Raw genomic sequence first — 56,007 nt, forward strand, 5'->3', positions numbered from 1 at the left:
CCTGCAACTACGCCAAGGAAGCACCCGGCTGGCACGTCACCACCACCAACACCGACGGCCACCACAGCGCCGACTACCGGACCCCCACCGGCGCGACCTACCACTCCACCGCACCACCACTACCCGGACCACCGACACGACGCCGCTACAGCGTGGTCGAAGGAATCCTTGCGATCGACCTGGTCAGGCGCGACGTTGCGTGACGTACCAATCGAGGAGGTCCGGATCGTCGACGGCGCTGCGGTCGACGACCTTGGTTGCATCGCGGCCCTGGAACAGTTTCTTGATCGGGACCTCGAGCTTCTTACCGGTGCGGGTGTGCGGTACGCCCGGCGCGACGATGATCTCGTCGGGGACGTGCCGCGGCGAGACCTCAGTGCGGATCGCGTCGTTGATGCGTTGTCGCAGAGCATCATCGAGCTCGGCTCCTTCTGCGAGGACCACGAACAGGGGCATCCAGTAACCGCCGTCGGGTTGTTCGGCGCCGATCACCAGCGCCTCGGCGATCTCGGGAAGACTCTCGACGGCCTGGTAGATGTCGGAGCTGCCCATCCGGATGCCGTGGCGGTTCAGGGTGGAGTCGGAACGCCCATGCACGATGACGCTGCCGCGATCGGTGATCGTGATCCAGTCTCCGTGCCGCCACACCCCCGGGTAGGTGTCGAAATAGGCGTCGCGGTAACGACTTCCGTCGGGATCGTTCCAGAACGCGATCGGCATCGACGGCATCGGCTTGGTGACGACGAGTTCGCCGACCTCACCGCGGACGGGTGCGCCCGATTCGTCCCAGGAGTCGAGTGCCACGCCGAGGAACGGCACCGAGAGCTCACCCGGCCACACCGCGACGGTGCGGACCCCACCGATGAACGCCGACACCACATCGGTGCCCCCGCTGATCGAGGCGATCTGGCCACCGACATTGTCCGCCAACCACAGCGACGACGACGCCGGCAGCGACGAGCCCGTGATGCCGATGCTGCGCAGCGCGGAGAGGTCGTGGGTCGCAGCGGGGCGGGCGTCGGCCTTGATGCAGCCCAGCACATAACCGGGACTGGTGCCAAGGACCGTCGCGCCGACGCGAGCCGCGATAGCCCAGAGAGCGTCGGGCTCCGGCGCATTCGGACTGCCGTCGTAACAGACGATCGTCGCGCCGACCAGCAGACCCGCCACCTGGAAGTTCCACATCATCCAACTGGGGCTGGTGTACCAGAAGAAGGTGTCATCGGGTCCGATGTCAGACTGCAGCGCAACGGCTTTCAAATGCTCGACGACGACGCCGCCATGACCGTGCATGATGCCCTTCGGCAATCCCGTGGTGCCCGAGGAGAACAGGATCCACAGCGGGTGGTCGAACGGCACCGCGACGCTGTCGAGACCGTGCGGGCTCTTCTCCTCGAGATCGGCCAGCGTGAACGTGGCACGCAGCGTAGGCAATCCGTCACGCAGGGCTGCCACATCGGCCTGCTTGTCTCGATACTTGCCGGCGAAGTGATAGCCGTCGGCGGCCACGAGCACAGTCGGCTCCAGCTGGCCGAGACGATCCAGCGCGGCCTTCGCCGAGTAGTCCTGACCGCACGCACTCCATACCGCGCCAATGCTCGCCGTGGCGAGAAAGGCGATCACCGCCTCGGCGATGTTGGGCAGATACCCGACCACCCGTTCGCCGGCCGTCACGCCACTGGCACGCAGCTTGTCCGCGAATGCCGCTGCGCGGCGCAGCAATTCGTCCCACGACATCTCGCGGTCCGGCCCGCTCTCGCTGACCGAGATGATCGCAGGGCGATCGGAACGGGCGTTGCGCACGATCACGTCGACGTAGTTGCACATCGCTGCGGGAAACCACTGCGCGCCAGGCATATCGGTGCTCTCGAGCACGCTAGGACCACGCTCACCGAGATCGAAGTAGTCCCACAGCGCCGACCAGAATCCCTCGATGTCGTCGACCGACCACTGCCACAGCGCGTGGTAGTCCGGATAGGCACCGCCCGTCCGCCCTTCGGCGAAGCGCGCGAAATCGGTGACACGGGCGCCGCTGACGTCGTCGTCGGAGGGCACCCACTGAGGCGCGTCGGTCGTCGCCGTCAACGGGCGCTCCATCCGCCGTCCATCGTGTACGACGCTCCCGTCACCATGCCCGCCGCCGGTGTCGCCAGCCATGCCACCAATGCGCTCACCTCTTCCGGCTCGACGAGCCGCTTGACAGCACTCTCCTTGAGGAGGATGTCCGTGATGACCTGATTTTCCGCGATGTTATGTGTTCGCGCCTGATCGGCGATCTGCTTTGTCACCAACGGGGTGCGCACGTAACCCGGGTTGACGCAGTTACTGGTGACGCCGTGCGGGCCGCCTTCCAGCGCGGTCACCTTGGACAGCCCCTCGAGCGCATGTTTGGCCGTCACGTAGGCCACCTTGAAGGGCGAGGCCCGCAGCCCGTGGATGGACGAGATGTTGATGACGCGCCCATAGCTTTCGCGGTACATGTGCGGTAGCGCCGCCCGGATCAGCAGGAACGGCGCCTCCACCATCAGCGCCAACATTGTGCGGAAGCGGTCAGGCGGAAACTCGGCGATCTCGCTGATGCTCTGGATGCCGGCGTTGTTGACCAGGATGTCGACCTCGAGGCGCAGATCCTCGAGCGCGGTGACGTCGGACAGATCCAGCGACCACGCAGTACCGCCGATCTCCTGCGCCAGCGCCTTGGCGCCGACGTCGTCGATGTCGGCGACCGTGACGGACACGCCGCGCGAGGCGAGTTCGCGTGCGCACGCGGCGCCGATTCCGCTGGCTCCACCCGTCACCAGAGCGGTGCGTCCCTGCAGCTCGCTCATGCCCGGCCCACTCATGCCCGGCCCACTCATGCCCGGCCCACTCATGCGATGCCCGCCTTCGCCAGCTGCTCGCGGTCGGCCTCGTCGAGCGTCTTGAGGTCCAGGCCGTTGGTCTCGCGGGTGAACCACGCAGCGATGAAGGTGATGACGGCGGCGCCGGCGAGGTAGATCGCGATCGGCACCCAGGTCCCGAAGTCGTCGAGAAGCCAGGTCGCGATGGCCGGCGCTAGCGAGCCCGCCACGATCGACGTGACCTGATAGCCCAGCGAGACACCCGAGTAGCGCATCCGCGTCGGGAACATCTCGGCCATGATCGCCGGCTGCGGCGCGTACATCAGCGAGTGGATCATCAGGCCGAGGATGATCGCCGCCATGATCAGCAGGTAATCGCCACTGTTCATCATCGGGAAGGCGAAGAAGCCCCACGTCGCGGCGAGCGCGGCACCGACCATGTACACAGGGCGGCGCCCGAATCGGTCGGAGAGCTTGCCGACCTGCGGGATGACCAAGAAGTGCACGAAGTGCGCGGCCAGCAGCCACCACAGGATGTCGCCGGTGTCGGCGCCCACATGGGTCTTGAGGTAGACGATCGAGAACGTGACGACGAGGTAGTACATGATGTTCTCGGCGAACCGCAGTCCCATGGCCGTGAAAACCCCACGGGGATAACGCTTCAGCACCTCGAACACGCCGTAGGAGACCGCCTTGACGCGCTCGACCTCCTGCTGCGCCTCCACGAAGATCGGCGCGTCGGTGACCTTGGTGCGGATGTAGTAGCCGATGAGCACGACCACCGCGGACAGCCAGAACGCCACGCGCCAGCCCCACGACAGGAACGCTTCGTCGGACAGCGTGCCGGTGAGCACCAGCAGCACCACGGTGGCCAGCATGTTGCCGACGGGCACCGCGGCTTGCGGCCAGCTCGCCCAGAACGCGCGGTCCTTGCTCGGGCTGTGCTCGGCAACCAGCAGTACCGCGCCGCCCCACTCACCGCCGACCGCGAAGCCCTGCAGGAATCGCAACAGCACGAGCAGGATCGGCGCCCACACCCCGATCTGCGCGTAGGTGGGTAGGCAGCCCATCAGGAACGTCACGACGCCGACGAGCAAGATCGCGAACTGCAACAGCTTCTTGCGACCGTACTTATCGCCGAAGTGCCCGAAGACGATGCCGCCGAGCGGACGGGCGATGAAGCCGACCGCATAGGTCAGCAGCGCCGCGATCAGCCCCGCCGCCTCACTCGTGCCCTCGGCAAAGAACACCTTGTTGAACACCAGCGTGGCCGCGGTGGCGTAGAGAAAGAACTCGTACCACTCGACGACAGTGCCGGCCATCGATGCCGCGACGACGCGCTTGAGGCCGGTCGTGACCGACCCGGCGTCCTGTTGCGTACTCAATTCACACCCCTTTGTTGTGATGCCGACCACAGATGGCAATGAGTATTCCTGCAGCTACCCACCGCAGCAATGGTCAAAACCGCACCACGGATCTGCAAAAATGCAGAAGTGACACCAGCTGCGCGCCGACCGAGTGCCGACGATCTGCTCGTACTCCTTGCCGTCGGACGCACGGGTCGATACACCACGGCGGCGGAAGAGCTGGGCCTCAACCACACGACGATCAGCCGTCGCATCACCGCGCTGGAACAAGCGATGGGCGGGCGGGTGTTGGCTCGGGTGGCCGGCGGCTGGGAGCTCACCGAGCTCGGCCGGGACGCGCTGGCGGCAGCCGAGGCCGTCGAATCGGCGGTGCGCTCACTGACCGTCGACGCGGCAGGCAACCGCGCGCTCGAAGGCGTCGTCCGGTTGTCGGCCACCGACGGGTTCTCCGCCTACATCGCCGCACCCGCCGCCGCCTCGGTGCAGCGCAGGCACCCGAAGGTCGCGGTCGAGATCGTGGCCGCGACCCGGCGCGCCACCCAGCAGCGCTCGGGACTCGACCTCGAGGTGGTGGTCGCCGGACCCGGGAGCGAGCCCCGGGTGCACCGGGCCACCGCGCTGCGCCTGGGCGACTACTGCCTGGGCCTCTACGGCTCGCGGGACTACCTCGCCGAGCACGGAGCACCCGCGGATGTGGCCGACCTGCACCGCTTCCCGCTGGTGTACTTCATCGATTCCATGCTGCAGGTCGACGATCTGGACCTGGCGACCAGCTTCGCGCCCGCGATGCGCGAATCAGTCACCTCGACCAACGTGTTCGTCCACGTCGAGGCCACCAGAGCAGCCGCCGGCCTCGGTCTCCTGCCCTGCTTCATGGCCGACCGGCACGGCGATCTCGTCCGGGTGCTGTCCGACACCGTGTCTGTCCGGCTCGCCTACTGGCTCGTCGCCCGGCCCGAGACACGGCGCAGGCCCGAAGTGGCTGCCGTCGTCGACGCGATCCGAGCGCGCATGGATGACCAGCGCGACGTCCTGCTCGGCGCCGTCTAGCGTGAGGCATGCCCTTCCTCGACCATCCCCGCGGACGCGCCTACTACCGCCACTGGCCGGCCCCTGACCCGCGAGCCTCGGTCGTCTTCCTACACGGTTTCGGGGAGCACACCGGGGTCTACCACCGGTACGGATTCGCCCTCAACACCGCAGGCATCGATCTGTGGGCAGTCGATCAGTTCGGCCACGGTCTGACCGGCGGCGACCGCGGTGACGTCGGCACCATCGAGGACAGCTCGGCGCTGGCCGAAAGCTTGACCGAGCTCGCCAGCGATGCACACCCCGGTATCCCGGTGATCGCGCAGGGCCACTCCTACGGTGCCGTCGTCACGCTGGTGCGTGCGCTCGAGCACGGCGACGAGTACGCCGGCGCCGTCATCTCCGGGGCGCCACTGGTGCCGGTGCCCGAGCTGCTCGACGTGGACACGTCGCTCGACCTGGACCCGTCGTGGCTGTCGGCCGATCCGTTCTACCTCGACTCGATGGTCAACGACCCGCTTGCCTTCCTCGAGGCCGACAGCCGCGCCCTGGCCCGTGAGCTGGACCGGGCGTGGGACCGGTTCGGCTCCGAGCTGCCGACATTGGCGCTGCCGACCCTTGCCGTGCACGGGGTCAACGACCCGATCGCGCCGGTCAGCGCCGTCCGCGCCTATGCCGAGTCGATCAAATCGCTCGAGCTGGTCGAGTTCCCCGGCGCCCGCCACGACATCCTGAATGAGACCGTCCACCGGGACGTGACCGAGGCGATAGCGTCGTTCATCCACAGGGTTATCCACATTGGGGATGAATAACAGGCGTGTAATTCGCCGGCGATCAGAGCCAGGTGTCGTCGGTGGTCGCGGTGAGGAACGCCTCGAGGTCGTTGCGCCAGTCCGCCGGCGTCGTCTTGTCGGGCTCGATGCCCGTGTACTGACCCTGGTAGAACAGCAGCGGCCGCGGCTTCTTGTGGGGCACATCGGACAGCGAGTGCACCGCCCCGAACACGACGAAATGGTCGCCACCGTCGTGCACCGAGGCCACCGTACAGTCGATGTGGGCCAGCGTCCCGCCGATGATCGGCGACCCCAACGGCGACAACGACCAATCGATCTCGGCGAACTTGTCCGGCTCACGAGACCCGAAGCGCGCCGACACGTCCTTCTGGTTCTCGTGCAGAACGTTCACGCAGAATTTCCCGCTGGCCTCGATGGCCTGCCAGGACCGACTGACCTTCGTCGGACAGAACAGGACCAGCGGCGGGTCCAGCGACAGCGCGGCGAACGACTGGCAGGCGAAGCCCACGGGAACGTCGTCGTGAACCGTCGTGATAACCGTGATGCCCGTACAGAACTGGCCCAGCACATTGCGGAATATGCGCGGGTCGATCGGTGCGCCGGACACTGCTATTTGAAGCCCACGCTGAAGTCGTGTCCCCACAGCGAGACCGCGGTGCTCTCCCGCGCCACCCAGCTGTGGTCGTCGACTTCGAGCCCCTCGCAACCGAATTCGATGTCGAACCCACCCGGTGTCTTCATGTAGAACGACAGCATCTTGTCGTTGACGTGCCGGCCGAGGGTCGCCGACATCTTGACCTTGCGGCGCAACGCACGGTCCAGGCACAGGCCGACGTCGTCGGCGCTTTCCACCTCGACCATCAGATGCACGATGCCGCTTGGTGTCTCGCCGGGCATGAACGCCAGGCTGTGGTGGCGCGGGTTCACCCCGAGGAACCGCAACCACGCCGGCGCGCCGTCGGCCGGGCGGCCGACCAGCTGCGGCGGCAGCTTCATCGAGTCGCGAAGGCTGAAGCCGAGCACGTCACGATAGAAGTGCAGCGTCTCGACGTCGTCGCGGGTGGTGAGCACGACGTGCCCCAACCCCTGCTCCTCGGTGACGAACTTGTGGCCGTACGGGCTGACCACGCGGCGGTGCTCCAGCGCGACCCCGTGGAACACCTCGATCGTGTTCCCCGACGGATCGTCGAACACGATCATCTCGTCGACGCGCCGTTCCGCGAGCTCGCTCGCGGTGGCCTCCTTGTACGGGGTGCCGTGCACGTCGAGGCGTTGCCGAACCTCCTGCAGCGCAGCGGCGTTCGCGGTCTCCCAGCCGGAGACCATGAGGCGGTCGTGGTCGCCGGGCACGATGACCAGCCGGGCCGGGAACTCGTCCATCCGCAGATAGAGCGCCCCCTCGGTTGGGCCGGTGCCCTCCACCATGCCGAGCACCTTGAGCCCGTACTCCCGCCACGCGGCGACGTCGGTGCTCTCGACACGCAGGTATCCGAGCGAACGGATCGTCACGACGTCACCCTCCGAGGAAATCGATGGTCAGCTTGTTGAACTCGTCGAACTTCTCCACCTGCGCCCAATGCCCGCACTGCCCGAACACGTGCAGTTGCACGCGAGGGATCTGCTTCAGTGCGACCAGAGCGCCGTCGAGCGGGTTGACCCGATCCTCGCGGCCCCAGATCAACAGCACGGGCTGGCGCAGCTTGTACACGTCGCGCCACATCATGCCGAGCTCGAAGTCCGCACCCGCGAACGACTTTCCCATCGCCTTGGTGGCGGCCAGCGATTCCGGGGTGCTGGCGATCTGGAAGCGCTCCTCCACCAGCTCGGGCGTGATCAGCGACTGATCGAACACCATGATGCGGAGGAACTTCTCGATGTTCTCTCGGGTCGGGTCGTTGGCGAAGCGGCCCAGCAGCTTGACGCCCTCGGTCGGATCCGGAGCGAAGAGGTTCACGCTCAGCCCGCCCGGACCCATCAGCACCAGCCTGCCTGCCCGCTTCGGGTTGTCCAGCGCGAAACGCACCGCGGTGCCGCCGCCGAGCGAATTGCCCACCAGCGCAGCGCGTTCGATGCCCAGCTGGTCGAACAGGCCGAGCAGCGCCGTGGCGCTGTAGCGGTTGTACTGCTCGTGTTCGGTGTGCTTGTCAGAATGCCCGTAACCGGGCTGATCGACGGCCAGCACGTGGAAGTGGCGGGCCAGCACGCCGATGTTGCGGCTGAAGTTCGACCAGCTCGACGCGCCGGGCCCGCCGCCGTGCAGCAGCACCACCGTGGGCGAGGCAGGGTCGCCCGCCTCGTGGTAGTGCAGCCGCATGTCGTCTCGAACCTGCGCGTAACGCGAGGTGGACTCGAACGTGATCTCCTGCTGCGCAGCAGCTTCGGCGGCGAACGAGGTCATCACACCATCGTGTCCTGGGGCGGGAGACCGAACGCGTCGTTGCCGAAGATCAGGTAGGCGCGCTCGGGCTCGTTGGCCGCGTGCACCCGGCCCGCATGCGCGTCACGCCAGAACCGCTGCACCGGCTGGTCCAGATTGAGCGCCGTGGCACCGGAGGCCTCGAACAGCAGGTCGATCGACTCGATGGCGCGCTTGGTGGCGCGTACCTGGTCGCGTCGGGCACAGGCGCGCAGCGAGAACGGGATCTCCTGTCCTGCCTGCAGCAACCGGTATTCCTCGCCGACGTTGCCGATCAGCTGACGCCATCCCGCATCGATGTCGCTGGCCGCCTCGGCGATCCGGATCTTGGCGAACGGATCCTCCTTGGACTTCTCGCCGGCGAACGCGGCACGGACCCGCTTGCCCTGGTGTTCGACGTGAGCGTCGTAGGCGCCGTAGGCCATGCCCATGATCGGCGCACTGATCGTGGTCGGATGCATGGTGCCCCACGGCATCTTGTAGACCGGCGCCGAATTGGTCTCATATCCACCGGCGGTGCCGTCGTTCATCGACTTGTACGACAGGAACCGGTGCCGCGGGACGAAGACGTCCTTGACGACGACGGTGTTGCTGCCGGTGGCCTTGAGCCCCACCACATTCCACACATCATCGATGCGGTAGTCGGAGCGCGGGATCAAGAAGCTGCCGAAGTCGACCGGGCGACCGTCCTTGATCACCGGACCACCCAGGAACGCCCACGTGGCGTGGTCGCAGCCCGAGGACCACTGCCACGCACCACTGACCAGGTAGCCGCCGTCGACGACGGTGCCCGCCCCCATCGGCGCGTACGACGAGGAGATCCGGACCGTGGGATCGTCGCCCCACACGTCTTCCTGGGCCTGCTGATCGAAGAGCGCGAGATGCCAGTTGTGCACGCCGATGATGGAGGACACCCAGCCCGTCGACCCGCATGCGCTCGCGATGCGGCGCACGGCCTCGTAGAACTGCGTCGGATCGCACTGCAAGCCGCCCCACTGCTCCGGCTGGAGCAGCTTGAAGAAGCCGACCTCGTCGAGCTCGGCGACGGTCTCGTCGGGCAGGCGGCGCAGTTCCTCGGCGGCCGGAGCACGCTTGGCGATGCGCGGCAGAAGATCATCGATGCCGGCGAGAACGGACTGCACGTCGCGCTGTTCAATGGACGTCACTGGTTTTGCCTCCCAGGAGTAGGGACCTGCACAAAGATTAGAACACGTTACGATTTGTGTCGAGTAGCGGTGTCCTGTGACGGCTGGACCTGCGGACATTCATTTCTGTAACCTGTTCTAGTTATTGACCCCCGACGGTGTGGAAGAGAGAGCCGCCTGTGACCGACGAGCCTTTGGGTGCGCACGTGCTCGAGCTGGAGATCGCCGAGGTGATCGACGAGACGGCCGACGCCCGCTCGCTGGTGTTCACCGCGACCGACGGGGTGCCCGCCGACAAGCTGCGGTACCGGCCGGGGCAGTTTTTGACCCTGCGGGTGCCCAGCGACCGGACCGGCTCGGTCGCCCGCTGCTACTCGCTGTGCAGCTCGCCCTTCACCGGCGACCCCCTCACCGTCACCGTCAAGCGCACCGCCGACGGATACGCGTCCAACTGGCTCTGCGACAACGCCCACGCCGGCATGCGCATGCACGTGCTGGCCCCGTCGGGCACCTTCGTCCCCGCAGATCTCGACACCGACTTCCTGCTGCTGGCCGCGGGCAGCGGCATCACGCCGATGATGGCGATCCTGAAATCCGCGCTGGATCAGGGCAGCGGGCACGTCACCCTCGTCTACGCCAACCGCGACCAGGACTCGGTGATCTTCGCCGCGGCGCTGCGCGAGCTCGCGGCCGCGCATCCCGATCGTTTGACCATGGTGCACTGGCTGGAGTCCGTGCAGGGGTTGCCCAGCGCTGCCGCGCTGGCGGCGCTGCTCGCCCCGTACCGCGACCGCGAGGCGTTCCTCTGCGGGCCCGGCCCCTTCATGGCGGCAGCGCAGGACGCACTGACCGCGTGCGGCGCGGCGCCCGAGCGTGTGCACATCGAGGTGTTCAAGTCCCTGGACTCGGATCCGTTCGCCGCGGTGGTACTCGACGACACCGATGACGGCGACGAGGGACCCGCGACCGCAGTCGTGACGCTGGACGGCACCACCCACGAACTGAGCTGGCCGCGACGCGCGAAGTTGCTCGACGTGCTGCTCGACAAAGGGCTCGACGCCCCCTTCTCGTGCCGCGAGGGCCACTGCGGAGCGTGTGCGGTCGTCAAAAAAGCGGGCGACATCGAGATGGAGGTCAACGACGTCCTCGAACAACAGGACCTCGACGAGGGCCTGATCCTGGCGTGTCAGGCCCACCCGTTGTCGGATTCGGTCGAAGTGACCTATGACGAGTGAGCAGCGCGCTAGGTTCGCCAGAATGAAGCGGCTCGCGATAGTAGGTGCGACGGCCCTGACGATGGCGGCCCTCGTGCAGCCTGCCACGGCCGTCGCGGCATCGGACACCAAGACCAGCTCGATCGCCGTCGACCCCGCCACGTCGATCCAGATGCAGGTCTCGGCCAACTGCGATTCAGCCCAGGCCCGGTGCTTCTTCACCACCACCGCGAGCCTGCTGACCCCGAGCGGACCCACCGGCTTCCCCGGTGACACCTGGGCGCGCCAGACCGTCACGCTGCGCAGCTCGGACCGCAACGTCTGGCAGCAGGCGTGGTACAGCGCGCCGTCGGGCAACCCGCGCGAGCTCAAGGGCGCCAACCACGAGAACGTGCTGTCCAAGATGTACCGCTCACTCAACGACGTCGAGCTGTCCATCACCTACTTCGGCGGCGGAGACATCGCGCGATTCACCTCGGACGGCGACTCCGTTCCCACGCAGTGGGAGAACGGATTACCCGCGACCGGCGCCGATTTCATCGCGTGCTCGCAGATCCAGGTGGTCTACAGCGGGGTCAACCTGACCACGCCGACCGCCTGCGCACAGACCCGCTTCGGCTAACGCGGCAATCCGAGTAGGCGCTCCCCCGCCATCGTCAGCAGGATCTGCTCGGTGCCCCCGGCGATGGTCAGGCACCGTGTGTTCAGGAAGTCGTGCACCTGCTGGTTCTCCACCGCGCCCGCACCATCGGACAGCTCCATGCGGAACTCCGCCAGCGCCTGGCGATACCGCACGCCGATGAGCTTGCGAGCGCTGGCCTGCGGGCCGGGATCGCGACCACCGACCGCGAGCTGGGCGATGCGCTGATCCAACAGCGAGCCCACCTGGGCGGTGACGATCAGCTCACCGAGCCGATCCTGTTGCGCGTCATCGACATCCGCTTCCGACAGCGCGCGCAGCAGCTCCTCCATCGGATTGCCCAGCGCGGTGCCCTGCGCCATCGCGACCCGCTCGTTGGCGAGCGTGGTGCGCGCCAGCTTCCAGCCGTCGTTGACCGCGCCGACCACCATCTCGTCGGGGACGAACACGTCGTCGAAGAAGACCTCGTTGAACAGTTCGTCGCCGGTGATCTCACGCAGCGGACGGATCACAATGCCCGGACTCGTCATATCGATCAGGAAGTACGTGATGCCCTTGTGTTTCGGAGCCTCCGGGTCCGTACGCGCCAGCGCCACCCCCCAGTGCGCCTTCTGCGCCGCCGAGGTCCACACCTTCTGCCCGGTGAGCTTCCAACCGCCCTCGGCCCGAACAGCTTTGGTGCGCAGTGCGGCCAGGTCCGAGCCGGCACCCGGCTCGCTGAACAGCTGGCACCACTGCAGGTCCCCGCGCAGCGTCGGCGGGACGAACTGCTCGATCTGCTCGGCACTGCCGTGCTCGAGGATGGTGGGGACCGCCCACCACCCGATCACGAGGTCCGGCCGGATGATCCCGGCCGCGGCCAGTTCCTGGTCGATGAGCAGCTGCTCGGCCGGGCCCGCGTCGCGGCCGTGCGGCCGTGGCCAGTGGGGTGCCAGCAGCCCCGTCTCGGCCATCACGACCTGCCTGCGATCCTGCGGTGCGGCGGCGACTTCGGCCACCGCGGAGGCGATTTCGGGTCGTAGATCTGCGACCGAGTCGAGGTCTACGTGCAGCTCGCGGCGCACCCCCTGCTGCGTCAGCGCGGCCACTCGTCGCAGCCAGTGCGACCGGCCGCCGAGGAACTGGCTGGTGCCGTAGGCGCGACGCAGATACAGGTGCGCGTCGTGCTCCCAGGTGATGCCGATACCTCCCAGAACCTGGATGCAGTCCTTCGCGTTGGCCTTCGCCGCCTCGATCCCCACCGACGCTGCCAGCGCCGCGGCGATCGACAGCTGCTCGTCGTCGGTGTCGGTCTGGCTGGCTGCCCGCGCCGCATCCGCTGCTGCCACCGACGCCTGCTCGCTGCGCAGCAGCATCTCGGCGCACATGTGCTTGATGGCCTGGAAGCTGCCGATCGGCTTGCCGAACTGCTCGCGCACCTTCGCGTACTCGGTCGCGGTCGTCAGCAGCCAGCGGGCCACCCCGGCGGCTTCGGCGGCCGCGACCGTCGCGGCGAGGTCCACCACGCGCTGCGCAGATACCACTCCCCGTGTCGCTTCGCTCCTGCCCGCCGGTACGGCGATCACCGTGGCGGGCGCCTCGTCGAACGTCACCCGGGCCAGCGGGCGCGAGAAGTCCGTGGCCTTCACCGGTTCGACGACGACCCCGTTGGCCGCCGCATCGACCAGCACCCACACCTCACCGGCAGGGAGCAGCAGCACGCCGTCGGCGGTCGCGCCCAACACCGTCGGAGCAACGCCGGACACCGTCTCGCCGGTCAGCGTCAGCTCGGCGTGCAGCGCGACACCGGCCGTCCGCGCTCCTGCCGCCAGCGCTTCGACGAGCTCGCCGTGGGAGCCGTCGAGCACCAGCGTGGCCAGCGCGGTCGTGGCCACCGGGCCGGGAATCAGACCGGCGGCGGCCTCCTCGAGCATCGCGCACAGATCGGAGATCGTGCCGTCGGCGCCGCCGAGATCCTCGGGCAGTGCCACCCCGAAGATGCCCAGCGCCGCCAGCGCCTCGAAGGGCGCGCGCCACGCATCGGGAGAGCCCTGCTCGACGTCGCGAGCGGCCTCCAGCGACGTCGACCCCGACGCCCAATCGCGCACCAGCTCCCGTGCGGCGGACTGATCGTCGCTGATGGTTGCCGGCACCGTGACTCCTAGGCTTTGGGTGAGAACCCCGTGCTTCCCACTAGAACGTGTTCTAATAGTGCCAGCGTTCGGCAGTCAAGTCGACCGCCATCGCAGCAGACCAGATCGTTGGCGGCACTGGTGGGCGGCGAGAAAGTCGCGACTGGTGTGCGTATCGTTTTCCTCGGTCGCATCGCAGGCCGCACCACAGCAGAACACCGAAGGAGCCACGCCACATGTCCGGGTCGTCTCAGTCCGCTACAGGGCCGTCGGCACGCGCTGACGGTGCGGGAGCGGACGCCCGCCCCCGACAGGTGATGAATGTCGCCGTGCTGGCGGAGTCGGAGTTGGGGTCCGAGGCGCAGCGCGAACGCCGCAAGCGCATCCTGGACGCAACCCTGGCGATCGCCTCGAAAGGCGGCTACGAGGCCGTGCAGATGCGGGCGGTCGCCGAACGTGCCGACGTCGCCGTGGGCACCCTGTACCGCTACTTCCCGTCGAAGGTCCACCTGCTGGTCTCCGCGCTGGGCCGCGAATTCGAACGCATCGACGCCAAGACGGACCGCTCCGTGCTGGCCGCCGGCGCGACGCCCTATCAGCGGCTCAACATCATGGTCGGCAAGCTCAACCGCGCCATGCAGCGCAACCCCCTGCTCACCGAGGCGATGACGCGGGCGTTCGTGTTCGCCGACGCCTCGGCCGCCGGGGAGGTCGACTACGTCGGCAAGCTGATGGACTCCATGTTCGCCCGGGCGATGAGCGAGGGTGAGCCGACCGAGGACCAGTACCACATCGCCCGCGTGATCTCCGATGTGTGGCTGTCGAATCTGTTGGCCTGGTTGACCCGCCGCGCCTCGGCCACTGACGTCAGCAAGCGTCTTGACCTCGCGATGCGGCTGCTCATCGGAGACGGCGAGCAACCTAGGATCTGAAGGCGTGCTGCCGCCGGAGCTGTCCACCGCCCTCGACGCCGCTGCGCGCTCGCCGCGCCTGCTCGTCACCTCCGACTTCGACGGCACGCTGTCGGAGATCGTCTCGAACCCCGCCGACGCGCGCCCGCTGCCCGCTGCCGGTGACGCGCTGATCGCGTTGGCAGCGCTGCCGGACACCGAGGCGGCGTTGATCTCCGGGCGCGCGCTGCGGGATCTGCGCACGCTCTCATCGATGCCCACCGAGGTTCACCTCGTCGGCAGCCACGGCGCGGAATTCGACGCCGGGTTCGCCCACGACATCGACACCGACCTGCTGGCCACCATCACCGAGACCCTGTCGGCGGTCGCCGCCGACAAGCCGGGCGTCACCGTCGAGACCAAACCCGCGAGCGTCGCGCTGCACGTCCGCAACGCCTCCGATGCCGACGGCGAGGCGGCGCTGGCCGCGGCGTGGGACGCCGCCGAGAGCTGGGACGTGCACGTCACGACGGGCAAAGCGGTGCTGGAGTTCGCCGTCATCGACACCGACAAAGGTGAGGCGCTGGACATCTTGCGCGCCGAACACCGCGCCGACGCCGTGGTGTTCTTCGGTGACGACGTGACCGACGAGAAGGCGTTTCGGCGGCTGACCGACGGCGACATCGGGGTCAAGGTGGGTCCGGGCGAGACCGCAGCCGCGTACCGGGTGGATGCGCCCGAGGACGTCGCTGCCGCGCTGGCGTATCTGCTGTCGGTTCGCGCGGAAGGTTAGGCCGGGGGCCCGGACGTCCGACCGCGCACCAACTCGGTGTCGAGGATCTCCACCGCCGGCAGCCCCGAACGCGGCGGATGGTGCAGCAATTCGCCTGCGCGCCTGCCCTTTTCGACACTCGGCTGGCGCACCGTGGTCAGCCCACGCGACAGCGCTTCGGGCACTCCGTCGAAACCCGTCACCGTCATCTGTCCCGGCACGTACACCCCGCGGGCCCGCAACCGGTCCATCGCCGAGAGGGCGAGAACGTCGGCGGTGCACATGAGCGCGGTGATCCGGGGATTGGCCTCCAGCGCGACGTCGGCGCCCGCACCGCCCGAGGTCGGCAGGTGCTCGTAGCTCTCCACCACGGTCAGCGCGCCAGGGTCCAGACCTGCGGCCGCCAACGCGTCGTAGACCCCGAGGATGCGTTCGCTCTGCACCTGGAACTCCGGGTTGCGGACCCGCTCCGGGTCGGCGACAGCCGGCCGGACGTCACCGTGTGGCCAGTCGCGGCCCAACCGCATGGTCAGCAGCCCGATCTCGCGGTGCCCGAGTTCGAGCACGTGCTCGGCGAGGCCGCGCATCGCAGCCCTGTCGTCGATACCGACCCGCGACGCCCCGGCGACGTCCTTGGGCTGGTCGACGACGACGACGGGCAGGTGGCGCTGCAGCACCACCGGCAGGTACGGGTCGTCGTCGGAGGCCGAATAGACGACGAACCCGTCCACGCCCGCGGCAAGCACCGCGGCCGTGCCGTCGCTGACGCTTCGGTTCGGGCCGACCGCCACCAGCAGCAATCCCTGCCCGACTCCCTCACACGATTCGGCGAGACCCGCGACGAAGTCCAGCGCGGCCGGATCGGAGAACGAGTAGTTCAGCGGTTCGGTGATGATCAGGCCCACCGCACCGGCTTTGCGGGTCCGCAGGGAACGAGCCACCGGGTCGGGCCCGGGATAACCGAGCTGCTTGGCCGTCGAGAGCACGCGCTCCCGCAGTTCGGCCGAGAGTTGATCGGGGCGGTTGTAGGCGTTCGAGACCGTGGTGCGCGACACCTTGAGCTCGGCGGCCAGCGAGGCCAGGGTCGCCCGTCGGCGCGGCGCCGGAGACCTGGACATGCATTCAGACGTTAGTGGATCGCCGTAGTTAGTGGGATCACCGTCCACCCGGCGGTTGGCACGCACCGGCGCCGATGCGCTACATTGGTCCCCGGTTATTGGAAACGATTTTCATTTGTATCAGGAGTTGCCCATGCGAGCCCTCGTTGCCGTGCCGTCAGTCGCGATGGCCGCCCTACTTACCCTGACCGGCTGTTCGCAGAGCCCCCCGAACACCGAACACGGCACCCTCAACGTCGTCGCGTCCACCGACGTCTGGGGCAGCGTCGCGGCCACCGTCGTCGGTAACCACGCCACCGTGGCATCGATCGTCACCGGCACCGTGGAGGACCCGCACTCCTTCGAGGCCAGCCCCGCGCAGGTAGCCCAGATCGCCGACGCCTCGTTGGTCGTCTACAACGGTGACCACTACGACCACTGGATGGAAGACGTGTTGAAGGACTCGCACGACATCCCGACGATCGACGCGGCCTCGCTGTCACCCGACCAGCCACCGGCGAACGAGCACCTGTTCTACGACCTCCCCACCGTCAAGATCGTCGCCGAGAACATCGCCGACACACTGGGCAAGAGCGACGCCGAGCACGCCGCGGACTACAGCGCCAACGCCGACAAGTTCGGCTCGGATCTGGACACGCTGATCCTCGCTCAGCACGGCATCGGACAGGCCCATCCGGGCTCCTCGGTGGTGTCCACCGAGCCCGTCGCCTACTACGCGCTGCGCAACGCGGGGATCGCGGACAAGACACCGCCGTCGTTCGCCAACGCCATGGAGGAGGGCGGCGACCCGTCGCCGGCCGACCTGGCTACCGTGCTCGACCTGATCAACAAGCGCGAGGTCTCCGCCGTGGTGGTGAACAGCCAGACCTCCGGCCCGGTCACCCAGCAGCTCTCGGAAGCGGCGCGACGCGCGGTGGTCCCCGTCGTCACCGTCACCGAAACCCTGCCCGAGGGCATGGACTACCTGCAGTGGCAGCGCAAGGTCGTCGACGACATGGCCGCCGCGCTGGATAGTCCAGCCCCGCCCAGCCGATAATCACCCCTCGTGACCACAGCTGACGTCGTCGAACTGAAGGGAGCACGCCTCGCCTTCGGCGACCGCACCCTGTGGGACGACTTCGACCTCACCGTGCACGCCGGCGAGTTCATCGCCGTCCTCGGCCCCAACGGCACCGGCAAGACATCGCTGCTCAAGGTGCTGCTCGGCCAGGTTCCTCTGAGCGCAGGCAGCGTCACGGTCGCCGGTGAGGCCGTGACGGCAGGCAGCCGGCAGATCGGTTACGTCCCTCAGCACCGCTCGATGGACCGTGGCCTGTCCCTGCGCGGCAGCGACCTCGTCGGGCTCGGATACGACGGACACCGATGGGGCTTCGCCGGCTGGGGCGCCGCCGCGCGCAAGGCCCGTCGCCATGCCGTGTCGCACGCGCTGAACCAGGTCAACGGCGGCACGCTCGCCCACACCTCGGTCGGCGTCATGTCCGGCGGCGAACTGCAGCGGGTGCGGGTGGCCCAGGCACTGGTGACCGATCCGGTACTCCTCCTCTGCGACGAGCCGCTGCTCAACCTCGATCCGGCCAACGCCAACCTGGTGTCCGCGCTAATCGACCGGCGCCGCCGCGACGCAGGCACCGCGGTCCTGTTCGTCACCCACGAACTCGATCCGGTACTGCCGTATGTGGACCGAGTCGTGTACCTCGTCGACGGTCGCTTCCGGGTGGGCACCGTGCCGGAGGTGATGAACTCGGCGACGCTGAGCGAGCTCTACCACGCCGACATCGAGGTGATCGAGGTCGGCGGGCGCTACATCGTCGTCGGCGACCAGAGCCAGTACCAGCACCACCATTGCGACCGTGTGGAGCACCCCGGTGAATGACAAGCTCTCCGCGGTCCTCGCCAACTTCTTCGACTTCTCGACCACCGCGGACCTGCTGAGCCGCGACTTCGTTCAGCAGGCATTGCTGGCGTCGATGTTGCTCGCGTTGGTCTCGGGCGTCATCGGCCCGCTGATCGTCATGCGGCAGATGTCGTTCGCGGTGCACGGATCGGCCGAGTTGTCTCTCACCGGTGCGGCTTTCGCGCTGCTCACCGGATTCAGCATCGGCGTGGGCGCACTCGTGGGCTCCGTTCTGGCCGCCATCCTGTTCGGCTTCCTCGGCCAGCGCGTGCGCGAGCGGGATTCCGCGATCGGCGTCGTGATGGCCTTCGGCCTGGGCCTGGCGGTGCTGTTCATCCACCTCTACCCCGGCCGCACCGGAACCAGCTTCGCGCTGCTGACCGGCCAGATCGTCGGCGTCGGATACTCCGGCCTGGCGCTACTCGCCGTGGTCGCCGTGGTCGTCATCGCGGTACTGGCCGTCTGCTACCGACCGCTGCTGTTCGCCACCGTCGACCCCGAGGTGGCCGCAGGACGTGGGGTGCCGGTGCGCGCACTGGGCATCGTGTTCGCGGCGTTGGTCGGTGTGACGGCGGCCCAGGGCGTACAGATCGTCGGGGCACTGCTGGTGATGAGCCTGCTGATCACACCCGCCGCCGCGGCGGCGCGGGTGTGCACGTCGCCGGTGAAGGCGATGGTCGCGTCGGTGGTGTTCGCCGAGACAGCTGCCGTCGGCGGCCTCGTGCTCTCGCTGGCACCCGGCGTCCCGGTGTCGGTGTTCGTCACGACGATCTCGTTCGCGATCTTTCTGATCTGCTGGCTGATCGGCAGCCGTCGCTAGGCTGGCGGGCGTGCCAGGCCAACCCACCCGCGCCGTCGACCTCAACGCCGATCTCGGCGAGAGCTTCGGGGTCTGGCAGCTCGGCGACGACGACGCAATGCTCGGCATCGTCACCAGCGCCAACGTGGCATGCGGTTTCCACGCCGGCGACGCGGCCACCCTGGCCCGCACGTGCCGGCTGGCCGCCGAGCGCGGTGTGCAGATCGGCGCGCAGGTCAGCTACCGGGATCTCGCCGGCTTCGGCCGCCGGTTCATCGATGTGCCGCCCGAGGATCTGACCGCCGACGTGGTGTACCAGATCGGTGCTCTGTCGGCGCTGGCCGCGGCGGCGGGTTCGACGGTGTCCTACGTCAAACCCCATGGCGCGCTGTACAACGCCGTCGTCACCCATCGCGAGCAGGCCCGCGCGGTCATCGCCGCGGTGCATTCGGTGGACCCGGCGTTGCCGGTGCTCGGGCTCGCCGGGTCGGTGCTGTTCACTGAAGCCGAGGAGGCGGGCGTCCGGACGGTGCCCGAGGCGTTCGCCGATCGGGCCTACCGCCCGGACGGGCAGCTGGTGTCCCGGCGTGAACGCAATGCGGTGCTGCACGATCCCGACGAGATCGCCGATCGCGTGCTCGCGATGGTGACGCGGGGACGCGTGACCGCGGTCGACGGTTCGACGATCCCGATCTCAGTGGAATCGGTGTGCGTGCACGGTGATTCGCCCGGCGCGGTGCAGATCGCCACCGCCGTTCGGGAACGAATGGTGGCTGAGGGCGTGGCGCTGAGCGCGTTCAGCTGACGCCGACGGCGCGGTTGGCGCCGCGCACGATGCTGTCCAGAAGACCGGGCAGCGCGGCCTCCACCTCGTCGATGCGCAGGCGCTGGTAGGTCAACCCGTCCACGACCAGCCGCTCGGTCACCCCGGCCTCGCGCAGGATCTTGAAGTGGTGCGTCGCTGTCGACTTGTTGATGCCGTCGTAGAGGGCACCGCATTGCAGAGAGGTGCCGGCGTTGTGCAAGCGGCGGACGATCTCCAGCCGGACCGGATCGTGCAGGGCGGCCAGCACCTGCTGCACCGGGGCCACCGGTTGCGTGTCTACGCGCATGGCGTGTCCTTCACCACGTCGGGTTTGATCATCGTCAAACCCAGCGTACGCTCGAGCGGGTTCGATGTCCGTCGTACTGTACTCGACGCAGGAAGGGCTCCCATGGTGGCGATCGACCGTCCGGTCACCGAGACGCAGCGCTGGGCCTACCCGCTGCTGCTGGTACTCAGCGGAGTGGCGCTCGGCGTCTCCGGCGTTCCCGCACCGCTGTACGGCATCTACGAGTCGAACTGGCACCTGTCCCCACTGGCCACCACGATCGTGTTCGCCGTCTACGCGGTCGCCGCGCTCGGCGCGGTGCTGGTCTCCGGGCGCATCTCCGACGTGGTGGGACGCAAGCCCGTGCTCGTCGGCGCGCTGATCGCGCTGCTCGTCGGGCTGGGCGTGTTCCTGGTCGCCGACAACATGGCCCTGCTGCTGCTCGCCCGCGCCATCCACGGTGCCGCCGTCGGCTCGATCGTCGTCGCCGGCGCGGCCGCCCTGCTGGACCTGCGCCCCGACCACGGCGTCCGCAGCGGGCAGCTGTCCGGGATCAGCTTCAACGTCGGCATGACGGTGTCGATCCTCGGCTCCGCGTTGCTCGCCCAGTACGCGCCGCATCCGCTGCGCACCCCCTACGCGGTGGTCGCGGTGGTGTGCCTGATCGTCGGCGTGGGTGTGCTGGCATTGCGCGAGCCGCACACCGCCCGAAGTGCCGGACCCATCCGCATCGCGAAACCCGCTGTTCCGGAAGAGATCCGGGGTGACTTCTGGTTCTCGGCAATGGGCGCGATGGCGTCCTGGTCGGTGCTCGGCGTGCTGCTGTCGCTGTACCCGTCGCTCGCCGCGCGCCAGACCCACATCGACAACCTGGTGTTCGGCGGAGCTGTCGTCGGCAGCACCGCGTTCGCCGCCGCCTTGGCCCAACTCGCCGCGACGCGGTTGCCGGCCAAGTACTCGGCCATCATCGGCGACATCGGGATGGCCGTATCGCTGCTGCTGACGATTCCGGTGCTGCTCACCCACCAGCCGCAGCTGGTGTTCGTGGCCGCAGCTCTGCTCGGCGCGACGTTCGGGCTCGGCTTCGGCGGGTCGCTGCGTCACCTGTCCGACGTGGTGCCCGCCGGCCGACGCGGCGAGACGATGTCGGCGTTCTACCTGGCGGCTTACACCGCGATGGCGGTGCCGACGCTGGTCGCCGGGTGGGCCGCCACCCGCTGGGATCTGGCCGCGGTGTTCCCGTGGTTCGCCGGAGCAGTGGCCGGCGTGCCTGGCCGCCGCGGCGGCGGGGTTGCGCCAACAGTCAGCCCGCAGCTGATTCCTCGGTGACGGTCAGGGTGATCACGATCGCCGCTGGCACACTGTCGGCGTGACCGTCGGGACGCAGCCGGTAGGTCGGCGCATCACCTCGATGCACGTGCTCGTGCTCACGATCGTGGCCCTCACACTCGCCGGCACCGCGCTGCGCGACGTCGTCGCTACCCAGCCCCTGATCGCCACCGCGGCCACCGTGTTCTGCGGAATCTTCGTGCAGGCACTACCTTTTCTCGTTCTCGGGGTTCTCGTCAGCGGCCTCGTCGCCGCGGTCGTGACTCCCGACCGGCTGGCGCGGTGGCTGCCCCGCAGACCTGCCGCGGCGATCCTGGCCGCCGGGGTCGGCGGAGCGGCACTGCCCGGATGCGAATGCGGCTCGGTGCCCATCGCGCGCAGGCTCTACTCCGACGGCGTCGTCGGCGCCGCTGCAGTGACGTTCATGCTGGCTGCCCCGGCGGTCAACCCCGTCGTGCTCGTGGCGACCGCCGTCGCGTTCCCCGGTGAGCCTGCGATGGTGCTCGCCCGCTGCGCCGCTTCATTCCTCACGGCTGTGACGATGGGAGCGCTGTGGGCGCGGTTCGGGCGAGAAGGCTGGATCACCCGCAGGACACCGGATCTGCACGCGCGCGTTGGGTCGCGCTGGGCGGTGTTCACCGAGGCGGCTCGGCACGACTTCCTGCAGGCGGCATCGTTTCTCGTCCTCGGTGCGGCCGCGGCCGCGGCGCTGCACATCGTCGTGCCCAGCTGGATGTACGACCATCTCGCCGGCCACCTGATCCTCGGCATCGCCGTCATGGCTGTGCTGGCCGTGGTGCTGTCACTGTGTTCGGAGGCCGATGCCTTCGTGGCCGCCAGCCTGTCGATGCTGCCGCTGCTGCCGCGCCTGGTGTTCCTGGTCGTGGGGCCCGCCATCGACCTCAAGCTGTTCGCCATGCAGGTCGGCATGTTCGGCCGCGCCTTCGCCGTGCGTTTCGCGCCCCTGACGTTCGCGGTCGCGACCCTGGTGGCGTCCGGCGTCGGCCTGCTGGTGGTCGGTAACCGGTGAGCCGCGAGACCGAGAACGCGCTACTCCTGCTCGTCGGTGTCAGCACGGTCCTCATCACCGCAGGCGGCGCGTACACCCGCTACGTCAAGCCCGCGCTGCAACCATGGCTGCTCACAGCCGGGGTGGTGCTGGCGCTGCTGGCCATCGCCGCGATCGTCCGCGACATCCGGCGCGGCTCCGGGGCCCCCGACCACGAGCACGGCCACCGACACCGCCCCGGCGTCGCGTGGTTGCTGCTCGTCCCCATTGCGCTGCTGGCCATCGTGGTTCCGCCCGCCATCGGCCCCCAGACCGCCCGACCGACCACCGCGGCGAGCGAGAACACCACACAGCGGCGGCCCTTTCCTCCGCTGCCCGATGTCCGCGCCCCGGAGTTGTCGCTACCGGACCTGCTGATCCGGCTGGCCCAGGATTCGGCCGACACGCTGCGCGACCGCGTGGTCAGCGTCAGCGGCTTCACGATGAAAGACGGGGACCGTGTCGCCCTGGGGCGTGTCGTGATCATCTGCTGTGCGGCCGACGCCCAGCTGGCCCGTATCGATCTCGACGGACCTGCCGCAGCGGCCGTCGACCGTCTGCCCGACGGCGCGTGGATCCGCGTCGAGGGCACAGTGCCCGTCGGACAAGATGTTTCGACTCCGGCCGCAACCCCGACCATGGCGATCTACACCGCGGAGCAGATCCCGCCGCCGAAGAACACGTACAGCTACTGACGCACCCAGCCTCGCCCCCTAGGGTGGCCGTCATGCGTCTCAAGCTCGGCAGGCCCGACCTCGCCGCCTACGCCGACAGGTTCGACGTACCCGCGGCGACCACCGGCTCTGCCGTGACGGTCACCTGGGCCGGCGTGACCACCCTCCTCGTCGACGATGGACAGTCCGCCGTGCTCACCGACGGCTTCTTCTCCCGGCCGGGGCTGCTCACCGTCGCGACCCGACCCCTGCGTCCGTCGCCGTCGCGCATCGGCGACGCACTCGCCCGGCTCGGCATCACCCGCCTCGACGCGGTGACCCCCGTCCACACCCACTTCGACCACGCGATGGACTCCGCCGTCGTCGCCGCCAGAACCGGGGCCCGGCTGCTCGGCGGGACGTCGGCCGCCCAGATCGGCCGCGGCGCCGACCTCGACCGCGTCGACGTCGTCACGCCCGGTGAACCCGTCACCGCCGGAGCCTTCGACGTCACCCTGATCGAGGGCCACCACTGCCCGCCCGACCGCTTCCCCGGGGAGATCACCGCGCCGGTCCGGCCGCCGGTCCGCGCCTCGGCGTACCGCTGCGGCGAAGCGTGGTCCACGCTGATCACCCACCGCCCCGCCGGACGGACCCTGCTGGTCGTCGGCAGCGCCGGCTACCGCCGGGGCGCACTCGCCGGGCGGCGGGCCGATGTCGCCTACCTCGGGGTGGGCCAACTCGGGCTGCAACCGGAGAGCTATCTCGTCGAGTACTGGACCGAGACCGTGCGGACCGTCGGGGCACGCCGCGTCGTGCTCATCCACTGGGACGACTTCTTCCGCCCGCTCGACCAGCCTCTGCGGGCGCTGCCCTACGCCGTCGACGACCTCGACGCGTCCGTACGCGTGCTAAGCAGGCTCGCCGCCGAGGACGATGTCCCCCTGCACTTGCCAACCCTCTGGCAGCGCGCCGACCCGTGGCTCTGATCCTGTCGGTGGCCGCGCTCGTCGCGGTCCTGGGTTTCGCGTTGCTGCGTCCACACGGCTGGCCCGAGGCCGTGGTGGCCGTGCCCGCCGCCGTACTCGTCATCGTCACCGGCGCCATCAGCTGGCAAGGCGCGTGGACCGAGGTCCGCGAACTGGCACCGGTCGTGGGTTTCCTCGCCGCGGTCCTGGTGCTGGCGCGACTGTGCGACGACGAGGGCCTGTTCCACGCGACCGGTGTGTTGATGGCCCGCGCCACCTCCGGCGGCCAGCACCGGCTGCTGCTCTCGGTGTTCGGAGTATCTGCCGCCGTCACCGCGATCCTGAGCCTGGACGCGACGGTCGTCCTGCTCACCCCGGTGGTGCTGGCGATGGCGCGCACGCTGGCCGTACCCGCGCGGCCGCACGCCTACGCGACCGCGCACCTGTCCAACAGCGCCTCGCTGCTGCTGCCCGTGTCGAATCTGACCAACCTGCTGGCGTTCAGCGCCGCCGGGGTCACCTTCCTGCATTTCGCCGCGTTGATGTCGCTGCCGTGGCTGGCCGCCATCGCGGTCGAATACGTGCTGTTGCGCCTGTTGTTCCGCACCGACCTTGCCGTCGAGCCGCAACCGGCGCCCCGCGAACCCGTCGAACTGCCTCTGTTCGCCCTGGTGACCGTCGGGCTCACGCTGGTCGGGTTCGCCGTCACCTCGCTGGTGGGCCTGTCGCCGGCATGGGCGGCCCTGGCCGGGGCGGTGGCCCTCGGCGTGCGTGGACTCGTCATCCGACGCACTTCCGTCCGCAGGATCGCCGTGGCGATCGACCTGCCGTTCCTGGCGTTCGTGCTGTGCCTCGGTGTGGTCGTCGCGGCGGTGATGCGCAACGGTCTGGAGCCGGCGATGCACCGAGTGCTGCCCGACGGTCAGGGCTTGTTGGCACTGCTGGGGATCGCTGCGGTGGCCGCCGTGCTGTCGAACATCGTCAACAACCTCCCCGCGGTGCTGGTGCTGCTGCCACTGGCGGCACCGGTCGGCCCGGCCGCGGTCCTGGCCGTGCTGATCGGCGTCAACATCGGACCCAACCTCACCTACGTCGGATCGCTGGCGAACCTGTTGTGGCGCAGCGTCGTCCGCCGGGACATGAACCCCAGCTTCGCCGAGTTCAGCCGCGTCGGGCTGGTCACCACGCCGCTCACGCTGGTCGCCGCCGTGGTCGCGCTGTGGGCGGGACTGCAGGTGATCGGCGCCTAAGCGCGGCGGCGCTGCCGGGCAATCTCGGCGAGCACCACTCCTGCGGCCACCGACGCGTTGAGCGATTCGGTGGGTCCGGCCATCGGGATCGACACGATGGCGTCGCAGGTCTCCCGCACCAACCGCGACAGGCCTTTCCCTTCGGAACCGACCACCACCATGATCGGGCCCGTGCCGTCGATCTCGTCGATCTCGGTGTCACCACCGGCGTCGAGCCCGACGATCTGGATACCCGCGTCGGCGTACTGCTTCAACGCGCGCGTCAGGTTCGTGGCCCGGGCGACCGGGGTGCGCGCAGCCGCGCCGGCACTGGTGCGCCACGCCACCGCCGTCACCGACGCCGAGCGGCGCTGTGGGATCAGCACACCCTGTCCGCCGAAGGCCGCGACCGAACGGACGATGGCCCCGAGGTTGCGCGGGTCGGAGATGTTGTCGAGCGCCACCAGCAGCGGCGGCGTCACGTCCTTCTTCGCCTGCGCCAGCAGATCGTCGGGGTGGGCGTAGGCATACGGCGGCACCTGCAGCGCGATGCCCTGGTGAAGACCGTTGGCGGCGATCCGATCGAGATCGTGCTTGGGCACCTCGAGGATCGCGATGCCCCGGTCCGCCGCGGTCTGCACGGCCTCGGTGAGGCGCTCGTCGGAGTCCGCTCCGAGAGCGACGTACAACGCCGTCGCGGGCACGCCTGCACGCAGGCACTCCACCACCGGGTTGCGGCCCAGGACGGTCTCGGTGTCGTCGGTTTTCTTGTGCCTGCCCTGAGCCTGCCGCGCCGCCTTCGCGGCACGCTTGGCCGCGGGGTGATGGGGCCGCTCGTGTGCCGGCGGAGTCGCGCCCTTGCCCTCGAGCCCGCGCCTGCGGACCCCGCCGGAGCCGACCGTCGGGCCCTTCTTCGTGCCCGACTTGCGTATCGCGCCGCGGCGCTGGGAGTTGCCCGCCATCTACTTGTCCGTTCCGTCAACGAGTGACCACTGAGGACCGTCGGCGGTGTCGGTCACTTCGATACCGGCCTCTTTGAGCCGGTCCCTGATCGCATCTGCTTCGGCCCAGTCACGGCGCGCCCGGGCCTCACCCCGGCGTCGCACCTCGGCCTGGACGAGGACGTCCACCGCCGCCAGCGCCGCGGAGGTCTCGTCGCGGGACTCCCAGCGCTCGTCGAGCGGGTCGGCGCCCAGGATGCCCATCATCGCGCGGATCGACATCGCGTGCGTCAGCGCGGTCTCGTGATCGCCGGCGTCCAGCGCGCGGTTACCCTCGGCGCGGGCTGCGTGCACCTCGGCCAGCGCGATCGGCACCGCGAGGTCGTCGTCGAGGGCAGCGCCGAATTTGGGCGTCCACTCGCCCGGAACCACCGCACCCACGCGGTTGCGCACCCGGTGCAGGAAATCCTCGATACCGGTGTAGGCCTTCGCCGCGTCCGCCAGCGCGGTCTCGGAGAACTCGAGCATCGACCGGTAGTGCGCGCTGCCCAGGTAGTAGCGCAGCTCGGCGGCCCGAACCCGTTGCAGCACAGCGGGAATCGCGAGCACATTGCCCAGCGACTTGCTCATCTTCTCCCCGCCCATGGTGACCCAGCCGTTGTGCAGCCAGAAGCGGGCGAAGCCGTCACCGGCCGCCTCGGCCTGGGCGATCTCGTTCTCGTGGTGCGGGAACACCAGATCCATGCCGCCGGCGTGGATGTCGAACTCGGCGCCGAGATACTCGTGAGCCATCGCCACACACTCGGTGTGCCAGCCGGGCCGGCCCCTACCCCACGGCGTCGGCCACGACGGCTCACCGGGCTTGGCGCCCTTCCACAGCGTGAAGTCGCGCTGATCCCGCTTACCGGTCGCGACACCCTCGCCCTGGTGCACGTCGTCGATGCGGTGGCCCGACAACTTGCCGTAATCGGGCAGCGTCGCGACATCGAAGTACACGTCACCCGCGCCCGTGTAGGCGTGACCCCGCTCGATCAAGCGCTCGATGAGCTCGACCATCTGGGTGATGTGCCCGGTCGCCCTGGGCTCAGCCGAGGGCGGCAGCACGCCCAGCGCGTCGTAGGCGGCCGAGAACGCACGCTCGTAGGTCGCCGCCCACTCCCACCACGGCCGGCCCGCGTCGGCGGCCTTGTTGAGGATCTTGTCGTCGATGTCGGTGACGTTGCGGATGAAGGCCACGTCATAGCCCTTGGCGGTGAGCCAGCGACGCAGCACGTCGAACGCGACACCGCTGCGCACGTGGCCGATGTGGGGCAGACCCTGCACGGTGGCACCGCAGAGGTAGATGGACACGTGGCCGGGCCGCAGTGGCGCGAAATCGCGCACACCGCCAGACAGGGTGTCATACAGCCGCATCGACGCGGCAGGGCGTTCGGTCACGACGGGCCAGCTTACCGGCCCGATCAGGCAGAACCCGCATCGCTGACGACGAGGGCCGTCGCCAGGGCCGCCAGACCCTCTCCACGCCCCGTCAACCCGAGCCCGTCGGTCGTTGTCGCCGACACCGACACCGGCGCGCCCACGAGCGCGGACAACAGCTCCTGGGCCTCCGCCCGACGCGGGCCGACCTTGGGACGGTTGCCGATGACCTGCACCGCGGCGTTCCCGACGCGCAGTCCCGCCCCCTCGAGCAGCGACCGCACGTGACGCAACATGTCGGCGCCGGACACGCCTCGCCACTCGGGACGATCGGTGCCGAAGACTCCACCGATGTCGCCCATGCCCGCTGCGGACAGCAGCGCGTCACAGAGGGCATGGGCGGCGACGTCACCGTCGGAGTGACCAGCACAACCGTCGGCGTCGTCGAACAGAAGACCCAGCAGCCAGCAGGGCCGCCCCGCTTCGACCGGGTGGACGTCGGTACCGAGACCGACGCGAGGAATCACGTCAGGATGCGGCGGCGAGAGCTTCTTCGAGAATGATCGACGCCTTCGCGTCGTCGGTGTTCTCGGCCAGCGCGAGCTCGCCGACCAGGATCTGGCGCGCCTTGGCGAGCATCCGCTTCTCACCCGCCGAGAGGCCGCGCTCCTGATCACGACGCCACAGGTCACGAACGACCTCGGCGACCTTGTTCACGTCCCCGGAAGCCAGCTTCTCGAGGTTGGCCTTGTACCGGCGCGACCAGTTGGTCGGCTCTTCGGTATGCGGCGCGCGCAGAACCTGGAAAACTTTGTCGAGGCCTTCCTGGCCGACAACGTCACGCACACCCACGTATTCGGCGTTGTCCGCAGGCACGCGGACCGTCAGATCGCCCTGGGCGACCTTCAAGACGAGGTATTCCCTCTGCTCGCCTTTGATGGTTCGGGTTTCGATCGCTTCGATCAACGCAGCACCGTGGTGTGGATAGACGACGGTGTCTCCGACCTTAAAAATCATCAGTTTCGAGCCCCTTTCACATGACGAGTTTAACACGCGCACTCTTCGGGGGTGCGCCAACATTGCAGGTCAGGGGCACAGACGGGCAACATCGGGGGTTGACAGGCCGCCGATTCCGTGCAAGGCGGGCGCCTCGAGCGCCCTGCGCTACCGCCCGTCATCACGACCTACTACTCTGCATAGTCGAACGATGGAGACCGGCATGTCACGTCGCGTTGCCGGCCGAGCAGGAGGCACCTGAGTGAACCCTTTGGATCGGCGCACTTCTGTCACGACCGCCGTGGCGACGGCCGCGATCGCGCTGTCCGCCGTGCTGAGCGGCTGCAGTGCTGGTCAGGTGTCACAGACGGCCACCCAGGAGCCGGCGATCAACGGGACGAGTGCCACAGCCGGCCCGATCGCGCTGCGCAACGTCCACCTGCGTGCCCAGCAGTCGTCGGACTACATCCGCCCGGGTAGCGACGTCGAGCTGATCTTCACCGCGGCCAACACCTCGCCCGACACGAACGACAAGCTGGTCAGCATCACTTCCGATGTCGGCACCGTATCGCTGACCGGCGGCAAGGACCTGCCCGCCAACGGCGTCCTGGTCGTGGGCACCCCGGACGGGCAGACCACGCCGCTGGAGGCCGTCGAACCCGCTGACGCGGCCGAGGCGCGTGTCGCGCTGTCCAAGCCGATCACCAACGGCCTGACCTATGACTTCACGTTCACCTTCGAGAAGGCCGGCGACACCACGGTGACGGTGCCGATCTCGGCCGGCGAGGCCCCGCGCCGGGAGGTCTCCGACAGCGGCGCAGCCGTCTCCGAGGGCGAGCACTCCGGCGGACACTGAGTCGCCCGACACGGGCGCGCCGCGCCCACCAGTTGTCGGTGCGGGCCGATACCGTCGCATCCGTGGCCCGGCCTTCGAAAACACGTTCGCAATACCGCTGCTCGGAATGCCACCACCAAACGCCCAAATGGGTGGGTCGCTGCCCTGACTGCGGGACATGGGGCACGGTCAACGAGGTAGCCCTTGCCTCCGTCGGCGGGACGGCAATCCGGCGCGCCATCGCACCCACCTCCCCCGCCGTGCCGATCAGCTCGATCGACCCGGGCACCACGCGGCATTTCCACACCGGCATCAGCGAGCTCGACCGCGTTCTCGGCGGCGGCGTGGTGCCCGGGTCGGTGACGCTGCTCGCCGGCGATCCCGGCGTCGGGAAATCGACGCTGCTGCTCGAGGTCGCCCACCGCTGGGCGCAGACGGGCCGCCGTGCGCTGTATCTCTCGGGTGAGGAGTCGGCCGGTCAGATCCGTCTGCGCGCCGAGCGCACCGGATGCACCCACGACGAGGTGTACCTGGCCGCCGAGTCCGACCTGCAGACCGCGCTCGGCCACATCGACGCGGTGTCGCCGTCGCTGGTCATCGTCGACTCGGTGCAGACCATGTCGACCACCGAGGCCGACGGTGTCACCGGCGGAGTCACCCAGGTTCGTGCGATCACCACGGCCCTGACCATGACGGCGAAGACCACCGGGGTGGCCATGCTGCTCGTCGGCCACGTGACCAAGGACGGGGCGATCGCCGGACCCCGCTCGCTGGAGCACCTCGTCGACGTCGTGCTGCACTTCGAGGGGGACCGCGCCTCGGCGTTGCGGATGGTGCGTGGCATCAAGAACCGGTTCGGAGCCGCCGACGAGGTCGGCTGTTTCCTGTTGCACGACAACGGAATCGAGGGTGTGGCGGATGCGTCGGGCCTGTTCCTGGACCAGCGCCCGAAGCCGGTGCCCGGCACGTCGGTGACCGTCACGCTCGACGGCAAACGCCCGATGATCGGCGAGGTGCAGGCGCTGATCGGGTCCCCGGCCAGCGGCAGCCCGCGCCGCGCCGTCAGCGGCATCGACTCCTCCCGCGCGGCGATGATCACCGCGGTGCTCGAGAAACGGGCGCGGTTGCCCGTCGGCGCCAACGACATCTACCTGTCGACCGTCGGCGGCATGCGGCTCACCGATTCCTCATCGGATCTCGCGGTGGCGCTGGCGATCGCCTCGGCGTTCACCGATCTGGCGATGCCGACGTCGGCGATCGCGATCGGCGAGGTCGGCTTGGCCGGTGACCTGCGGCGGGTGACAGGGATGGATCGCCGGCTGGCCGAAGCGGTCCGACTCGGATTCACCACCGCCGTCGTGCCCGCCGGCCTGACGTCGGCGCCCGCGGGCTTGAGGACCTTCGAGGCGGACAACATCACCTCGGCATTGCAGGTGTTGCGGCAGATCAGCCAGAATGACGCGAACTGAGGCACTTCTCGAGGGGATCGGATGGCCGTGAAATCGACGGGACGCAGCACGCGCACGGTCGTGCCGTTGGCCCGTCCGACGATGCGGGAGACGATCGCCCGGCTCGCGCCGGGCACTCAGCTGCGCGACGGCCTGGAGCGCATCCTGCGAGGGCGGACAGGCGCGTTGATCGTCATCGGGTTCGACGACAGCGTCGAGGCCATCTGCGACGGCGGCTTCTCCCTGGACGTGCGGTACGCGCCGACCCGGCTGCGTGAGCTGTCGAAAATGGACGGCGCCGTGGTGCTCTCCAGCGACGGCAGCCGAATCCTGCGCGCCAACGTGCAATTGGTGCCCGACCCGTCGATACCGACCGAGGAGTCCGGAACGCGGCATCGGTCCGCCGAGCGCAGCGCGATCCAGACGGGCTACCCCGTGATCTCGGTCAGCCACTCGATGAGCATCGTGACGGTGTATGTGGCCGGCGAGCGGCACGTCGTCCCCGAATCGGCGACCATCTTGTCGCGGGCCAACCAGACCATCGACACACTGGAGCGCTACAAGACCCGCCTCGACGAAGTCAGCAAGCAGCTCTCGATGGCCGAGATCGAGGACTTCGTGACACTGCGCGACGTGATGACCGTGGTGCAGCGGCTCGAGATGGTGCGCCGCATCAGCCTCGAGATCGACTCCGACGTCGTCGAACTCGGCACCGACGGCCGGCAGCTGAAGCTGCAGCTCGATGAGCTGGTGGGCGACAACGACATCGACCGCGAGCTGATCGTGCGCGACTACCACGCCAACCCCGACCCGCCCACCGCGGCGCAGGTCACCGCGACGTTGGAGGAGCTCGACGGGCTCTCCGACAGCGAGCTGCTCGACTTCACCACGCTGGCAAGGGTTTTCGGGTACCCGTCGACGGCCGAGGCGCAGGACTCGGCGATGAGTTCCCGCGGCTACCGGGCCATGTCGGGGATACCGCGCCTGCAGTTCGCGCACGTCGACCTGCTGGTCCGCAACTTCGGTTCCCTGCAGGGCCTGCTGGCGGCGAGCGCGAGCGATCTGCAATCGGTCGACGGGATCGGCTCGATGTGGGCGCGCCACATCCGGGAAGGTCTGTCGCAGCTCGCCGAGTCGACGATCGCCGACCGGCTGGCCTGATCAGGCTGTCGCATCCATGTCGCTCACCTGGTGCCGACGGTAGTTCTGCCGGTATTTCTGCGGCGAGACCCCGACGGTGCGCAGGAAGTGATGGCGCAGCGACGCATACGAACCGAACCCGGACTCCTCGGCGACCCGGTCGACCGGCAGCGCAGTACCCTCCAGCAGCCGCCGGGCCAGGTCGACCCGCATGGCCGTCAGCACGCCCTGCGGGGTCGTGCCGACGTGGTCGCGGAACTGGCGATTGAGGGTGCGCACGCTCACGGCGGCGTGCGCGGCGATGGTCGACAGGTCGAGTGCCTCGGTGGCGTGCTCTCGCATCCAGTCGATGGTCGGCTGCAATGGATGACCGGCGCCGGCGGGGGTGGCGTGTTCGATGTACTGCGCCTGCCCGCCGTCGCGCCACGCCGGGATCACCACCCGACGGGCCGCCGCACCGGCCAGCGCGGGGCCGGCGTCACTGCGGATCAGATGCAGACAGAGATCCAGGCCGGACGCCACCCCGGCGGCTGTCAGTACCGGCCCGTTGTCGATGAACAGCACACTGGGGTCGACGTCGACGTCGGGGAAACGGCGGGCCAGTTCGTCGGCCCATTGCCAGTGGGTGGTCGCGCGGCGGCCGTCGAGCAAGCCCGTCGCGGCGAGGGTGAACGCGCCCACGCACATCGAGGCGATGCGCGCGCCGGACGCGGAAGCAGCCAGCAAGGCCGTCACCACCGCAGGATGCGGCGGTTCCAGACACGCTTCCACGCCCGGCACGATCACCACGTCTGCGCCGACGAGCCCGTCGAGCCCGTGCTCGGTCCGGAATTCGACGCCGCCCCAGGGCGCCGCGGTGACAGCGCGGCGCCCACGACTGCACACCCGCACCGCTTAGCGCGACGTCCCACCCGCGTCGTTGGCCATCCCGAACACCATGCCCGGGATCATCAGCTCGAAGCCCATCACACCGTCTTGTGCCAGCACCGCGACGATCATGGCCAGATCTTAAAGCAATATGTCGATCTGGCCACTGGTCGTCGAACTCTCGCGGGCGCAGGGTGACGGTATGACGTCGACGCTGCCCACACTGCCGGACTCCGAACTCGCGGTCGCTGCACACCGATTCGTGGCATCGGTATCGCCGACCGTCGTGACGAACCACGCCGTGCGCAGCTACCTGTTCGCCCGCGCGGGCGCCGCCGCCAAGGGGCTGCATGCCGATGTCGACTACGACGACGAGCTGGTCTACCTGAGCTGTGTGCTGCACGATCTCGGACTCACCGACCACGCCAACGGCGAGCAGCGCTTCGAGGTGGACGGCGCGGACGCCGCCGCGCATTTCCTGCGTGAGCAGGGTGTCGACGAGCAACGCATCACCACGGTGTGGCAGGCCATCGCCTTGCACACCAGCGTGGGGATCGCGCACCGGTTCGGACCGGTCGCTGCTGTCGCGCACCTCGGCATCTCCACCGACGTCGTGGGCGTGGACCGCGAGCTGCTCGATGCGGCGTTCGTCGACCAGGTTCACACGCAATGGCCGCGGCTGAAGCTGGGCGTCGCACTCGCCGACGTCATCGCAGCACACGTCGAGCAGAACCCGCAGAAGGGTCCACCGCTGACCTTCCCCCGGCTGCTGCACACCATGGTGACGGGCGGGCCCGCAGCGACCTTCTTCGATCTGGTCGCCGATGCCGGTTGGGGCGACAGGGCGTCGTGACGCCAACGAGAGTGGTGCACGTGCCGGTCACCGGCAGGGCGATCGTCAATGTGTTCCTGCTCGTGGGTCGTCGAACGGTGGTGGTCGACACCGGTGTGCCGGGCAGCGGCCCGCGGATACTCGCGGCGATGGACACGTTCGGCATCGACAGGGCCGACGTCACGGCGATCGTCGTGACCCACGGGCACATCGACCATTTCGGTTCGGCGGTCGCACTACGGGACGCGCTGGGGGTGCCGATCCTCGCCCATGGTGCAGACGCCACGGCCTACGCCTCGGGCCGCAGCCTCGAAGGATCGTTGCGTCCGACAGGCCCGTTCGGCCGACTGTTCGGCGCGCTCCCGCCCGCCCATGCCCGCACGGAGGGGTTCTCGCCCGACGTTGTCGTCGACACCGAGATCTCCCTCGAGGACTACGGCGTCGACGCCCGCATCCTGCTGACTCCCGGCCACACGCCAGGGTCGATATCGGTCCTCACCGGCAGCGGAGAGCTCATCGCGGCCGACCTGATAGCCGGGTCATTCCTCGGTGCCATCCGCCGCAAACCCGCCGATCCGCCGTTCCACCAGGATCGCCGACTCAACCTCGCGAGCCTCGATGCTGTTCTGCGGCCAAACCTTTCGGTGATCCACGTCGGCCACGGCGGGCCGCTGCGGCCCTCAGCGGTGCGGCGGTGGGCGCAGCGCCAGCACCGGCGTATCGGCTAGCCGGCAGGCGCGGGAGCCGGCGGCGGCACCTCGGCAGGTGCGCCCGGCGGTAGCTGCTGGGGCGGGGCCAGAACGAACGGCACGGTCGCCGAACGCAGGTTGCCCAGCTGGACGACGAGGTTGTAGGTGCCCGGCCCGATCGGCTGGCGGGGCAGCGGGCAGTTCGGTGCCGAACCCATCCCGGTCCACGTCACCTCCGTGGTCACCTGCTCACCCGGCTGGAACGTCTTGATGAGCGTCTCGGCCGACGGCGCGCAATCCAGGTTCGACCAGAGCCGCTGGTTGTCCAGCGAGTAGACGTACGCGGCCAACACCGCCGCACCGACATCGCGCTGGCAGGCGACCAGCCCGATGTTGGTCACCACCATCGTGAACTTCGGCTGATCGCCGACGACGTACTGCGGCTGGTTGGTGATGCCCTTGACCGCGAGCGTGGAGTCCGGGCAGTCGTCGCCCTCTTTGAGGATCGGCGGCGGCACCACGGCAGCCGTGGGGGTCGCGGTCGGGGGCGGCGCCTGCTGAGCAGGCGGCTGAATGGGCGTCTTGACCTGCGGATTGTCACCGGGGAGCGGCGTCGGCGGCGCGGCAGCCTGCGAGGCCTGGTTCTCGTTCGCGGTGGGCTGCTCGGTGCTGGTGCTGTTCATCACGACGACCGCGACGACAGCCGCGATGATCCCGATGACGAGCACGGACACGCCGAGCGCCAACATCCGGCGTCGCCAGTAGATCTGTTGGGGCAGCGGCCCATGCGGTTCCAAATCCAGCACCACATCACGGTAAGGCCAGCTCAGGTGACTTTGTTCGACGCCACCCGGCGTGTTGCCTTTCAGTTTTCGCCGATGTCGCCTATGTGGTCGCGCAGCACGACCTGGCCGTCGGCCAGATGGTAGGTCAAGCCGACGATCGCGAGCCGGCCCTCGGCGACCGCGTCGGAGATGATGGTCGAGCGGCTGCGCAGCTGCCTGCCCGTCTCCGTGACGTGGCGGGCCTCGAACTCGTCGACCCGGGTCAGGCCCTCGCGGCGGCCCACGAGGATCGAGGGCGTGACCCGCTCGACGACGTCGCGGATGTAGCCGCCGGGCAGCGAACCGTCGTCCAGCGCCTTCAGCGTCGCCCCCACCGCGCCGCAGCTGTCGTGTCCGAGCACGACGATCAGCGGCACGTTGAGCACCGCGACCGCGTACTCGATCGAGCCGAGCACAGCGCTGTCGATGACGTGGCCGGCTGTACGCACCACGAACATGTCGCCGAGACCCTGATCGAAGATGATCTCCGCGGCCACCCGGCTGTCTGCGCACCCGAACACGACCGCGGTCGGCTTCTGTGCGGCGGCCAGGCTGGCGCGGTGCTCGATGCTCTGGCTCGGATGCTCCGGCTTCCCGGCGACGAAGCGCTCGTTACCCTCTCTGAGTGCTTTCCACGCGGTCAACGGGTTCGTGTTCGGCATGGCCGTCATTCTGCCCCAACCTGCACCGATGATCGACACGGGTGAGCTGCTCGACTGGTATGCCCTTGCGCAGCGCGATCTGCCGTGGCGACAACCCGGTGTCTCGGCGTGGCAGATCCTGGTCAGCGAGTTCATGCTGCAGCAGACGCCCGTCGCCCGGGTGGAGCCGATCTGGCGGGACTGGATCGCCCGCTGGCCGACGCCGTCGGCCACCGCGGCAGCAAGTGCGGCCGACGTGCTGCGCGCCTGGGGCAAGCTGGGCTACCCGCGGCGGGCCAAGCGGTTGCACGAATGCGCGACCGTGATCGCGACCGAGTACGACGACGTGGTTCCCGATGATGTCGACACCTTGCTCTCGCTCCCCGGAATCGGCACCTACACCGCGCGGGCGGTGGCCTGTTTCGCCTACCGGCAACGAGTGCCCGTGGTGGACACCAACGTTCGCCGCGTCGTCGCGCGGGCGGTGCACGGGCGTGACGACGCCGCGGCGGCATCGGTGCGCGACCTCGACGACGTGGCGGCGCTGCTGCCGGACGACGAGCGGGCGCCGACGTTCTCGGTGGCGCTGATGGAACTGGGGGCGATCGTGTGCACGGCGCGCTCCCCGAAGTGCGGTGTCTGCCCGCTGTCGCACTGCACGTGGCGTTCGCTCGGCTTTCCCGCCGGCACCGGTCCGGCGCGCAAGGTGCAGAAGTTCGCAGGCACCGACCGTCAGGTGCGGGGCAAGCTGCTGGATGTGTTGCGCGGCAGCGACACACCGGTCACTCGCGCGCAACTCGACGTGGCGTGGCTGACGGACACCGCTCAGCGGGACCGCTGCCTGGATTCGCTGCTGGTCGACGGGTTGGTGGAGCAGACCGAGGACGGCACGTTCGCCCTCCCCGGCGAGGGTGCGCGCTAGCCGGCGAAGCCTGCAATCAGGCAGTAGCGGCTACCTCGGATTCTGCTGCGGCAGAAGCGAATCGGCGTCGATAGTCCGACGGGGTGACGCCGATGACGCGCCGGAAGTGGTGGCGCAGCAGCGTGGCGTTGCCGAACCCGGACTGCTCGGCGATGTTGTCGATGTCCAGAGTGGTCTCCTCGAGCAGCCGGCGGGCGAACAGCACACGCTGGTCGGTCACCCATTGCATCGGGGTGCGGCCGGTCTCGTCGACGAAGCGGCGCGCGAACGTGCGGCCCGACATGTGGGCCCGGCGAGCCAGCGACGTCACGGTGTGCGGCTTATCGAGGTTGGCGAGAATCCAATCCAGGTGCGGGGCAAAGCGTTCGGAGCATCGCACCGGGATCGGCTGATCGATGTACTGCCGCTGGCCGCCGTCGCGCTGCGGTGGCACCACCATTCGGCGGGCGATCTTGTTGGTGATCTCGCTGCCCATCTCGCGACGCACCAGGTGCAGGCACGCATCGATACCCGCCGCGGTGCCCGCACTGGTGATCAGGTTCCCGTCGTCGACGAAGAGCACGTTGCGGTCCACCTCAGCGGTCGGATACATGCGCGCGAGCTCGTCCGCGTGCATCCAGTGTGTGGTGCAGGGCCGCCCGTCGAGCAGACCGGCCGCGCCGGCGACGAACGCCCCCGAGCACACGGTCAGGATGATGGACCCCGACTCTGCGGCCCGGCGGATCGCGTCGAGAGCCTCGGGCAGGTAGTCACCGCCACCGATCGCGGGAATAGCCACGAGGTCGGCGCCGATGAGGTCGTCGAGGCCGTGGTCGGGAATGATCGTCGCGCCGACCGACGTGCGCAGCGGCTTGCCGGGTTCGGGACCGCAGACCTTGAAGTCGAAGTTCGGTACACCGTCGGCGGAGCGGTCGATGCCGAACACCTCGCAGATCACGCCGAACTCGAACACCGCCAGCCCGTCGAGGACCAGCGCCGACACCGTCCGTATCGTCATGGCAGCATCTTAATGGCAGATGTCACTTCTGCCACTGGTGGCATGATCTTTCGTAGGCGGAGCATTACTGCCATGAGTATCGCACTGACCTTCCTGATCCTGGCCGCACCGTTCGCCCTCGCTGCGGGTCTCACCTGGGCAGCCCACCGCACCGGCGTGCTGCGCCTGCACCGCGAGCAGTTCCGCATCGCCGCACCGCTGGCGGGGCGGCTGTTCACCGACGACCGTGACCTCACCCGCGTGACGCACGACGTCGACGCCATCCGGACCCGCTTCGAACGGAACCCGAGCTGGCCCAGCTCAACCGCCACCGGTGAACGTCGATAGAAACGTCTCGACGGCGCCCCGATATTTCATCGGGGCGTCGTCGTGGACCAGGTGACCGGCACCGGGCACCGTGACGTACGTCGTCTGCCTGCCCGTGCGCGCCATCTCCGCCATCTGCCCCGGCGGCGTCACCGAGTCCCCCGCCTCGATCAGCAGGGTCGGCACGTCGACGGCCAGCCACTGCGTCCAGTAGTCCCGCCTCCCCCACTCGGCCGCGATCTCGATCCAGCGGGCCGGCTCTCCGTGCAACCGCCATCCCGTGGCGGTGCGATCGAACGCCTCCAGGAAATAGCGCCCCGCGACCGGCCCGAACGCGGCGACCACCTGCGCCTCCGATTCGAACTCCGCCGGCAGTGCGTAGAGCCACGGCTCCCACGCACCGGTGGTGCGGCCGCGGAAGTCCGGCGCCATGTCCTCGACCACCACCGCGTCGACCAGCTCTGGACGCCGGGCTGCCACACACCATGCGTGCAGACCGCCCATCGAATGTCCTATCAACACCGCCGGTTCGCCCAGCGCCGACACCGCGGCGGCGAGGTCATCGACGAAACGCTCGGTCGAGATCGGGTGGGCGTCGGGCACCTCACGCCCCCGGTGCCACGGAGCGTCATAGGTGAAAACCCGACCGTGCTCGGCGAGCCACGGCAGCTGCCGCGACCACGTCGTGCCCCGCCCCATCAGCCCGTGTACCAGCACCAGCGGGCGCCCCGCACCACCGTGGGCCGTGAGCAGCTCCATGCGGTCATCATGCCCTCGAGCGCGCGGTAGCCTGAACGCCATGTCCGAGCAGAACGTGAACACCACACCGGTGGTCAAGATCAACGCGATCGAGGTCCCGCCCGGTGCCGGACCAGAGCTGGAGAAGCGGTTCGCCCACCGCGCCCACGCCGTCGACAACCAGGCCGGCTTCCTCGGGTTTCAGCTGCTGCGCCCCGTCAAGGGCGACGACCGGTACTTCGTCGTCACCCAATGGGAGTCCGAAGAGGCGTTCCAGGCCTGGGCCACCGGCCCGGCCATCGAGGCGCACGCCGGGGAACGCGCCAATCCGGTGGCCAAGGGCGCGTCACTGCTGGAGTTCGAGGTTGTGCTCGACGTTGCAGGAACCCGCACGCAGGCGTAGGAGCGCCGGGGCGCGACGTAGAGCGCTCACCTGCGCGACCGCACTGATCGCGGTCGCAGCGCTGGTGAACGGCTGCGCCGCCACCCGGCCCGCTCCTGCCGACGCCGCCTACGGCGTCCCGATCCAGATCAACACCCCGCAGGGCCTGCGCGCCAAGCAGACGATGGACATGCTCAACAGCGACTGGCCCATCGGGGAAACCGGCATCCGCACGCTGGCCGCCCCCCAGGTCGTCGAGGCCGTCGGCGTGACCATGGACCGGATGTGGTGGGACCGCCCCTTCACCGTCACCAAGATCGACGTCGGCGCAGGCAACGCGACGTTGCACATCCTCACCTCCTACGGGGTCGCGCAGACCATCGAACTGCGCACCGACGACGCCGGTATGGTGGACCGCTTCTCCGTCGAACTCGTGCCGCCGCGGATCACGTCCTTCTCCGACGTCGACTCCGAGATCACCAAGACGGGCGCGAAGTACTCCTATCAGGTGTCCAAGGTGATCGACGGCCGCTGCGAGAAGGTCGCGGGAACAAACACCGAGATGTCGCTGCCGTTGGCGTCGATCTTCAAGCTCTACGTGCTCTATGCACTCTCCGATGCGGTCAAAGCGCACACGGTGTCGTGGACCGATCCGCTGACGATCACCGCAGAGGCCAAGGCCGTCGGCTCGTCCGGCTTCGACAAACTGCCCCCAGGCTCGACGGTGTCGGTGCGCGATGCGGCCCAGCAGATGATCTCGGCCAGCGACAACATGGCCACTGATCTGCTGATCGGCCGGCTGGGCCCGGGCGCGATCGAGCGAGCGCTGGTCGCCGCCGGCCACCATGACCCGTCGAGCATGACACCGTTCCCGACGATGCACGAGATGTTCTCCGTGGGCTGGGGCGAGCCGAACCTGCGCGAGCAGTGGAAGCAGGCCACCCCGGCCGGGCGCGCACAGCTGCTGCGGCAGACGAATTCGCGGCCCTACGAACCGGATCCGCAGCGCACCCACATGCCGGCGTCGGACATCGGCGCCGAGTGGTACGCCAGCGCCGCTGACATCTGCCGCCTGCACGCCGCGCTGCAGCGCAACGCGACCGCCGAGGCCGCTCCGGTGCACGACATCCTCTCGGCGGTGCCGGGCATCGACCTGGACCGCACCATGTGGCCCTACATCGCGGCGAAAGCGGGCAACCTGCCCGGCGACCTGACGTTCAGCTGGTTCGCCACCGACCGCACCGGCCAGAGTTGGGTGGTCAGCATGCAGACCAACTGGTCGCAGTACCGCAGCTCGACCGCGGCGTCCTGGCTGCTGTCGATCGCGCGGCAGATGTTCGGCCTGGTTCAACCCTGAGAGTCCGACCCCGACTCAGGGCTCAGGTCCGCAACGTCCAGGCGTGCCCGCGGAAGTGCAGCACCGTGGCGCTGGCCGGCGCGACGTCGATGCGCCAGAACGACTTCGGCGGCGCATCCAGGACCACCAGCATGGCCGCGCGAATGACGGCAGGATGCGTCGCGGCCACGACGCGGACGTGCTCGGAGGTCAGCGACTCCATCCACGTCCGTACCCGGGCGATCAGATCCATGATGCGCTCGCCGCCGTGCGGAGCCTGGGTGGGATCGGTCAGCCAGATCGCCAGTTCGGCGGGCTGGACCCGGCCCAGCACCTCACCGCGCCACCGCCCGCAATCCAGGTCGGCCAGCTTCGGCTCGATGTCGGCTCGCACACCGAGCAGGTCGGCGGTCTGGATGGCGCGCGCCTCCGGGCCGCAGTGGACCCGATCGGCGGTCTTGACGCCGTCGCGCGCACCTGCCACCTGCTTGCGGCCGAGCGCGTTGAGCGGTTCGTCGGTCGGAAATCGTCCGGCTGCCATCGCGTCGGTCATACCGTGCGACACGAGGGTCAGCCGGACGACCTCACTCACGATGCGGTGACGACCTGCTTCCGTTCGAACAACCGGGCCGTCAACGCGCCGAACACCAGCCCCAGCGCCGTGTAGACCACGACCTGGGTGCCCAGCGAATACAACCGGAAGTCGTAGAGCACGTCGGCCGGGAAGCCGTCGTAGAGGATGGTTCCGTCGTCTCCCATCAGCGGACCAGGCGTCTCGTCGATGGTCGGCAGCACCAGCATGACCACCGCGATCGCCACCACGTACGCGCCGGCCGCAGCCAGCGTGGCGTTCCAGGTCCCCAGCCTGCCCACGAGCCGCCGACCCAGCACCACCGCACCGATCAGCAGCGCCGCCGAGGCCGCCACCATCAGCAGGTAGAGCAGGGTGCGCTGGGTGATCGTCTCGTCCAGGCTCAACGCCGGAGGGCTGGCGGGGTACTTCAGGAACGGCACCACGTAGAGGCACAGCAGCATGCCGCCGGCGATCGCCAGCGACAGCAGCCGGGCGGAGATATCGCCCACCCGGCCGTAGGCCACCGCGAACACGATGGCGAACAACGCGCCGACCGCGACAGTGAACAGCAGCACGCCCAGGCCCATCCCGATGTTCATCTGGATGGCGCGGCTGAACCCGCCGCCGGCCTCACCGTGACTGTGGCCGCCGTGAGCCATGGCTTCGTGGGCCTCGCCCACCCCCTCCTCGTAGGCGATCGCCTTCTGGATCTGGGGTTCGACGAACACACGCGCGAACAGGAATCCGAGCACACCTGCGATGGCGCCGGCCAGGAGGCCGCGCCCGATGATCTGGCGTTCCATCAGTGGCAGGGGAAGCCGAGGAGGTGGCGGGCGTCGTGCAGGAACTCGTGGATGTCGGTGTTGGCACCGAAGACAGACGTCGCACCCTGGTCGAGGCCGACGAAGTACAGCACGACGAGCGCCAGGAAGGCGGTCAGCGACAGCCACAGCGCGGCCTTGGTGGCCGAGAAGTCGATCGGCGTCGCCCGTGGGTGTGCGGCCCGTGTTCCAGGAGCTTCAGGAGTGGTCATGAGGGGTCCTTTCCGGGATGTCGCGTCCCAGTCGGCGGGTGCCGACGGCGTCGGGTCTGACTGTCACAGTGGCGCGACCGTTCTGGATTCTCACCAGATTCCGACATCCGTCGATTGACATACGGATCATAGTGCGCCCGGGTCCACCGCGGGCGCCGACCGCCACGCGAGTGTGAAGCGCCATCCGCCCGGGACGGCGAGTCGCGAAGGACACCGCACACTCGCAGGGAGGCCAGGAACGACGAACGGGCGGCCACCCGCAGGTGACCGCCCGTTCGTGTGTCGCTTCTTCGGCGCGCTGCTTACTCGGCTGCGCCGGCCTGAGCCAGGTCCGCCTCGGCGGGCTCGGCGCGCTTCGGCCCACCTTGGAAGGTGAACACCGCGTCCTCGCCCGGACCCTCGCCGTCCCAGTTCTCGACGTCGACGGTGACGTGCTGGCCGGGTCCGACCTCTTCGAAGAGGATCTTCTCCGACAGCTGGTCCTCGATCTCGCGCTGGATGGTGCGCCGCAGCGGACGCGCTCCCAGCACCGGATCGAAGCCGCGCTTGGCCAGCAGCGCCTTGGCCCGATCGGTCAGGTCCATCGTCATGTCCTTGGCCCGCAACTGGTTGCCGACCCGGCCGATCATCAGGTCGACCATCTTGATGATCTCGTCCTGTGTCAGCTGGTGGAACACGATGATGTCGTCGATACGGTTCAGGAACTCCGGGCGGAAGTGTTTCTTCAGCTCGTCGTTGACCTTCTGCTTCATCCGCTCGTAGTTGTTCTCGCCACCACCCTGGGTGAAGCCGAGGCCCACCGCCTTGGAGATGTCGGACGTTCCGAGGTTCGACGTGAAGATCAGCACGGTGTTCTTGAAGTCGACCGTGCGGCCCTGACCGTCGGTGAGACGACCGTCCTCGAGGACCTGCAGGAGGCTGTTGTAGATCTCCTGGTGGGCCTTCTCGATCTCGTCGAACAGCACCACGGAGAACGGCTTGCGGCGCACCTTCTCGGTGAGCTGGCCGCCCTCCTCGTAGCCGACGTATCCGGGAGGAGCACCGAAGAGCCGCGACGCGGTGAAGCGGTCGTGGAACTCGCCCATGTCGATCTGGATGAGCGCGTCGTCCTCGCCGAACAGGAAGTTGGCCAGCGCCTTCGACAGCTCGGTCTTACCGACACCGGACGGGCCGGCGAAGATGAACGAGCCCGACGGACGCTTGGGGTCCTTCAGACCGGCACGGGTGCGGCGGATCGCCTTGGAGACAGCACGCACTGCATCCTCTTGGCCGATGATGCGCTTGTGCAGCTCGTCCTCCATGCGGAGCAGACGCGTGGTCTCCTCCTCGGTGAGCTTGAACACCGGGATACCGGTCCAGTTGCCAAGCACCTCGGCGATCTGCTCGTCGTCGACCTCGGCCACCACGTCGAGATCGCCTGAGCGCCACTGCTTTTCACGCTCGGCGCGCTGGGCGACCAGCTGCTTCTCCTTGTCGCGCAGGTTCGCGGCCTTCTCGAAGTCCTGCGCGTCGATCGCGGACTCCTTCTCCCGGCGCGCGTCGGCGATCTTCTCGTCGAACTCGCGCAGGTCCGGCGGCGCGGTCATCCGGCGGATGCGCATCCGGGCGCCCGCCTCGTCGATCAGGTCGATCGCCTTGTCGGGCAGGAAGCGGTCGTTGATGTAGCGGTCGGCCAGCGTGGCGGCGGCCGCGATCGCACCGTCGGTGATCGAGACGCGGTGGTGCGCCTCGTAGCGGTCGCGCAGACCCTTGAGGATCTCGATGGTGTGCGCCACCGTCGGCTCGCCGACCTGGACCGGCTGGAACCGGCGCTCCAGAGCGGCGTCCTTCTCGATGTACTTGCGGTACTCGTCGAGAGTGGTCGCGCCGATGGTCTGCAGCTCACCGCGGGCCAGCTTCGGCTTCAGGATGCTCGCCGCGTCGATCGCGCCCTCGGCGGCACCGGCACCGACGAGCGTGTGCAGCTCGTCGATGAACAGGATGATGTCGCCGCGGGTGTTGATCTCCTTGAGCACCTTCTTCAGGCGCTCCTCGAAGTCACCGCGGTAGCGGCTGCCCGCGACCAGCGAACCGAGGTCCAGGGTGTAGAGCTGCTTGTCCTTGAGGGTCTCGGGCACGTCGCCGTGCACGATCGCCTGGGCCAGCCCCTCGACGACGGCGGTCTTGCCGACGCCCGGTTCGCCGATGAGGACGGGGTTGTTCTTGGTGCGGCGGCTCAGCACCTGCATGACCCGCTCGATTTCCTTCTCGCGGCCGATGACGGGGTCGAGCTTGCCCTCCATCGCGGCGGCGGTCAGGTTACGGCCGAACTGGTCGAGCACCAGCGACGTCGACGGGTTGCCCGCCTCGCCGCTACGCCCACCGGTGCCGGCTTCGGCGGTTTCCTTGCCCTGGTAGCCGCTCAGCAGCTGGATGACCTGCTGGCGCACCCGGGTCAGTTCGGCGCCGAGCTTCACGAGCACCTGGGCGGCGACGCCCTCACCCTCGCGGATCAGACCGAGCAGGATGTGCTCGGTGCCGATGTAGTTGTGGCCGAGCTGCAGCGCCTCGCGCAGGCTCAGTTCCAGAACCTTCTTGGCACGCGGGGTGAAGGGGATGTGCCCGGACGGCGCCTGCTGGCCCTGACCGATGATCTCCTCGACCTGGCTGCGCACACCCTCGAGGGAGATGCCCAGCGACTCGAGTGACTTGGCGGCCACTCCCTCACCCTCGTGAATGAGTCCCAGCAGGATGTGCTCGGTGCCGATGTAGTTGTGGTTGAGCATCCGGGCTTCTTCCTGAGCCAGGACGACAACCCGACGTGCACGGTCGGTGAATCTTTCGAACATCCGTGGTTACCTGCTCTCCATCGCATAGATGGGTGCCGCACGCAAAAGACGTGCCCGCACCTGCCGTCCACTGTAATGGGCGGCGGCCTCAGGTGCCCCGCCTGTCTGCCCGTGAAGGAGTGGGTTCTCCGAGGGCTGAACGGAGCGTGACGGCCTGACGCTGTGTAGATGCAACGCCGCGACGGGCGGAATCGTTTCGAGGGAGCAGGGTCGGCGGCTTCGCCGATAGCGAACGAACCGGGCGGGATGGACCCCGGCAACGGCGTGCGCCGTTGCCGCCGGTCGCCTCCTAGGTGGCCTCGTGGAAGGCGTCGATGACGTCGGCGGGGATGCGACCGCGGGTGGAGACGTTGTGCCCGTTGCGGCGCGCCCACTCCCTGATCGCCGCGCTCTGCTCACGGTCGATGGCGGCGCGGCCCCGACCCGTACCGGCAGACCGGCCACGGCGACGGCCACCGACACGGCGGCCTGCCTCGGCCCACTTGTTCACATCATTGCGGAGTTTGGCGGCGTTCTTGGCCGACAAATCGATCTCGTAGCTCACTCCGTCGAGACCGAATTCCACGGTCTCGTCCGCAGCGCCTTCACCGTCGAAATCATCGACAAGAGTGACGGTGACCTTTTTCGCCATGGCTCAGTGCCCTTCTCTGCGCTGCCCCGCTGCTATTCGAACCCCGAACCCCGGCATCAATGTGCCATAAATGCGCTTTTCATTCAACAACGCGAGACACCGCGTGAATCGACGGCGTAGTAGACGGATCGACGAACTGGGCCGCCTAAGACCGGCGTCTAACTGTGCCGCCGAACAATCGGAAACAAAACCGTCTCCCGAATGGACAAGCCGGTCAGTGCCATCAGCAAGCGATCCACGCCCATTCCCGTTCCGGTGGTCGGAGGCATCCCGTACTCGAGGGCGGAAAGGAAATCATCGTCGAGGCTCATCGCCTCGTCATCGCCCGAGGCGGCCGCGCGGGCCTGCGATTCGAAACGTTCGCGTTGGATCACCGGGTCGATCAATTCCGAATATCCGGTGGCCAACTCGAAATTACGGACGTAGAGGTCCCACTTCTCGGTGACCCCCTCGATACTGCGGTGGGCGCGGGTCAGCGGCGTGGTCTCCACGGGGAAATCCCGGACGAAGGTTGGCGCCCACAATGTGTCGCCGACCACGTGCTCCCACAGTTCCTCCACCAATTTCCCGTGGCCGTAACCGCGATCGCGCGGAATTTCCACACCGAGCCGGTCCGCGATCTGCCACAATTGTTCGGCACTGGTCGCCGGCGTAATCTCCTCACCGAGCCCGTCGGACAATGAGGGATACATCTGAATCGTGTCCCATTCGCCGTCCAGGTCATAGGTGCTGCCGTCTGGCAATGGAACCTGCCGCGTCCCTATCGCCTCGTCGGCGACTTCTTGAATGAGCTCGCGCGTCATGACCGCGGAATCGTCATAAGTGCCGTATGCCTGATATGTCTCGAGCATCGCGAATTCGGGCGAATGCGTCGAATCCGCGCCTTCGTTTCGGAACACCCGATTCATCTCGAAGACTCTGTCGAATCCACCCACCACGCACCGTTTGAGAAAAAGTTCCGGCGCGATCCGCAGATACAGATCGGCGTCGAGCGCGTTGGAGTGCGTGACGAACGGCCGCGCCGCCGCGCCACCGGCCAGGGTCTGCAGTATCGGCGTCTCCACCTCCAGGAAGCCGCGCCGCTCCAGCGCCGATCGCACCGCGCGCACGACGGCGACGCGCTGCCGGGCGATGGTGCGGGCCTCCGGGCGCACGATCAGGTCCACGTAGCGCTGCCGGACCCGCGACTCCTCGCTCATCTCCTTGTGGGCCACGGGCAACGGGCGCAGTGACTTGGCGGCGATTTGCCACGAGTCGGCCAGCACAGAGAGCTCACCGCGGCGGGAACTGATCACCTCGCCGTGGACGAACACGATGTCCCCGAGGTCGACATCGGCCTTCCAGGCGTCCAGCGACTCCTGGCCCACCTGATTCAGGCTGACCATCGCCTGCAGCTGGGTCCCGTCTCCCTCCTGCAGCGTGGCGAAACACAGCTTGCCGGAGTTGCGGGCGAAGATGACGCGGCCCGACACCCCGACGACCTGACCGGTGGTCTCGTCGGCGGCCAGGTCGGGAAATGCCTGGCGCACCTCGGCCAGGGTGTGCGTGCGGGCCACCTCGACGGGATAGGGGTCCCGACCCTCGTCGAGCAGCTTCTGACGCTTCGCCTGACGGATCCGGAACTGCTCGGGGATGTCGTCCGAGATGTCCGTGGCGATGTCACGGTCGAGATCGGGGCTGCCGGATTCGTCGGTCACGACGTGCCAGCTTAAATGACCAGCCCACCGCCCCCGAATTCGCTCAGATGGGCTAGCGGGCGCCCTTGAGCTTGCCGCGCTGGCCGTCGCGGTTGCGCTCGAACACCAAGCGCAGCCCGTCGAGTGTCAGATGACGGTCGTAGTGCTGAACCGTCCGCAGGTCGGCGAGCACCAGCGGTGCACCGTGTCCCGTCGCCACCACCGCGACGTCGTCGCCGCCGAAACCGTCGACGTCCGAACGCACCCGGCTGACGAGGCCGTCGACCAGACCGGCGAACCCGAACACCGCGCCCGCCTGCATGCACTCGACGGTGTTCTTGCCGATCACCGACCGGGGCCGGGTCAGCTCCACCCGCCGCAGCGCCGCCGAGCGGGCGGCTGCTGCATCGGAAGACACCTGCACACCGGGCGCGATGGCACCACCCAGGAACTCGCCTCTGGCCGAGACCACGTCCACACAGATCGACGACCCGAAGTCGACGACGATCGCCGCGGTGCCGTACTTCTGATATGCCGCAAGGCAATTGACGATGCGGTCGGCACCCACCTCTTTCGGGTTGTCGACCAGCAGCGGGATACCGGTGCGCACCCCCGGTTCGATCAGCACGTGGGGCACCGAGGGCCAGTACTGCTCGAGCATCACGCGGACCTCGTGCAGCACCGACGGCACGGTGGACAGGCCCGCCGCACCGGTCAGCCGCTCGGCGTCGTCACCGATCAGCCCGTCGATAGTGAGCGCCAGTTCGTCCGCGGTGACCTCCGACTCGGTGCGAATACGCCAGTGCGACACCACCTTCGCGTGATCGCCGGCTCCAGAGATCAGCCCGACGACGGTGTGAGTGTTGCGGACGTCGATGACGAGGAGCACTCAGTTTCTCCAGGGCAGCTCGTGGCTCGCACCGCTCGGGGTGCGAGGGTGACCGTCGATGCCGGCACTGGCGCCGACGTCGATCGCGATGTTGTCGAGCAGCCGGGTGGTTCCGAGCTTGACGGCCACCAGCATTCGAGCCGGCCCCTCGACGGGTGCGGGCCCGAGCATCGGGTCGCGCACCTCCAGATAGTCGACCATCAGCGCGGGCACCTCGTCGAGGACGGCGCGTGCGGCATCCAGTGCCGCGGGCACGCCGCCGGCCGCGGCGTACATACCGGCGAGCAGGGCAGCCGAGAGGGCACCGGCCTGCTCGCGCTGGACCGTATCGAGGTAGCGGTTGCGCGAGGACATCGCCAAGCCGTCGGCCTCGCGCACGATCGGCACGCCCTGGATCTGCACGCCGAGATCAAGGTCGGTGACCATCTGCCGGATCAGCGTCAGCTGCTGGTAGTCCTTCTCCCCGAAGTACGCCCGGTCGGGACGCACGATGTTGAACAGCTTGGCGACGACGGTCAGCACCCCGGCGAAATGGGTTGGCCGCGAAGCACCTTCGAGGTCGGCACCGAGCGGTCCCGGTACCACGGTGGTGCGCTGACCCTCCGGATACATGTCCTGAGCGGTCGGGGTGTAGGCGATCTCCACGCCCTCGGCGCGCAGCGCGTCGAGATCGGCGGCGAGGGTGCGTGGGTACGCGTCGAGGTCCTCACCGGCTCCGAACTGCAAGGGATTGACGAAGATCGACACCACCACCACCGCACCCGGCACCCGCTTGGCGGTACGGATCAGCGTGAGGTGGCCCTCGTGCAGGGCGCCCATCGTCGGGACGAGCATGATGCGGCGCCCGGTGGCCCGCAACGCCCGAGTCACGTCGGACACCTCGTGCGGGCGGGCGTAGATGTTCAGCTCACTCGGTGAGAACGTCGGTTTTCGGGTGGTCACTCGGCCTCCGCCAGTACATCGAAGACGGCGCGGGGTGCGTCGGCACGCTGCGCCGTCCGGTGGGAATTCGATCGATACGCCTGCGCCAGAGCAGGATTGACCTCTTCGAGGGCGTCCAGGTGACCGGCCACCGCGTCGGCGTCCCCGCGGGCCACCGGCCCGGTCAGCGCACGCTGACCCGCCTGCAGCGCGTTGTCCACCGAGGCCCTGACGAGAGGACCCATGATCCGCTCGGCCAGCCCGCCGGGGTGCTCGGCCACGATGTCCTGGCCGAGCAGCTCCTGCCCGGCCAGAGCGGCCCGCAGCGCCTCCAGCGCATCGAGCACGACGGTGACGACGTGGTTGCTGCCGTGGGCCAGAGCCGCGTGATACAGCGTGCGCGCGTCTTCCCGCACCCGGAACGGTTCACCACCCACCTCGAGGACCAGCGACTGGGCGATCGCATAGCCGATCTCGTCAGCGGCGGTGATGCCGAAGCATGTGCCGCGCAACCGATCCACGTCCTCGTCGGTGCCGGCGAACGTCATGGCCGGATGGATCGCCATCGTGATGCACCCGCGCTCGGCCAGCGGCGCCAGAATGCCGATGCCGTTGGCCCCCGACGTATGCGCGACGATCGTGTTGGATCGCACCGCGCCCGAGGCCGCGAGTCCTCTCACCACATCGGCGAGCGCGGCGTCGGGCACGGCGATCAGGAGCAGCTCGGCACGCGCTGCGACGTCGTCGACCGACAGCACCGGGGTGTCGGGCAGCCATCTGGCTGCCCGGGTGCGGGAGGCACGCGACACCGCGCTGCACCCGGCGACCACGTGCTCGGCCCGTTCCAGTGCCGCGCCCAGCGCGGCGCCCACCTTGCCTGCAGAGACGACTCCGACGGTCAGCCGGGCGGGGCGGAGTCCGTCATGGGGAGCACTCCCACCGATCGGGGGCTGCACCATCGCAACCATCGCGTTCGCCCTCGCTGAATTCTGACGTCGGTCCGGTCCCGCTCGGCGGGTACCGGTCGGGCACAGCCTAGCCCAGCGCGGCGGTCAGTCCTCGCGGCGGCGGCGCCGTCCTCCACCCGACGGGGTCGCCTGGAACCGAGCCAACAGTTCGGCGACCGACTGACCACCGGCGTGCGCGCCGCCGTTCTCGTCCTCGTCCTGGTCCTCGGGTACGTCGGAGACATCGGGGACATCAGAGACATCGGGGACATCGGGGACGGGCGGCTCCGGTTCCGATGACGACGAATGCCGGCCCCGGGGTGGTTCGGACGGCGCGTCGGTCGAATCCGGCGCGCGTCGACGCCCCACGTACCCGGATGCGGTGTCGGGCTGGGGCTCGGGGGCCGGCTCGGGCTCCGGTTGGGTCTCCGGCTGCGGCGGCTCAGCCTCAGGCTCAGGCTGCGGCGTAGGTGGCGGAGGGGACGACCAGTGCGAACCCGGTTGACCAGCGGGAATGAACCGTCCTTCGGCCGGCGCGGGCCGCCATGATCCCGACGACGCGGGGCCGTTCTGGTGCGCCGGTTGAGGCGGCGGTGGCGGCTGCCGCGGTGCGGCCTGCGGCGGCAGCCACGGGAACTGCGGGCCGGCCTGCTGAGGCGTTGTCGGGGGTGTCGGAGGCACCCAGGGCCCGGTCGGCTCCCCCGCGCGCCGGTGCGCACCACCGGCCTGTGCGGCCGGCTCGGGGACCCGCGGCCAGGGTTCGTCCGGGTGCGGTTCGGCGGGAACGTCGATGATCGGGCTCTCCTCCGTATCCGGGGAGTGCTCGTCGGTGTCGTCCATCCGCAGTGCTGCGCGGCGGGCGTCGGCGTCCTCGGTGTCGATGCGGCTGCTGCTGACCCGTCCGGCGGCGGGCAGTGAAGCCGCCTCGGCGCGGTCGTTCTCGATGGCCGGCCGATGGGACAGGTCGGTGTCGAACAGGTACTCGAGGTTCGCCCGCAAAGCGGCCAACTCGGCCCTCAGCGCGGCCACCTCGTCGGCCGACTGCGCCCGGAGTTCACCCGCCAGCTCGCGGCGCAGATGGCTCTCGACGGTCAGCTCGTACTCGCGGCGGGCCGAGATCTCCCGTTCCAGTTGCAGGTCGTACACCAGCTTGAGATCCCGCACCTTCGCTTGGTCGCTGTCGCTCTGTCTGCGGTAGATCACCGACACGAACGCGGCGACCACCGCAGCCCACAGAGCGAGGATCACAGCAAGCTTGAGCAACTCCACGCGATCGGTGAAAACCAAGGCAGAACTGGCGGCAATGGCAAGCACCAGCAACGCCGTCATCAAGATCCAACCGGGCCGCCGACCGCCCCGACGCATGCGGGCGCCGCGGGTCGGTTCGGTCATGGGGCGACTGTACCCGCCACAGGTCGCCACGCGTGTCGACCCTTGCGGCGATTCGGTCACGAAGCCGCGGGCAGCCTCAGCCGGGTGCCGGATCCGCGTCGGGCGGAGTGTCTTCGGGTGATCGGCAGCAATGCTGTAGCCACAGTGCCGCCGCGACGAGCGCCAACGCGCACAGGCCCGCGACGACTGCTCCCGGGCTGTCGGCGGCGGCCACCCGCAGGGCGTCCCGGCGTGGCAGCACGTAGGCCGAGACCGCCACCCACCACCCCAGCACGACCGCGCCCATCCACGCCGCCGCCTTGGCGATCACCACCGAACGGGCCACCGCCAGCGGGTGCAGCCGGCTGCGCCCGACACCGATCTCACCATCGCGGATGCGGGCCCGGACGTAGAAGCCCCAGCCCGCGAGCGCGACCGCGACACCGAGCAGCGACACACCCGTCCACACCGTGATCGGCGGGAAGTACCGGTAGGTGGCGCGAACCAGCAGATAACCCAGCACCGCGGCCGCGACGGCCCCGGCGACGAGATCGCGTGTGCGAGTCGGTCCCATCAGCGGGGTGTCTGCACCGTCAGGGCATGCTCCGTACGGTGCACACCGGCGCGTTCGGCCGGATCGAGGGCGGCCAGTAGCTCCGCGACGGGGGTGGGCCGGCCCTCCACCGTTACCGTGGCTGCGGGGACGGCGGCGAGCCAGGGGACGAGGACGAACGCCCGGACGTGTGCGTAGCGGTGCGGCAGCGTCAGCACGTCGTCGTCGACGGTGATCTCGCGGTCGCCGTCGCGGACCTCCACCAGATCGACATCGAGTGTCCTTGGCCCCCAATGCTGTTCACGTACACGCTGGGCGGCGGCCTCCAACTCGTGCGCGCGGTGGAGCCAGTCGTGGGGACCCATCGACGCGTCGTCGGCCAGCACCACGGCGTTGAGGAAGGCACCCTGCTCGACGCCACCCCACGCCGCCGTCTCGTAGACCGGCGACACCGCGGTGACCGAGTCGCCGAGTCCGTCGAGCACCGACTGCAGATGCGCCAACCGGTCACCGAGGTTCGACCCGATCGACAGCACCACCGACGTCATCGCGGCTCCGCCGCGCGACGGGCGGGCGGCTCCGCCGCGCGACGGGCGGGCGGCTCCGCCGCGCGACGGGCGGGCGGCTCCGACCCGCGCCCGCCGCGGCGCGAACGGCGCGCGACCACCGCGACGTCGGCGAAGTCCAGCGGGATCGGCGCGGCCGGTTTGTGCACGACCACCTCGACGGCATGCACCCGCTCGTCGGACATGACGTCCTCGGCGATCTCCCCGGCCACCGTCTCGATCAGCTGCCGCGGCGGGCCGGCGACGATGGCAGCGGCCCGCTGAGCCAGCGATCCGTAGTCGAGTGTGTCGGCCAGGTCGTCGCTGGCCGCGGCGTCGGCCAGATCGATCCACACCGTGATGTCGACGACGAAGTCCTGCCCATCGCGACGCTCGTGGTCGAAGACCCCGTGATTGCCGCGAACCCGCAAGCCGCGCAACTCGATTCGATCAGCCATCCTGCCCCGCCGTCTTCCATGCAGACACCACCGCAAGCGCGTCCACCGACGCACGCACGTCGTGCACCCGCACACCCCACGCCCCATGCCACCCGGCCAGCGCCGAGATGGCCGCTGTCGCGGTCTCGCGACCGCCCGGCGGCCGCGGCGTCCCGTCGTCATCGGCGAGCAAGGTGCCGAGGAAGCGTTTGCGCGACGCGCCGACGAGGATCGGGATTCCGGTGGCGACGAACTCCGGCAGCGCCGCCAGCAGCGCCCAATTGTGCTGCGCCGTCTTCGCGAAACCGAGCCCCGGATCGAGGATCAGCCGATCGGGGTCCACGCCGGCAGCCACGGCGGCATCCACACCGGCCATCAACTCGTCGCGCACCTCGGCCACGACGTCGCCGTAGGCCGGCGGCTCGTGCGGTCGCTCACTGTCGACCGAGCGCCAATGCATCAGCACCCAGGGCACTTTCGCGTCGGCGACCACCCGCACCATGTCCGGATCCGCCCTGCCGCCCGACACGTCGTTGACGATGCGGGCCCCGGTCTCCAGGGCGGCGCTGGCCACGCCGGCGTGCATGGTGTCGACGCTGACGGTGATGCCGCGGGCGGCGAGCTCGGCGACGACGGGCAGGATGCGGGCGGTCTCCACTTCCGCGTCGACGCGCGTGGCGCCGGGCCGGGTGGACTCGCCACCGACGTCGATGATCGCCGCGCCCTGGGCCACCAGCTCGACACCGTGGGCGACCGCGCGGTCCCGATCCAGGAACAACCCGCCGTCGGAGAACGAGTCATCGGTGACGTTGACGACCCCCATCACGGCCACGCCGGCCGGTGCGGAGGGCGGAAGGTCGGAGGCGCTCACGAACGCAGGATCAGATCCAGAGCTTCAGCGCGGGAGGCCTTGTCGGTCTTGAACTGACCGCGCACCGCCGACGTCGTGGTGCGGGCGCCGGGCTTGCGGATGCCACGCATCGCCATGCACAGGTGCTCGGCCTCGATCACCACGATCGCTCCGCGAGGATCGAGCTTGCGCATCAGCGCGTCGGCGACCTGGCAGGTCAGTCGTTCCTGGACCTGGGGCCGCTTGGCGTACAGGTCGACCACGCGGGCCAGCTTGGACAGACCGGTCACCCGGCCGTCCTTACCCGGGATGTAGCCGACGTGCGCGACACCGTGGAAGGACACCAGGTGGTGCTCACACGTCGAGTACATCGGGATGTCCCTGACCAGCACGAGCTCGTCGTGCTGCTCGTCGAACGTCGTGTTGAGCACCTCGTCGGGATCGGTGTAGAGGCCCGCGAACATCTCCTTGTAGGCGCGGGCCACTCGCGCCGGGGTGTCGAGCAGGCCGTGCCGCTCCGGATCCTCACCGATGGCGAGCAGGAGCTCGCGCACGGCGGCCTCCGCGCGGGCCTGATCGAATTCCGGGGTGGTGAGCGTGGCCGATGCGTCCTGCGACCGCGTCATCGAGGTCTCCTCCGTTACCCATTGCCCGGCGGGGTGCCGTGCCCGTTCTCGCCTCGGCCGCTGTCGTGACGGCCGTTCTCCTGACCGCTGTGGCCGTGACGGCCTTGGTCCTGACCGCCGTTCTGGTCGGGCGGCGCAGGCTGCGGATACTGCTGCTGATACGGCGGATAGTACGGCGGCTGCGGGTGCGCCGGTGCGCCCTGATATCCCGACGGCGGATACCAGTAGCCGGGCTGCGGCTGCTGCGGGCCGCCCTGCTGCTGCGGCGGGGGCGGCCAGCCGGGGGCATGCCACCCTGCCGGGGCGCCGTAGTCGGGCTGGGTCGGGCCGCCCTGACCGACACCGTGCGCACCGTTGGTCCCGTTGCCGCCGTTACGGTGTGCGGCCTCGGCGGCAGCCTGGGACGCCTGCGCGATCGCAGTCTTGAACGCGGGCTCCGGCACCGGCTTGGGCCAGGGCTCACCGCGCTCGATGGCCAGCTCGCCGGGTGTCTTGATCGGCGGCTTGTCCGAGGGCACGCGGCCACCGAAGTCGTCGAACATCGTCAACCGCGGGCGCTTCTTCACGTCGCCGAAGATCTGCTCCAGCTCCTTGCGGTGCAGCGTCTCCTTCTCCAGGAGCTCGCCCGCCAGCACGTCGAGGACGTCGCGGTACTCGGTGAGGATCTCCCACGCCTCGGTGTGGGCCGCCTCGATGAGCTTGCGGATCTCGTCGTCGATGATCTGGGCGACCTCGTGGCTGTAGTCGGCCTGGTTGCCCATGGTGCGGCCCAGGAACGGGTCGCCGTGCTCGCTGCCGTAGCGCACCGCGCCCAGCTTGGAGCTCATGCCGTACTCGGTGACCATCGCGCGGGCTATCTTGGTGGCCTGGTCGATGTCCGACGACGCGCCGGTGGTGGGCTCGCGGAACACCAGCTCCTCGGCCGCTCGGCCGCCCATCGCGAAGACCAGGCGCGCGATCATCTCCGAGCGCGTCATCAGACCCTTGTCGTCTTCCGGCACGGCCATCGCGTGGCCGCCGGTGCGCCCGCGAGCGAGGATCGTCACCTTGTAGATGGGCTCGATGTCGGGCATCGCCCACGCCGCCAGCGTGTGCCCGCCCTCGTGGTAGGCGGTGATCTTCTTCTCGTGCTCGCTGATCAGGCGGCTCTTGCGGCGCGGCCCGCCGACCACACGGTCGACCGCCTCTTCGAGCGCGGGTCCGGTGATCACGGTGCCGTTCTCGCGGGCGGTCAGCAGCGCCGCCTCGTTGATGACGTTGGCCAGATCGGCACCCGACATGCCGACGGTCCGCTTGGCCAGCCCCTCGAGGTCGGCGTCGGGGGCGATCGGCTTGCCCTGGGAGTGCACCTTCAACACGGCGCGGCGGCCGGCCAGGTCGGGGCTGGAGACCGGGATCTGGCGGTCGAAGCGGCCCGGCCGCAGCAGCGCCGGATCGAGGATGTCGGGCCGGTTGGTCGCGGCGATCAG

Annotated in this window: 57 protein-coding genes and 3 pseudogenes (1 of these 60 only partly in view); 25 read left to right on the forward strand and 35 right to left on the reverse strand. The window is 68.9% G+C overall.

From position 1 onward, the window contains the following. Nucleotides 1-203, forward strand: a pseudogene (locus ACZYYX_RS00005) (HNH endonuclease); the annotation flags it as partial. On the opposite strand, the gene ACZYYX_RS00010 reads toward ACZYYX_RS00005, so the two are convergent. The 3 genes from ACZYYX_RS00010 to ACZYYX_RS00020 are packed head-to-tail and all read right to left on the reverse strand — an operon-like array spanning nt 184 to nt 4,162. Continuing rightward, complete coding sequence (locus ACZYYX_RS00010; RefSeq protein ID WP_463812369.1) at nt 184-2,097, reverse strand: acetoacetate--CoA ligase; 1,914 nt, start codon at nt 2,095-2,097, stop codon at nt 184-186. The pseudogene ACZYYX_RS00005 and the gene ACZYYX_RS00010 overlap by 20 nt on opposite strands. Then, on the reverse strand, nt 2,082-2,828 hold the full coding sequence (locus ACZYYX_RS00015) for a 3-hydroxybutyrate dehydrogenase (RefSeq protein WP_463812370.1): 747 nt from the start codon (nt 2,826-2,828) through the stop codon (nt 2,082-2,084). Before ACZYYX_RS00015 ends, ACZYYX_RS00010 begins: the two co-directional genes overlap by 16 nt. Nucleotides 2,829-2,869: 41 nt before the next feature. Next, nucleotides 2,870-4,162 (reverse strand): MFS transporter, encoded by a 1,293-nt coding sequence (locus ACZYYX_RS00020; protein ID WP_463814734.1) that lies wholly within the window; start codon nt 4,160-4,162, stop codon nt 2,870-2,872. A gap of 132 nt (nt 4,163-4,294) precedes the next feature. Here ACZYYX_RS00020 and ACZYYX_RS00025 point away from each other — a divergent pair, with 132 nt between their 5' ends. Together ACZYYX_RS00025 and ACZYYX_RS00030 are read left to right on the forward strand one after the other, a co-directional pair. After that, the gene (locus ACZYYX_RS00025; protein WP_463812371.1) at nt 4,295-5,257 is read left to right on the forward strand and encodes a LysR family transcriptional regulator; all 963 of its coding nucleotides are present in this window, start codon (nt 4,295-4,297) and stop codon (nt 5,255-5,257) included. An 8-nt stretch (nt 5,258-5,265) separates the two neighbouring features. Continuing rightward, nucleotides 5,266-6,048: an alpha/beta fold hydrolase gene (locus ACZYYX_RS00030; protein ID WP_463812372.1), complete on the forward strand. Its 783-nt coding sequence runs from the start codon at nt 5,266-5,268 to the stop codon at nt 6,046-6,048. A gap of 22 nt (nt 6,049-6,070) precedes the next feature. Here ACZYYX_RS00030 and hsaB read toward each other — a convergent pair whose 3' ends face one another. From hsaB to hsaA, 4 genes are read right to left on the reverse strand one after another with little or no spacing between them, the layout of a single operon-like run. After that, a complete protein-coding gene (gene hsaB, locus ACZYYX_RS00035; protein ID WP_463812373.1) occupies nt 6,071-6,637 on the reverse strand; it encodes a 3-hydroxy-9,10-secoandrosta-1,3,5(10)-triene-9,17-dione monooxygenase reductase subunit in 567 nt (188 codons plus the stop codon). Nucleotides 6,638-6,639: 2 nt separating this feature from the next. Further along, nucleotides 6,640-7,539, reverse strand: coding sequence for an iron-dependent extradiol dioxygenase HsaC (gene hsaC / locus ACZYYX_RS00040; protein WP_463812374.1), 900 nt, complete (start codon nt 7,537-7,539; stop codon nt 6,640-6,642). Between the two features lie 4 nt (nt 7,540-7,543). Continuing rightward, nucleotides 7,544-8,428 (reverse strand): 4,5:9,10-diseco-3-hydroxy-5,9,17-trioxoandrosta-1(10),2-diene-4-oate hydrolase, encoded by an 885-nt coding sequence (gene hsaD / locus ACZYYX_RS00045; protein WP_463812375.1) that lies wholly within the window; start codon nt 8,426-8,428, stop codon nt 7,544-7,546. After that, nucleotides 8,428-9,612 (reverse strand): 3-hydroxy-9,10-secoandrosta-1,3,5(10)-triene-9,17-dione monooxygenase oxygenase subunit, encoded by a 1,185-nt coding sequence (gene hsaA / locus ACZYYX_RS00050; RefSeq protein ID WP_463812376.1) that lies wholly within the window; start codon nt 9,610-9,612, stop codon nt 8,428-8,430. The genes hsaD and hsaA overlap by 1 nt, the downstream gene beginning before the upstream one ends. 158 nt (nt 9,613-9,770) lie before the next feature. Here hsaA and ACZYYX_RS00055 point away from each other — a divergent pair, with 158 nt between their 5' ends. Continuing rightward, entirely contained in the window at nt 9,771-10,826 is a 1,056-nt protein-coding gene (locus ACZYYX_RS00055) for a 2Fe-2S iron-sulfur cluster-binding protein (protein WP_463812377.1), read from the forward strand. A 22-nt stretch (nt 10,827-10,848) separates the two neighbouring features. After that, nucleotides 10,849-11,427, forward strand: a complete 579-nt coding sequence (locus ACZYYX_RS00060) for a hypothetical protein (protein WP_463812378.1) — start codon at nt 10,849-10,851, stop codon at nt 11,425-11,427. On the opposite strand, the gene ACZYYX_RS00065 is transcribed toward ACZYYX_RS00060, so the two are convergent. Beyond that, a complete protein-coding gene (locus tag ACZYYX_RS00065) occupies nt 11,424-13,577 on the reverse strand; it encodes an acyl-CoA dehydrogenase family protein (RefSeq protein ID WP_463812379.1) in 2,154 nt (717 codons plus the stop codon). The genes ACZYYX_RS00060 and ACZYYX_RS00065 overlap by 4 nt on opposite strands. Nucleotides 13,578-13,873: 296 nt before the next feature. Between ACZYYX_RS00065 and kstR the strand changes: the two genes are divergently transcribed. Both kstR and otsB read left to right on the forward strand, forming a co-directional pair. Next, entirely contained in the window at nt 13,874-14,488 is a 615-nt protein-coding gene (kstR, locus tag ACZYYX_RS00070; protein WP_463814735.1) for a cholesterol catabolism transcriptional regulator KstR, read from the forward strand. A gap of 4 nt (nt 14,489-14,492) precedes the next feature. Continuing rightward, on the forward strand, nt 14,493-15,239 hold the full coding sequence (otsB, locus tag ACZYYX_RS00075; RefSeq protein ID WP_463812380.1) for a trehalose-phosphatase: 747 nt from the start codon (nt 14,493-14,495) through the stop codon (nt 15,237-15,239). Here the strand turns inward: otsB and ACZYYX_RS00080 are convergent. Continuing rightward, nucleotides 15,236-16,336, reverse strand: coding sequence for a LacI family DNA-binding transcriptional regulator (locus ACZYYX_RS00080; protein WP_463812381.1), 1,101 nt, complete (start codon nt 16,334-16,336; stop codon nt 15,236-15,238). The two genes, otsB and ACZYYX_RS00080, sit on opposite strands and share 4 nt — an antisense overlap. Nucleotides 16,337-16,469: 133 nt before the next feature. Between ACZYYX_RS00080 and ACZYYX_RS00085 the strand changes: the two genes are divergently transcribed. Genes ACZYYX_RS00085 through ACZYYX_RS00100 form a run of 4 tightly spaced genes read left to right on the forward strand, consistent with a single transcriptional unit; the run spans nt 16,470 to nt 19,834 of the window. Beyond that, nucleotides 16,470-17,372, forward strand: a complete 903-nt coding sequence (locus ACZYYX_RS00085) for a metal ABC transporter solute-binding protein, Zn/Mn family (RefSeq protein WP_463812382.1) — start codon at nt 16,470-16,472, stop codon at nt 17,370-17,372. Nucleotides 17,373-17,381: 9 nt separating this feature from the next. Next, on the forward strand, nt 17,382-18,209 hold the full coding sequence (locus tag ACZYYX_RS00090; protein WP_463812383.1) for a metal ABC transporter ATP-binding protein: 828 nt from the start codon (nt 17,382-17,384) through the stop codon (nt 18,207-18,209). Beyond that, on the forward strand, nt 18,202-19,050 hold the full coding sequence (locus ACZYYX_RS00095; protein ID WP_463812384.1) for a metal ABC transporter permease: 849 nt from the start codon (nt 18,202-18,204) through the stop codon (nt 19,048-19,050). Before ACZYYX_RS00090 ends, ACZYYX_RS00095 begins: the two co-directional genes overlap by 8 nt. Before the next feature lie 10 nt (nt 19,051-19,060). Next, nucleotides 19,061-19,834 carry a LamB/YcsF family protein gene (locus ACZYYX_RS00100; RefSeq protein WP_463812385.1) on the forward strand — a complete coding sequence of 258 codons (774 nt, stop codon included), beginning with the start codon at nt 19,061-19,063 and terminating at the stop codon, nt 19,832-19,834. Here the strand turns inward: ACZYYX_RS00100 and ACZYYX_RS00105 are convergent. Then, complete coding sequence (locus ACZYYX_RS00105) at nt 19,827-20,141, reverse strand: ArsR/SmtB family transcription factor (RefSeq protein ID WP_463812386.1); 315 nt, start codon at nt 20,139-20,141, stop codon at nt 19,827-19,829. The genes ACZYYX_RS00100 and ACZYYX_RS00105 overlap by 8 nt on opposite strands. Nucleotides 20,142-20,243: 102 nt before the next feature. On the opposite strand from ACZYYX_RS00105, the pseudogene ACZYYX_RS00110 reads away from it, so the two are divergent. The 5 genes and pseudogenes from ACZYYX_RS00110 to ACZYYX_RS00130 all read left to right on the forward strand — a co-directional run bounded on the left by ACZYYX_RS00110 (nt 20,244) and on the right by ACZYYX_RS00130 (nt 25,368). Beyond that, nucleotides 20,244-21,438 (forward strand): annotated as a pseudogene (locus ACZYYX_RS00110) (MFS transporter). Nucleotides 21,439-21,531: 93 nt separating this feature from the next. Then, a complete protein-coding gene (locus tag ACZYYX_RS00115) occupies nt 21,532-22,479 on the forward strand; it encodes a permease (RefSeq protein WP_463814736.1) in 948 nt (315 codons plus the stop codon). Continuing rightward, nucleotides 22,476-23,192: a TIGR03943 family putative permease subunit gene (locus ACZYYX_RS00120; RefSeq protein ID WP_463812387.1), complete on the forward strand. Its 717-nt coding sequence runs from the start codon at nt 22,476-22,478 to the stop codon at nt 23,190-23,192. Before ACZYYX_RS00115 ends, ACZYYX_RS00120 begins: the two co-directional genes overlap by 4 nt. 32 nt (nt 23,193-23,224) lie before the next feature. Beyond that, nucleotides 23,225-24,139: an MBL fold metallo-hydrolase gene (locus tag ACZYYX_RS00125; protein ID WP_463812388.1), complete on the forward strand. Its 915-nt coding sequence runs from the start codon at nt 23,225-23,227 to the stop codon at nt 24,137-24,139. Further along, nucleotides 24,130-25,368 carry an SLC13 family permease gene (locus tag ACZYYX_RS00130; protein WP_463812389.1) on the forward strand — a complete coding sequence of 413 codons (1,239 nt, stop codon included), beginning with the start codon at nt 24,130-24,132 and terminating at the stop codon, nt 25,366-25,368. Before ACZYYX_RS00125 ends, ACZYYX_RS00130 begins: the two co-directional genes overlap by 10 nt. On the opposite strand, the gene rlmB is transcribed toward ACZYYX_RS00130, so the two are convergent. From rlmB to carD, 4 genes are read right to left on the reverse strand one after another with little or no spacing between them, the layout of a single operon-like run. Continuing rightward, the gene (rlmB, locus tag ACZYYX_RS00135) at nt 25,365-26,309 is read right to left on the reverse strand and encodes a 23S rRNA (guanosine(2251)-2'-O)-methyltransferase RlmB (RefSeq protein ID WP_463812390.1); all 945 of its coding nucleotides are present in this window, start codon (nt 26,307-26,309) and stop codon (nt 25,365-25,367) included. The genes ACZYYX_RS00130 and rlmB overlap by 4 nt on opposite strands. Then, nucleotides 26,310-27,701, reverse strand: coding sequence for a cysteine--tRNA ligase (gene cysS, locus ACZYYX_RS00140; RefSeq protein WP_463814737.1), 1,392 nt, complete (start codon nt 27,699-27,701; stop codon nt 26,310-26,312). 47 nt (nt 27,702-27,748) lie between these two features. Then, nucleotides 27,749-28,231, reverse strand: coding sequence for a 2-C-methyl-D-erythritol 2,4-cyclodiphosphate synthase (ispF, locus tag ACZYYX_RS00145; RefSeq protein ID WP_463812391.1), 483 nt, complete (start codon nt 28,229-28,231; stop codon nt 27,749-27,751). A gap of 1 nt (nt 28,232) precedes the next feature. After that, on the reverse strand, nt 28,233-28,721 hold the full coding sequence (gene carD / locus ACZYYX_RS00150) for an RNA polymerase-binding transcription factor CarD (RefSeq protein ID WP_463812392.1): 489 nt from the start codon (nt 28,719-28,721) through the stop codon (nt 28,233-28,235). Between the two features lie 241 nt (nt 28,722-28,962). Between carD and ACZYYX_RS00155 the strand changes: the two genes are divergently transcribed. The 3 genes from ACZYYX_RS00155 (at nt 28,963) to disA (ending at nt 32,144) form a co-directional block, all read left to right on the forward strand. Continuing rightward, nucleotides 28,963-29,556 carry a copper chaperone PCu(A)C domain-containing protein gene (locus ACZYYX_RS00155; protein WP_463812393.1) on the forward strand — a complete coding sequence of 198 codons (594 nt, stop codon included), beginning with the start codon at nt 28,963-28,965 and terminating at the stop codon, nt 29,554-29,556. Nucleotides 29,557-29,618: 62 nt separating this feature from the next. Then, nucleotides 29,619-31,004 carry a DNA repair protein RadA gene (gene radA / locus ACZYYX_RS00160; RefSeq protein WP_463812394.1) on the forward strand — a complete coding sequence of 462 codons (1,386 nt, stop codon included), beginning with the start codon at nt 29,619-29,621 and terminating at the stop codon, nt 31,002-31,004. A 21-nt stretch (nt 31,005-31,025) separates the two neighbouring features. Then, entirely contained in the window at nt 31,026-32,144 is a 1,119-nt protein-coding gene (gene disA, locus ACZYYX_RS00165) for a DNA integrity scanning diadenylate cyclase DisA (protein WP_463812395.1), read from the forward strand. Here the strand turns inward: disA and ACZYYX_RS00170 are convergent, their stop codons facing one another. Further along, a complete protein-coding gene (locus tag ACZYYX_RS00170; protein WP_463812396.1) occupies nt 32,145-33,008 on the reverse strand; it encodes a GlxA family transcriptional regulator in 864 nt (287 codons plus the stop codon). A gap of 133 nt (nt 33,009-33,141) precedes the next feature. Here ACZYYX_RS00170 and ACZYYX_RS00175 point away from each other — a divergent pair, with 133 nt between their 5' ends. Together ACZYYX_RS00175 and ACZYYX_RS00180 are read left to right on the forward strand one after the other, a co-directional pair. Then, entirely contained in the window at nt 33,142-33,843 is a 702-nt protein-coding gene (locus tag ACZYYX_RS00175) for an HD domain-containing protein (protein WP_463812397.1), read from the forward strand. 20 nt (nt 33,844-33,863) lie between these two features. Then, nucleotides 33,864-34,550 (forward strand): MBL fold metallo-hydrolase, encoded by a 687-nt coding sequence (locus ACZYYX_RS00180; RefSeq protein WP_463812398.1) that lies wholly within the window; start codon nt 33,864-33,866, stop codon nt 34,548-34,550. Here ACZYYX_RS00180 and ACZYYX_RS00185 read toward each other — a convergent pair. Together ACZYYX_RS00185 and ACZYYX_RS00190 are read right to left on the reverse strand one after the other, a co-directional pair. Further along, complete coding sequence (locus tag ACZYYX_RS00185) at nt 34,547-35,317, reverse strand: hypothetical protein (protein WP_463812399.1); 771 nt, start codon at nt 35,315-35,317, stop codon at nt 34,547-34,549. The two genes, ACZYYX_RS00180 and ACZYYX_RS00185, sit on opposite strands and share 4 nt — an antisense overlap. Before the next feature lie 59 nt (nt 35,318-35,376). Beyond that, nucleotides 35,377-35,997, reverse strand: a complete 621-nt coding sequence (locus ACZYYX_RS00190) for a carbonic anhydrase (protein WP_463812400.1) — start codon at nt 35,995-35,997, stop codon at nt 35,377-35,379. On the opposite strand from ACZYYX_RS00190, the gene ACZYYX_RS00195 reads away from it, so the two are divergent. Next, on the forward strand, nt 35,996-36,898 hold the full coding sequence (locus ACZYYX_RS00195; RefSeq protein ID WP_463812401.1) for an HhH-GPD family protein: 903 nt from the start codon (nt 35,996-35,998) through the stop codon (nt 36,896-36,898). The two genes, ACZYYX_RS00190 and ACZYYX_RS00195, sit on opposite strands and share 2 nt — an antisense overlap. Nucleotides 36,899-36,914: 16 nt before the next feature. On the opposite strand, the gene ACZYYX_RS00200 is transcribed toward ACZYYX_RS00195, so the two are convergent. Next, nucleotides 36,915-37,895 carry a helix-turn-helix domain-containing protein gene (locus ACZYYX_RS00200; protein ID WP_463812402.1) on the reverse strand — a complete coding sequence of 327 codons (981 nt, stop codon included), beginning with the start codon at nt 37,893-37,895 and terminating at the stop codon, nt 36,915-36,917. A 72-nt stretch (nt 37,896-37,967) separates the two neighbouring features. On the opposite strand from ACZYYX_RS00200, the gene ACZYYX_RS00205 reads away from it, so the two are divergent. Continuing rightward, a complete protein-coding gene (locus tag ACZYYX_RS00205) occupies nt 37,968-38,222 on the forward strand; it encodes a hypothetical protein (protein ID WP_463812403.1) in 255 nt (84 codons plus the stop codon). Here the strand turns inward: ACZYYX_RS00205 and ACZYYX_RS00210 are convergent. Then, entirely contained in the window at nt 38,196-38,960 is a 765-nt protein-coding gene (locus tag ACZYYX_RS00210; protein WP_463812404.1) for an alpha/beta fold hydrolase, read from the reverse strand. The two genes, ACZYYX_RS00205 and ACZYYX_RS00210, sit on opposite strands and share 27 nt — an antisense overlap. 40 nt (nt 38,961-39,000) lie before the next feature. On the opposite strand from ACZYYX_RS00210, the gene mhuD reads away from it, so the two are divergent. Both mhuD and ACZYYX_RS00220 read left to right on the forward strand, forming a co-directional pair. Further along, nucleotides 39,001-39,342 carry a mycobilin-forming heme oxygenase MhuD gene (gene mhuD, locus ACZYYX_RS00215; RefSeq protein ID WP_463812405.1) on the forward strand — a complete coding sequence of 114 codons (342 nt, stop codon included), beginning with the start codon at nt 39,001-39,003 and terminating at the stop codon, nt 39,340-39,342. Further along, entirely contained in the window at nt 39,317-40,678 is a 1,362-nt protein-coding gene (locus ACZYYX_RS00220) for a serine hydrolase (RefSeq protein WP_463812406.1), read from the forward strand. Before mhuD ends, ACZYYX_RS00220 begins: the two co-directional genes overlap by 26 nt. A gap of 22 nt (nt 40,679-40,700) precedes the next feature. Here the strand turns inward: ACZYYX_RS00220 and ACZYYX_RS00225 are convergent, their stop codons facing one another. The 16 genes and pseudogenes from ACZYYX_RS00225 to ftsH form a co-directional block, all read right to left on the reverse strand. Continuing rightward, nucleotides 40,701-41,249, reverse strand: a complete 549-nt coding sequence (locus ACZYYX_RS00225) for a histidine phosphatase family protein (RefSeq protein ID WP_463812407.1) — start codon at nt 41,247-41,249, stop codon at nt 40,701-40,703. After that, nucleotides 41,246-42,034, reverse strand: a complete 789-nt coding sequence (locus ACZYYX_RS00230) for a CbtA family protein (protein WP_463812408.1) — start codon at nt 42,032-42,034, stop codon at nt 41,246-41,248. The genes ACZYYX_RS00225 and ACZYYX_RS00230 overlap by 4 nt, the downstream gene beginning before the upstream one ends. Next, nucleotides 42,034-42,264, reverse strand: coding sequence for a CbtB domain-containing protein (locus ACZYYX_RS00235; RefSeq protein WP_463812409.1), 231 nt, complete (start codon nt 42,262-42,264; stop codon nt 42,034-42,036). The genes ACZYYX_RS00230 and ACZYYX_RS00235 overlap by 1 nt, the downstream gene beginning before the upstream one ends. Before the next feature lie 302 nt (nt 42,265-42,566). Next, entirely contained in the window at nt 42,567-45,092 is a 2,526-nt protein-coding gene (clpC1, locus tag ACZYYX_RS00240; RefSeq protein ID WP_463812410.1) for an ATP-dependent protease ATP-binding subunit ClpC, read from the reverse strand. Between the two features lie 289 nt (nt 45,093-45,381). Next, nucleotides 45,382-45,723 (reverse strand): histone-like nucleoid-structuring protein Lsr2, encoded by a 342-nt coding sequence (gene lsr2 / locus ACZYYX_RS00245; RefSeq protein WP_335331865.1) that lies wholly within the window; start codon nt 45,721-45,723, stop codon nt 45,382-45,384. Between the two features lie 158 nt (nt 45,724-45,881). Further along, entirely contained in the window at nt 45,882-47,381 is a 1,500-nt protein-coding gene (lysS, locus tag ACZYYX_RS00250) for a lysine--tRNA ligase (RefSeq protein ID WP_463814738.1), read from the reverse strand. Nucleotides 47,382-47,472: 91 nt separating this feature from the next. Further along, nucleotides 47,473-48,288 carry a type III pantothenate kinase gene (locus ACZYYX_RS00255; protein ID WP_463812411.1) on the reverse strand — a complete coding sequence of 272 codons (816 nt, stop codon included), beginning with the start codon at nt 48,286-48,288 and terminating at the stop codon, nt 47,473-47,475. Then, nucleotides 48,289-49,230, reverse strand: coding sequence for a pantoate--beta-alanine ligase (gene panC, locus ACZYYX_RS00260; protein ID WP_463812412.1), 942 nt, complete (start codon nt 49,228-49,230; stop codon nt 48,289-48,291). Then, entirely contained in the window at nt 49,227-50,168 is a 942-nt protein-coding gene (locus ACZYYX_RS00265; protein ID WP_463812413.1) for a Rossmann-like and DUF2520 domain-containing protein, read from the reverse strand. The genes panC and ACZYYX_RS00265 overlap by 4 nt, the downstream gene beginning before the upstream one ends. A gap of 93 nt (nt 50,169-50,261) precedes the next feature. After that, a complete protein-coding gene (locus ACZYYX_RS00270) occupies nt 50,262-51,548 on the reverse strand; it encodes a DUF6779 domain-containing protein (RefSeq protein WP_463812414.1) in 1,287 nt (428 codons plus the stop codon). 76 nt (nt 51,549-51,624) lie between these two features. After that, complete coding sequence (locus ACZYYX_RS00275) at nt 51,625-52,101, reverse strand: DUF3180 domain-containing protein (protein ID WP_463812415.1); 477 nt, start codon at nt 52,099-52,101, stop codon at nt 51,625-51,627. Continuing rightward, complete coding sequence (gene folK, locus ACZYYX_RS00280) at nt 52,101-52,628, reverse strand: 2-amino-4-hydroxy-6-hydroxymethyldihydropteridine diphosphokinase (protein WP_463812416.1); 528 nt, start codon at nt 52,626-52,628, stop codon at nt 52,101-52,103. The genes ACZYYX_RS00275 and folK overlap by 1 nt, the downstream gene beginning before the upstream one ends. Before the next feature lie 68 nt (nt 52,629-52,696). Beyond that, nucleotides 52,697-53,083 (reverse strand): annotated as a pseudogene (gene folB / locus ACZYYX_RS00285) (dihydroneopterin aldolase); the annotation flags it as partial. Further along, nucleotides 53,076-53,885, reverse strand: coding sequence for a dihydropteroate synthase (gene folP / locus ACZYYX_RS00290; RefSeq protein ID WP_463814739.1), 810 nt, complete (start codon nt 53,883-53,885; stop codon nt 53,076-53,078). The pseudogene folB and the gene folP, both read right to left, overlap by 8 nt. A gap of 44 nt (nt 53,886-53,929) precedes the next feature. After that, complete coding sequence (gene folE, locus ACZYYX_RS00295; protein WP_463812417.1) at nt 53,930-54,538, reverse strand: GTP cyclohydrolase I FolE; 609 nt, start codon at nt 54,536-54,538, stop codon at nt 53,930-53,932. Between the two features lie 14 nt (nt 54,539-54,552). Beyond that, on the reverse strand, nt 54,553-56,007 hold the 3' portion of the coding sequence (gene ftsH, locus ACZYYX_RS00300) for an ATP-dependent zinc metalloprotease FtsH (protein WP_463812418.1). 909 nt of this gene lie beyond the right edge of the window; the window shows 1,455 of its 2,364 coding nt (coding positions 910-2,364); the start codon falls outside the window, past its right edge; its stop codon occupies nt 54,553-54,555.

It is taken from the genome of Mycobacterium sp. IDUB_1 (assembly GCF_055419625.1).

Excerpts from the sequence above, each read along its gene's own strand:
- ACZYYX_RS00205 (WP_463812403.1), top strand. The coding sequence starts at position 37,968 with ATGAGTATCGCACTGACCTTCCTGATCCTGGCCGCACCGTTCGCCCTC.
- ACZYYX_RS00230 (WP_463812408.1), bottom strand. The coding sequence starts at position 42,034 with ATGGAACGCCAGATCATCGGGCGCGGCCTCCTGGCCGGCGCCATCGCA.
- ACZYYX_RS00125 (WP_463812388.1), top strand. The coding sequence starts at position 23,225 with ATGCGTCTCAAGCTCGGCAGGCCCGACCTCGCCGCCTACGCCGACAGG.
- ACZYYX_RS00270 (WP_463812414.1), bottom strand. The coding sequence starts at position 51,548 with ATGACCGAACCGACCCGCGGCGCCCGCATGCGTCGGGGCGGTCGGCGG.
- ACZYYX_RS00190 (WP_463812400.1), bottom strand. The coding sequence starts at position 35,997 with ATGCCGAACACGAACCCGTTGACCGCGTGGAAAGCACTCAGAGAGGGT.
- cysS (WP_463814737.1), bottom strand. The coding sequence starts at position 27,701 with ATGCGGCTGTATGACACCCTGTCTGGCGGTGTGCGCGATTTCGCGCCA.
- ACZYYX_RS00060 (WP_463812378.1), top strand. The coding sequence starts at position 10,849 with ATGAAGCGGCTCGCGATAGTAGGTGCGACGGCCCTGACGATGGCGGCC.
- ACZYYX_RS00085 (WP_463812382.1), top strand. The coding sequence starts at position 16,470 with ATGCGAGCCCTCGTTGCCGTGCCGTCAGTCGCGATGGCCGCCCTACTT.
- ACZYYX_RS00020 (WP_463814734.1), bottom strand. The coding sequence starts at position 4,162 with ATGGCCGGCACTGTCGTCGAGTGGTACGAGTTCTTTCTCTACGCCACC.
- lsr2 (WP_335331865.1), bottom strand. The coding sequence starts at position 45,723 with ATGGCGAAAAAGGTCACCGTCACTCTTGTCGATGATTTCGACGGTGAA.
- disA (WP_463812395.1), top strand. The coding sequence starts at position 31,026 with ATGGCCGTGAAATCGACGGGACGCAGCACGCGCACGGTCGTGCCGTTG.
- ACZYYX_RS00175 (WP_463812397.1), top strand. The coding sequence starts at position 33,142 with ATGTCGATCTGGCCACTGGTCGTCGAACTCTCGCGGGCGCAGGGTGAC.
- ACZYYX_RS00115 (WP_463814736.1), top strand. The coding sequence starts at position 21,532 with ATGCACGTGCTCGTGCTCACGATCGTGGCCCTCACACTCGCCGGCACC.
- ACZYYX_RS00265 (WP_463812413.1), bottom strand. The coding sequence starts at position 50,168 with ATGGTGCAGCCCCCGATCGGTGGGAGTGCTCCCCATGACGGACTCCGC.
- ACZYYX_RS00200 (WP_463812402.1), bottom strand. The coding sequence starts at position 37,895 with ATGACGATACGGACGGTGTCGGCGCTGGTCCTCGACGGGCTGGCGGTG.
- ACZYYX_RS00210 (WP_463812404.1), bottom strand. The coding sequence starts at position 38,960 with ATGGAGCTGCTCACGGCCCACGGTGGTGCGGGGCGCCCGCTGGTGCTG.
- ACZYYX_RS00275 (WP_463812415.1), bottom strand. The coding sequence starts at position 52,101 with ATGGGACCGACTCGCACACGCGATCTCGTCGCCGGGGCCGTCGCGGCC.
- hsaD (WP_463812375.1), bottom strand. The coding sequence starts at position 8,428 with ATGACCTCGTTCGCCGCCGAAGCTGCTGCGCAGCAGGAGATCACGTTC.
- ACZYYX_RS00030 (WP_463812372.1), top strand. The coding sequence starts at position 5,266 with ATGCCCTTCCTCGACCATCCCCGCGGACGCGCCTACTACCGCCACTGG.
- ACZYYX_RS00235 (WP_463812409.1), bottom strand. The coding sequence starts at position 42,264 with ATGACCACTCCTGAAGCTCCTGGAACACGGGCCGCACACCCACGGGCG.
- kstR (WP_463814735.1), top strand. The coding sequence starts at position 13,874 with ATGAATGTCGCCGTGCTGGCGGAGTCGGAGTTGGGGTCCGAGGCGCAG.
- ACZYYX_RS00105 (WP_463812386.1), bottom strand. The coding sequence starts at position 20,141 with ATGCGCGTAGACACGCAACCGGTGGCCCCGGTGCAGCAGGTGCTGGCC.
- ACZYYX_RS00010 (WP_463812369.1), bottom strand. The coding sequence starts at position 2,097 with ATGGAGCGCCCGTTGACGGCGACGACCGACGCGCCTCAGTGGGTGCCC.
- ACZYYX_RS00080 (WP_463812381.1), bottom strand. The coding sequence starts at position 16,336 with ATGTCCAGGTCTCCGGCGCCGCGCCGACGGGCGACCCTGGCCTCGCTG.
- folE (WP_463812417.1), bottom strand. The coding sequence starts at position 54,538 with ATGACGCGGTCGCAGGACGCATCGGCCACGCTCACCACCCCGGAATTC.
- carD (WP_463812392.1), bottom strand. The coding sequence starts at position 28,721 with ATGATTTTTAAGGTCGGAGACACCGTCGTCTATCCACACCACGGTGCT.
- clpC1 (WP_463812410.1), bottom strand. The coding sequence starts at position 45,092 with ATGTTCGAAAGATTCACCGACCGTGCACGTCGGGTTGTCGTCCTGGCT.
- folK (WP_463812416.1), bottom strand. The coding sequence starts at position 52,628 with ATGACGTCGGTGGTGCTGTCGATCGGGTCGAACCTCGGTGACCGGTTG.
- folP (WP_463814739.1), bottom strand. The coding sequence starts at position 53,885 with ATGGGGGTCGTCAACGTCACCGATGACTCGTTCTCCGACGGCGGGTTG.
- mhuD (WP_463812405.1), top strand. The coding sequence starts at position 39,001 with ATGTCCGAGCAGAACGTGAACACCACACCGGTGGTCAAGATCAACGCG.
- ACZYYX_RS00015 (WP_463812370.1), bottom strand. The coding sequence starts at position 2,828 with ATGAGCGAGCTGCAGGGACGCACCGCTCTGGTGACGGGTGGAGCCAGC.
- rlmB (WP_463812390.1), bottom strand. The coding sequence starts at position 26,309 with ATGGCGGGCAACTCCCAGCGCCGCGGCGCGATACGCAAGTCGGGCACG.
- ACZYYX_RS00025 (WP_463812371.1), top strand. The coding sequence starts at position 4,295 with ATGGTCAAAACCGCACCACGGATCTGCAAAAATGCAGAAGTGACACCA.
- ACZYYX_RS00195 (WP_463812401.1), top strand. The coding sequence starts at position 35,996 with ATGGCCGTCATTCTGCCCCAACCTGCACCGATGATCGACACGGGTGAG.